The 54,729-nt window shown below is 70.5% G+C and carries 44 protein-coding genes and 1 pseudogene; 25 read left to right on the top strand and 20 right to left on the bottom strand.

The annotated features are described in order from the left end of the window. Positions 1-422: 422 nt before the first annotated feature. The 12 genes from HCC78_RS19410 to HCC78_RS19355 form a co-directional block, all read right to left on the bottom strand. Positions 423-818 (bottom strand): hypothetical protein, encoded by a 396-nt coding sequence (locus HCC78_RS19410; RefSeq protein WP_172330446.1) that lies wholly within the window; start codon positions 816-818, stop codon positions 423-425. A 1,221-nt stretch (positions 819-2,039) separates the two neighbouring features. Continuing rightward, positions 2,040-2,936, bottom strand: coding sequence for an MBL fold metallo-hydrolase (locus tag HCC78_RS19405; RefSeq protein ID WP_172330445.1), 897 nt, complete (start codon positions 2,934-2,936; stop codon positions 2,040-2,042). A 21-nt stretch (positions 2,937-2,957) separates the two neighbouring features. After that, a complete protein-coding gene (locus HCC78_RS19400) occupies positions 2,958-3,407 on the bottom strand; it encodes a hypothetical protein (protein ID WP_172330444.1) in 450 nt (149 codons plus the stop codon). Positions 3,408-3,468: 61 nt separating this feature from the next. After that, on the bottom strand, positions 3,469-4,548 hold the full coding sequence (locus tag HCC78_RS19395) for a c-type cytochrome (RefSeq protein ID WP_172330443.1): 1,080 nt from the start codon (positions 4,546-4,548) through the stop codon (positions 3,469-3,471). Next, positions 4,532-5,803: a sulfite dehydrogenase gene (soxC, locus tag HCC78_RS19390; protein WP_172330442.1), complete on the bottom strand. Its 1,272-nt coding sequence runs from the start codon at positions 5,801-5,803 to the stop codon at positions 4,532-4,534. Before soxC ends, HCC78_RS19395 begins: the two co-directional genes overlap by 17 nt. 14 nt (positions 5,804-5,817) lie before the next feature. Next, positions 5,818-7,509 (bottom strand): thiosulfohydrolase SoxB, encoded by a 1,692-nt coding sequence (soxB, locus tag HCC78_RS19385; RefSeq protein WP_172330441.1) that lies wholly within the window; start codon positions 7,507-7,509, stop codon positions 5,818-5,820. Between the two features lie 62 nt (positions 7,510-7,571). After that, positions 7,572-8,420 (bottom strand): sulfur oxidation c-type cytochrome SoxA, encoded by an 849-nt coding sequence (gene soxA / locus HCC78_RS19380; protein WP_172330440.1) that lies wholly within the window; start codon positions 8,418-8,420, stop codon positions 7,572-7,574. Between the two features lie 55 nt (positions 8,421-8,475). Beyond that, the gene (gene soxZ, locus HCC78_RS19375; protein ID WP_172330439.1) at positions 8,476-8,802 is read right to left on the bottom strand and encodes a thiosulfate oxidation carrier complex protein SoxZ; all 327 of its coding nucleotides are present in this window, start codon (positions 8,800-8,802) and stop codon (positions 8,476-8,478) included. Positions 8,803-8,820: 18 nt separating this feature from the next. Further along, positions 8,821-9,243 carry a thiosulfate oxidation carrier protein SoxY gene (gene soxY / locus HCC78_RS19370; RefSeq protein ID WP_172330438.1) on the bottom strand — a complete coding sequence of 141 codons (423 nt, stop codon included), beginning with the start codon at positions 9,241-9,243 and terminating at the stop codon, positions 8,821-8,823. 29 nt (positions 9,244-9,272) lie between these two features. After that, the gene (gene soxX, locus HCC78_RS19365; protein ID WP_172330437.1) at positions 9,273-9,746 is read right to left on the bottom strand and encodes a sulfur oxidation c-type cytochrome SoxX; all 474 of its coding nucleotides are present in this window, start codon (positions 9,744-9,746) and stop codon (positions 9,273-9,275) included. 98 nt (positions 9,747-9,844) lie between these two features. After that, positions 9,845-10,399 carry a thioredoxin family protein gene (locus HCC78_RS19360; protein ID WP_172330436.1) on the bottom strand — a complete coding sequence of 185 codons (555 nt, stop codon included), beginning with the start codon at positions 10,397-10,399 and terminating at the stop codon, positions 9,845-9,847. Positions 10,400-10,431: 32 nt separating this feature from the next. Further along, the gene (locus HCC78_RS19355) at positions 10,432-11,169 is read right to left on the bottom strand and encodes a cytochrome c biogenesis CcdA family protein (RefSeq protein WP_172330435.1); all 738 of its coding nucleotides are present in this window, start codon (positions 11,167-11,169) and stop codon (positions 10,432-10,434) included. A gap of 93 nt (positions 11,170-11,262) precedes the next feature. Between HCC78_RS19355 and HCC78_RS19350 the strand changes: the two genes are divergently transcribed. The 3 genes from HCC78_RS19350 to HCC78_RS19340 are packed head-to-tail and all read left to right on the top strand — an operon-like array spanning position 11,263 to position 13,094. After that, entirely contained in the window at positions 11,263-11,625 is a 363-nt protein-coding gene (locus tag HCC78_RS19350; protein WP_172330434.1) for a hypothetical protein, read from the top strand. Beyond that, a complete protein-coding gene (locus HCC78_RS19345) occupies positions 11,618-12,037 on the top strand; it encodes a helix-turn-helix transcriptional regulator (RefSeq protein WP_172330433.1) in 420 nt (139 codons plus the stop codon). The genes HCC78_RS19350 and HCC78_RS19345 overlap by 8 nt, the downstream gene beginning before the upstream one ends. 19 nt (positions 12,038-12,056) lie before the next feature. Then, positions 12,057-13,094 carry a YeeE/YedE family protein gene (locus HCC78_RS19340; protein ID WP_172330432.1) on the top strand — a complete coding sequence of 346 codons (1,038 nt, stop codon included), beginning with the start codon at positions 12,057-12,059 and terminating at the stop codon, positions 13,092-13,094. A 5-nt stretch (positions 13,095-13,099) separates the two neighbouring features. Here the strand turns inward: HCC78_RS19340 and HCC78_RS19335 are convergent, their stop codons facing one another. Further along, positions 13,100-14,164, bottom strand: coding sequence for a YeeE/YedE family protein (locus HCC78_RS19335; protein ID WP_172330431.1), 1,065 nt, complete (start codon positions 14,162-14,164; stop codon positions 13,100-13,102). Positions 14,165-14,471: 307 nt separating this feature from the next. Between HCC78_RS19335 and HCC78_RS19330 the strand changes: the two genes are divergently transcribed. Then, a complete protein-coding gene (locus HCC78_RS19330) occupies positions 14,472-15,530 on the top strand; it encodes a GSU2403 family nucleotidyltransferase fold protein (RefSeq protein WP_172330430.1) in 1,059 nt (352 codons plus the stop codon). 125 nt (positions 15,531-15,655) lie between these two features. Continuing rightward, positions 15,656-16,552: a LysR family transcriptional regulator gene (locus HCC78_RS19325; RefSeq protein WP_172330429.1), complete on the top strand. Its 897-nt coding sequence runs from the start codon at positions 15,656-15,658 to the stop codon at positions 16,550-16,552. On the opposite strand, the gene HCC78_RS19320 is transcribed toward HCC78_RS19325, so the two are convergent. The 4 genes from HCC78_RS19320 to HCC78_RS19305 form a co-directional block, all read right to left on the bottom strand. Further along, positions 16,518-16,682, bottom strand: a complete 165-nt coding sequence (locus tag HCC78_RS19320; protein WP_172330428.1) for a hypothetical protein — start codon at positions 16,680-16,682, stop codon at positions 16,518-16,520. The genes HCC78_RS19325 and HCC78_RS19320 overlap by 35 nt on opposite strands. An 85-nt stretch (positions 16,683-16,767) precedes the next feature. Beyond that, positions 16,768-17,094, bottom strand: a complete 327-nt coding sequence (locus HCC78_RS19315) for a hypothetical protein (RefSeq protein WP_172330427.1) — start codon at positions 17,092-17,094, stop codon at positions 16,768-16,770. Next, the gene (locus tag HCC78_RS19310; protein WP_172330426.1) at positions 17,091-18,425 is read right to left on the bottom strand and encodes an acyclic terpene utilization AtuA family protein; all 1,335 of its coding nucleotides are present in this window, start codon (positions 18,423-18,425) and stop codon (positions 17,091-17,093) included. Before HCC78_RS19310 ends, HCC78_RS19315 begins: the two co-directional genes overlap by 4 nt. Before the next feature lie 13 nt (positions 18,426-18,438). Then, the gene (locus HCC78_RS19305) at positions 18,439-19,746 is read right to left on the bottom strand and encodes a CitMHS family transporter (RefSeq protein ID WP_172330425.1); all 1,308 of its coding nucleotides are present in this window, start codon (positions 19,744-19,746) and stop codon (positions 18,439-18,441) included. Between the two features lie 425 nt (positions 19,747-20,171). On the opposite strand from HCC78_RS19305, the gene HCC78_RS19300 reads away from it, so the two are divergent. The 18 genes from HCC78_RS19300 to HCC78_RS19215 all read left to right on the top strand — a co-directional run bounded on the left by HCC78_RS19300 (position 20,172) and on the right by HCC78_RS19215 (position 47,884). Further along, complete coding sequence (locus HCC78_RS19300) at positions 20,172-21,029, top strand: IclR family transcriptional regulator (protein ID WP_172330424.1); 858 nt, start codon at positions 20,172-20,174, stop codon at positions 21,027-21,029. Positions 21,030-21,050: 21 nt separating this feature from the next. Then, on the top strand, positions 21,051-22,214 hold the full coding sequence (locus HCC78_RS19295; RefSeq protein ID WP_172330423.1) for a zinc-binding dehydrogenase: 1,164 nt from the start codon (positions 21,051-21,053) through the stop codon (positions 22,212-22,214). Positions 22,215-22,230: 16 nt separating this feature from the next. Further along, a complete protein-coding gene (locus tag HCC78_RS19290; RefSeq protein WP_172330422.1) occupies positions 22,231-23,154 on the top strand; it encodes a xanthine dehydrogenase family protein subunit M in 924 nt (307 codons plus the stop codon). Then, the gene (locus tag HCC78_RS19285) at positions 23,147-25,036 is read left to right on the top strand and encodes a molybdopterin cofactor-binding domain-containing protein (RefSeq protein ID WP_172330421.1); all 1,890 of its coding nucleotides are present in this window, start codon (positions 23,147-23,149) and stop codon (positions 25,034-25,036) included. Before HCC78_RS19290 ends, HCC78_RS19285 begins: the two co-directional genes overlap by 8 nt. Further along, a complete protein-coding gene (locus HCC78_RS19280; protein ID WP_172330420.1) occupies positions 25,033-26,049 on the top strand; it encodes a xanthine dehydrogenase family protein molybdopterin-binding subunit in 1,017 nt (338 codons plus the stop codon). The genes HCC78_RS19285 and HCC78_RS19280 overlap by 4 nt, the downstream gene beginning before the upstream one ends. Positions 26,050-26,190: 141 nt before the next feature. After that, complete coding sequence (locus HCC78_RS19275) at positions 26,191-27,159, top strand: tripartite tricarboxylate transporter substrate binding protein (protein ID WP_216671229.1); 969 nt, start codon at positions 26,191-26,193, stop codon at positions 27,157-27,159. Positions 27,160-27,176: 17 nt separating this feature from the next. After that, on the top strand, positions 27,177-27,656 hold the full coding sequence (locus HCC78_RS19270; RefSeq protein ID WP_172330418.1) for a tripartite tricarboxylate transporter TctB family protein: 480 nt from the start codon (positions 27,177-27,179) through the stop codon (positions 27,654-27,656). 4 nt (positions 27,657-27,660) lie between these two features. Then, complete coding sequence (locus HCC78_RS19265) at positions 27,661-29,160, top strand: tripartite tricarboxylate transporter permease (RefSeq protein ID WP_172330417.1); 1,500 nt, start codon at positions 27,661-27,663, stop codon at positions 29,158-29,160. Further along, positions 29,160-31,049, top strand: coding sequence for a thiamine pyrophosphate-binding protein (locus HCC78_RS19260; protein WP_172330416.1), 1,890 nt, complete (start codon positions 29,160-29,162; stop codon positions 31,047-31,049). Before HCC78_RS19265 ends, HCC78_RS19260 begins: the two co-directional genes overlap by 1 nt. 22 nt (positions 31,050-31,071) lie before the next feature. Continuing rightward, positions 31,072-32,520: an NAD-dependent succinate-semialdehyde dehydrogenase gene (locus HCC78_RS19255; RefSeq protein ID WP_172330415.1), complete on the top strand. Its 1,449-nt coding sequence runs from the start codon at positions 31,072-31,074 to the stop codon at positions 32,518-32,520. Next, on the top strand, positions 32,517-34,232 hold the full coding sequence (locus HCC78_RS19250; RefSeq protein WP_172330414.1) for a dihydroxy-acid dehydratase: 1,716 nt from the start codon (positions 32,517-32,519) through the stop codon (positions 34,230-34,232). Before HCC78_RS19255 ends, HCC78_RS19250 begins: the two co-directional genes overlap by 4 nt. Positions 34,233-34,254: 22 nt before the next feature. Then, entirely contained in the window at positions 34,255-35,823 is a 1,569-nt protein-coding gene (locus tag HCC78_RS19245) for a Re/Si-specific NAD(P)(+) transhydrogenase subunit alpha (RefSeq protein WP_172330413.1), read from the top strand. A gap of 11 nt (positions 35,824-35,834) precedes the next feature. After that, positions 35,835-37,220 carry an NAD(P)(+) transhydrogenase (Re/Si-specific) subunit beta gene (locus HCC78_RS19240; protein ID WP_172330412.1) on the top strand — a complete coding sequence of 462 codons (1,386 nt, stop codon included), beginning with the start codon at positions 35,835-35,837 and terminating at the stop codon, positions 37,218-37,220. A 64-nt stretch (positions 37,221-37,284) separates the two neighbouring features. Then, a complete protein-coding gene (locus HCC78_RS19235) occupies positions 37,285-37,722 on the top strand; it encodes a BLUF domain-containing protein (RefSeq protein ID WP_172330411.1) in 438 nt (145 codons plus the stop codon). A gap of 1,156 nt (positions 37,723-38,878) precedes the next feature. Further along, positions 38,879-42,307: a choice-of-anchor L domain-containing protein gene (locus HCC78_RS34605; RefSeq protein WP_216671228.1), complete on the top strand. Its 3,429-nt coding sequence runs from the start codon at positions 38,879-38,881 to the stop codon at positions 42,305-42,307. Positions 42,308-42,381: 74 nt separating this feature from the next. Then, the gene (locus HCC78_RS19225; RefSeq protein ID WP_172330409.1) at positions 42,382-42,936 is read left to right on the top strand and encodes a hypothetical protein; all 555 of its coding nucleotides are present in this window, start codon (positions 42,382-42,384) and stop codon (positions 42,934-42,936) included. An 800-nt stretch (positions 42,937-43,736) separates the two neighbouring features. Continuing rightward, positions 43,737-44,819, top strand: coding sequence for an efflux RND transporter periplasmic adaptor subunit (locus HCC78_RS19220; protein WP_172330408.1), 1,083 nt, complete (start codon positions 43,737-43,739; stop codon positions 44,817-44,819). Next, a complete protein-coding gene (locus HCC78_RS19215) occupies positions 44,816-47,884 on the top strand; it encodes an efflux RND transporter permease subunit (protein WP_172330407.1) in 3,069 nt (1,022 codons plus the stop codon). The genes HCC78_RS19220 and HCC78_RS19215 overlap by 4 nt, the downstream gene beginning before the upstream one ends. A gap of 30 nt (positions 47,885-47,914) precedes the next feature. Here HCC78_RS19215 and yghX read toward each other — a convergent pair whose 3' ends face one another. Beyond that, the gene (gene yghX / locus HCC78_RS19210; protein WP_172330447.1) at positions 47,915-48,832 is read right to left on the bottom strand and encodes a YghX family hydrolase; all 918 of its coding nucleotides are present in this window, start codon (positions 48,830-48,832) and stop codon (positions 47,915-47,917) included. A 325-nt stretch (positions 48,833-49,157) separates the two neighbouring features. Next, positions 49,158-49,481: pseudogene (locus HCC78_RS34900) on the bottom strand (flavin reductase); the annotation flags it as partial. Between the two features lie 214 nt (positions 49,482-49,695). On the opposite strand from HCC78_RS34900, the gene HCC78_RS19200 reads away from it, so the two are divergent. Further along, positions 49,696-50,532 (top strand): MurR/RpiR family transcriptional regulator, encoded by an 837-nt coding sequence (locus HCC78_RS19200; protein ID WP_172330406.1) that lies wholly within the window; start codon positions 49,696-49,698, stop codon positions 50,530-50,532. Positions 50,533-52,002: 1,470 nt separating this feature from the next. Next, positions 52,003-52,683 (top strand): aspartate/glutamate racemase family protein, encoded by a 681-nt coding sequence (locus HCC78_RS19195; RefSeq protein ID WP_172330405.1) that lies wholly within the window; start codon positions 52,003-52,005, stop codon positions 52,681-52,683. Between the two features lie 1,080 nt (positions 52,684-53,763). On the opposite strand, the gene HCC78_RS19190 is transcribed toward HCC78_RS19195, so the two are convergent. Beyond that, positions 53,764-54,465, bottom strand: coding sequence for a hypothetical protein (locus HCC78_RS19190; RefSeq protein WP_172330404.1), 702 nt, complete (start codon positions 54,463-54,465; stop codon positions 53,764-53,766). Positions 54,466-54,729 lie beyond the last annotated feature (264 nt).

Genomic DNA, 54,729 nt, shown 5'->3' with positions numbered 1-54,729 from the left:
CACCGGTCCATCTCAGCCCTGCCAAGTTCGCAGGCCGCCCCGCACGCGCCATGGTCAAAACCGCCGCCCGGCAATGCCCACCCGCGGGGGCGCCCTCCAGCAGCGGGACGCAGACCGGCGCCGGCAACAATTGCCCCGGCCATCGGCGCGCGGCACCCGTCGGCCGCCGTGACCAGCGGCTGCAGCAAGGCGAAGTGGAGCGCTCCAAGGCCCCGGGCCGCCATCTTGACCGGCGCGAGATGCAGCAAGCTTCGCAGGGTAGGCAGGGTCCGGGCAGCAGCAAGCGCTTTGCCTCGGAACGGGCGGCGCCGTCTCCGGCGTCCAGGGGAGCAGCATGAGGCAGGCGAGGGTCTCGCGTTCGGGGGTGACACGGGCTGACAGCGCCGAGCCGACCGCGCGGCCGACAAGCCCGGCGAAACCGGTCACGCTGGTCGCGAGGGCCCCATGCCTGTGGTCGGCATCGAAGATCGCGGCGACTCCTGCGCTCTCCCGGTGCTGAAGTCCTGTATCTTGCGCGCAGCACCAATCATTGCGGCCGGGCCTGCACAGCCGAAGTGGATCATCCCGACCGATTTGGGCAGGAGGCGGCGAAAATTGCCGCGGGCTTGGTCGAACTGGGCGACGGCGGCGAGCAGGCTGTCCGCATCGACCGCGAAGACCGCTGTCAGCGCGCCCGGGCGGCGGCCGAAGGCCCGCGGCAATGCTGGCAGAGCGGCGCCGGCGCAGTGGCGATGGCCTTGAAGGCGGTGGCCACGCCGGAAATGGTCATTCTCCGCCGTGCGAAGCGGATTCTGCGCCGGCCGGGCGGCGGAAGACAAGGCAGGCCTTCGTGTGGTCCGGCGTCTCCGGAGATGACCGCAGGAGGCCGTCGGACCGGGAACGCGGCGAGACCGACGGTGCGTCCTGTACACGCGGACACGATGGGCCAAGTGCCGCGCGCTGAGCGGTCGCCGGACCGTCCCTTCCTCGGCCATGGCCGCCTCGGGGCATGCCGAATTGCGCTCCGTCGCTTCCGGAGCCTGCGGGACAAGGGGGCGCGCGGATGGCGGAACCTTCGGCGGCGGCCGGTCCGGGGAAGGCGCGGTCCTGCCGGTTCCCGGGCCATGACTTTCGCTCCGCGGCAGTTGCCGCAAGCCGCGGGAGCGAGCCGTGTCTCCAGCCGGACATGGTCGCCACGCAGCGGCCATCGGGGGGTTCGGCCGGGGCACCCCCCTTCTCCATCGAGGTCGGCCGGGTGGGCGGAGACACGCATCACGCACGAAAGGCGTGCCGGGTCGTCCGCTGCCTTCCGTACAACGTCGCGGACGCCTTGCCGGGCACCGGGACCAGCTGCGGGCTCCGGCACCGCCGGGACCGTGTTCGCACCGGTCCGGACTGTGCAGTGCCGGGGCGCGCTTCCGCGGAGGGCTGCGGGAGCGTTTGGTTTCTCCCGTCCGTGCCGACTCGGGGACATTGCGCAAGCGCTGCCGCCGGAGCCGGTTGCCCCGCGCATCGGCGATGCAGCCGAAGCCAATGCAAGCCGCGCCGCCCGGCCAATCCACGCCGCCCGAATGACGCCGTAGCCTTGTCCGGATCTGGGTCGGTGCGGCTCAGGCGTTTGGGCGATGAGGAGGCCGAACAGAGAGTCTGGTGCAGGTCTGCCCGGCAATCGAAGTGTCGTCGACATCGCTGCAAGTTGCCGCCATCTCGGGCATCTTCAATGTCTTCCTGCCGCTGCCGCTGCCGCTGCCGAAGCAGGCCGGGCCGATGACTTGCGCGGGCCGCCGCCGCAGTTCCTGCCCATGGCGAACGTTATTGCTGCCATCTCGGCCCGACAGGTTGTCCTTGGCATGGCTGCTGCAGAGGCCGGATCGGGAAGCCGGTCCGGGAGATGAGGCGGCGGAGACCAGAAGGGCCAGAGGTGGAGATGCAGGACCGGAGGCCCTGCGCGCAGGCAACGGCCTCGGCGTGACCCGGCACGCTTGTGTCGGCGGGGCGCCTGAGGTTCCCTTTCGGCGTTCGCCGTCTGCGCGGGTGGCGGAGGCCCGGACGGCGCGCTGTCAGGAGGGCGCGAAGCGGTAGGCGTCCCCGTCCTGCACGACCTGGCCGATGCCGCCCCCGGGCAGGTGGAAACCCAGCACCGGCAGGCCGCTGGCCGCCAGATCCGCCATCAGCTTCGCACGCGTCTCCGCCGCCTCCTCCGGCGCCTGGTCTGCGCCAAGCAGCGCCTGCGGCTGGTCGAAGGAGACATGGCCGTTGCCGATGCAGTCGCCGAGCACCATCAGCCCGTCCAGGTCGAAGGACAGGTGGCCCGGCGTATGGCCGTGGGTCGCCACGGCGGAGATGCCCGGCAGGGGGCTGTCGCCCGGGGCCAGCGGCTCCACCAGATCGCCGAGCGCGTCGAGACGGCGTTTCGCGCCCGCGGCAAAGGCGGCGCGGGCCGCGCCGATGCTGTCGGCGGTTGCCGGGTCGCTCCAGTATTGCGCCTCGGTCCCGCCCATCAGGTAGCGCGCCTCCGGGAACGCCGGCTCGTCGAAATCGTCGAGCACGCCCCAGAGATGGTCGGGATGGCCATGGGTGAAGAGCACATGCGTGACGTCCTCCGGGGCCACCCCGGCGGCGGCCAGCGCATCGGCGAGGTCGCCCGCGCTTGGCTGGAAATCGGGGCCGGCCCCGACGTCGAACAGCACCGTGTTGGTGCCGTCGCGCAGCAACGTGACATTGCAGGGCGCGACCAGCGGCCCGGCGGGATCGATGCCATGCGCCGTCAGGATGGCCTTGCGCTCCGCCTCCGGCATGTCGCCGAAGATGAAGGCGGGGGGCAGTTCCAGATGCCCGTCCGACAGCGACAGGACCTTCCGGCCTTGCCCCAGGTCGATCTCGGTCCCCGCCCAGATCCGGCCGGGCAGGGCGAGGGCGGAAGCGGCGGCGAGGAAGCGGCGGCGGGTCAGGATCATGGCAGGCTCCGGGTTCGGGTCTCAGGGCCGGACGATGGTCCAGCCGGCTTCGTCCAATGTGATCAGCTCGACCACGCCGGCCTCGACCCTCCCGGCCATCGGCAGGATCGGGATCTCGGCGCCCTCGATCCGTTCCAGCGTGTCGATCGTGTTCTGGCAGGCGATGAAGGCGACGTTCGGCATCGACTGCTCGAAGGCCTTCAGCCGCTCCAGCACCGGCGAGCGGTCCGCGCGCAGCATGTCGATCCCGGCGCCGAACACGACGACGCGGATTTCGACCTCCTCGGCATTGCCGCTGTAGTAGCGCGAGACGTTGGCGGCGACGTTCAGCACCTCCTGCATCGCCGCCTCGCCGCCGTCGCTGAGCTGCAGCGCCAGGTGGTGCAGCCAGTCATCCTCGGCCGCCGCCGCCGGGGCGGCGAGGGCCAGGGCCAGCGCCGCGGGGCGCGCCCATCCCGTGATCAGTCCCATTCCGGTTCCTCCCGTTTGCCGGGGGCGCCGGAAGCCCCGGGAAAGGACGCGGCGCCCGGGCTCATTCTGCCGGGAAGGTGGACAGGTAGGCAATCACCGCCTCGATGTCGGCGTCCTTCTTCAGCCCGGCAAAGCCCATCTTGGTGCCTTTCACCACGTCCTTCGGCTTGGCAAGGAAGCCCGCCAGCAGGTCGTGGTCCCAGGCGGCGCCGCCGCTGCCGAGCGCCTCCATCCCGGAGGAGTAGCGGAAGCCGTCGACCGAGCCGACGGGACGGCCGAGAATGCCGTTCAGCTCGGGGCCGGTGGCGTTCTTCGCGCCCTCGCCGACCTTGTGGCAGGCCTGGCACTTCTTGAAGACCTTGCCGCCGGCCTCGACCAGCGCCGGATCGGCAGCCTCCGCCGCGGCCAGAGTGACGGTTTCGGCCGGGGCCTCGGGCTCGGAGGTCTCCATCGCCGGGGCCGCCGTTCCCGCCGCGGCGAGATGCAGGTCCGGCAGGGTGCCCGCCGGGCGGCCGTCCGGACCCACCGGCGTCACGTTCAGCTTGACCGCGCGCTTGGTGATCTCGGTGCCAGCCGCGCAGGCGCTCATGCAGGGATCGCCGGTGAATTCCGGATATTCCGTCTCGGGCCGGTCGTCGGGATAGAAACCGCCGGCATTCGGCATGGCGATCTCGGCGAAGTTCTCCTTCGAGAGCACGAAGTCGTCTTCCACCATCCCGTTGGAATAGAGCAGGAAGGCGGTGATCGCATAGACATCGTCCGGCGTCAGGGTCTGCGCCATGCCGAAGGGCATGGAGCGGTGGACATAGTCCCAGACGGTGGAAAGATGCGGCCAGTAGCTGCCGATCGTCTTGACGGGCCGCCGGTCCTGCAGGCTGCCCGCGCCGCCCGCCAGCACCGGCCAGTTGTCCAGGCCTTCGGCGAAATCGCCGTGGCACATGGCGCAGTTCTCGGCGAAGACCTCGTCGCCGGTCCAGACATCGCCCGACCCCTCGGGCAGACCGGTGCCGTCAGGCAGCACGGTCATGTCCCAGGCGGCGATCTCCTCGGGCAGGGCCGGGCGGCCGAGGCCCAGCGGTTCGGCGGCGGCCGGACCGGCCAGCAGAAGGACGGCGAGGCCCGCTTCAACCCACTTCGACATTCTCGACCTCCCCGCTCGCGCGCACCCACCAGGTCTGGATGCCGTTGTTGTGGTAGACATTGTTCAGTCCGCGGATGGCGCGCAGCGCGTCCTTGGTCGGCTGGACATAGCCGGTCTCATCCATCGCGCGGGACTGCAGGATCATCTCGGAGCCGTCCCACTGGATCGGCAGGCGGAACCGGGTCAGCGCCTTCGGCTGGGGGTCGCCCTCGATCTCGGCCTCCTGCCAGCTCTTGCCGCCGTCGAGCGAGACGTCGACGCGGCGGATACGGCCGTGGCCGGACCAGGCGAGGCCCGTGATCACCAGGGGTCCCGGGCCGTGATAGATCGGCGCCTGCGGCGAGGGGGACGTGATCACGGATTTCGCGTCCATCACCCAGGTCCATTTGCGCGCCCGCCCGTCGGGCATCAGGTCGGTGTATTTCGAGGTCTCCTCGCGGCTCTCCACCGCCTGGTCGTAGACCGAGATGCGGCGCAGCCACTTGACCCAGAGATTGCCTTCCCAGCCCGGCACGACAGCGCGGACCGGATAGCCGTGCTCCTTCCGCAGGGCCTCGCCATTGGCGTAGAAGGCGATCAGCACGTCCTCCATCGCCTTCTCAAGCGGGATCGAGCGGCCGTTCGACGAGGCGTCGGCGCCCTCGAAGTAGATCCACTTGCCCTCGGGCCGAACCCCGGCCTCTTCCAGCAGCGCCGAGAGCGGCACGCCGACATATTCCATGTTGTGGATCATGCCCTGGGTGAACTGGCAGCCCTCCAGCTGCGCGCCGCCCCATTCCATGCCGCCATTGGCGGCGCATTCCAGGAAGGCGACGCGGCTCTGGCGCGGGAAGCGGGTCAGGTCCTCGTAGGTGAAGACCAGCGGCCGGTCGACCAGTCCGGTGATCATCAGCCGGTAGTCGGTCTTCGAAAGCTCGATGGCGCCGGAATGGTGCCGTTCGAAGGCGCAGCCCGCCGGGGTGATGGTGCCTTCCAGCGCGTGGATCGGGGTGAAGTTGATCGAGGAGACCGGGCTTTCGGTCAGCCATTCGACATTCCGGCGGACCACCTGGCTCTCGAAATGGATCGGCATGCCATAGGGCGAGGCGTCCACCGGATCGCCGAATTCGCTGGCCCAGGGCTGGACCTCGGTGATCAGCGGGTCGGGGCCCGCTGCGCGGGCGGCCCCGGCGGCCAGCGCCGCGCTGCTGGCGGCGGCGGCGCCCAGAAAGGCGCGGCGGGCGGGGTCGTGGGTCTTGTCGTCTCTGCTTTTCATCTGAACTCCTCCGCTCAGGCGCCGGTCACGGTGACGGTGTCCGAGAGGTCCCGCTTCACGGTGCCAAGCTTCCTGATGTGGTCTGCGACCACGTCCCAGATCTGCGGGCCTTCGGTGCCCTGGTTCACGCTGGCCCAGCCGCCGACCGTATAGGTCTTGGCCGCGTCCAGCGCCTCGCCGGTATCGGTCAGGGCCAGCTGGCTGATCCGGCTGCCGATCGGCGCCGAGATGTCGATGGCGTAGGAGATGCCGCCCACGCGCACCATGTCGCCGCCCTGCTGGTAATAGGGGTCGGTGTTGAAGATGTTGTCGGCCACGTCTTCCATGATCAGCTTCAGCTGCTCGCCGGTCATCTCGGTGCGGTAGCATTCGCCATAGGTCATCGAGGTGGCGTTCAAGAGGTCCTCGAAGGTGATCGGATCGCCGGGCAGCAGCGTCGGTCCCCAGCGCACGCCGGGGGAAAGCGCGATCTGCACGTCGCGTTCCGACCGCACCGCGTCGCAGATCACGTCGTCCCAGGTGCCGTTGAAGTTGCCGCGGCGGTAGAGCACGCTTTCGGCGGTGCCCAGCACCTCGGAGAGTTCGCCGGTATAGGGCGCCCGCTGCGCGTCGACGAGTGCAGCCATCTCGGCATCCGGCGCGATCGCGTCGGAGAAGATCGGGATCAGCTTGTGGCGGTAGCCCATCATCCGCCCGTCGCGGACGTCGAGATCGACGCGAGAGACGAACTTGCCGTTCGAGCCGCTGGCGATGATGATCGTCTCGCCGACCAGCACGGGCTCGGGGATGGCGTCATGGGTGTGGCCCGAGAGGATCACGTCGATGCCCGAGACCTGCGCCGCCATCTTGTGGTCGACGTCGAAGCCGTTGTGGCTGAGGCAGACGACCAGCCCGGCGCCCGCGGCACGGGCCTCGTCGACCACCTCCTGCATGCGCTCCTGGCGGATGCCGAAGGAGTATTCCGGGAACATCCAGCCGGGATTGGCGATCGGCATGTAGGGGAAGGCCTGGCCGATCACCGCGATCTTGGCGCCGCCGCGCTCGAACATCGTCCAGGCGTCGAAGGCGGGCTCGTCCCATTCGACGTCGAAGATGTTCGCGCCGAGGAAGGGGAAAGGCAGGGCGCCGACGATCTCGTTCACGCGCTCCGAGCCGTAGGTCCATTCCCAGTGGCTGGTCATCGCCTCGACGCCGAGCAGGTTCATCGCCTCGACCATGTCCTGGCCCTTCGTCTGCAGCGAGGTCCAGCTGCCGTGCCAGGTGTCGCCGCCGTCGAGCAGGATCGACTCGGGCCGCGCCGCGCGGATCGCCTTGACCACGGTGGCCACCCGGTCGAGCCCGCCCATCTTGCCGTAGCCGCGGGCCAGCGCCGCGAAATCGTCGGAACTCATCGCATAGGCGCCGGCCGATCCCGGCGCGATGCCGAAATGCGACAGGAATTCCTTGCCGGTCAGGTGCGGCGGGCGGCCCCTGGCCTCGCCGACGCCGAGATTGACGGAAGGCTCGCGGAACCAGACGGGTTTCATCTGGGCATGGATGTCGGTGACGTGGATCAGCGTGACATTGCCGAAATCGTCGAATTGCAGCAGCTGGTCCTGGCTCAGCGCCTGCTGGGCGGCGAGGCGGCCCCAGCTCCCGTAGCCGGACGCGCCGAGAAGGGCGGAGGCGGCAAAGCCCGCCTGGATGAACTCGCGGCGCGAGATCATGGCAAATACTCCGTGTGAGGGGGAGGGAGAGGCACCGGCGCAGGGCCGGTGCCGGACGGCGCCTAGGGCCGGACCGAGACGCCTTCGACGGCGAGGCCCTGGCCGCGCGAGGCGACATAGAGTTCAAGCGCGCGGAACTCGTCCGAACCTTCCTTGAAGGTCTCGGCGCGGGTGTCGCGGATGCAGCCCTTGAAGCGGTTGTGGATCGGGATGATCCCGGCCTGCTTCAGCCGGTAGGTGGGAAACCCGCTGGTCTGGCCCTGGCTGAGATGGTCGGCGCGGATGTAGTTGCCGTTGTTGTCCTCGTGGCAATTGGCGCAGGACAGCTCCAGCTGGCCGTAGCGGGTGTAGTACATCTCCTTGCCCTGCTCCCAGTAGGGTGCGGCGGGCCCGTCGATGGCCACGTTGACCGGCAAGCCGCGCGACTGGACCGAGAGCGCGACGGTCATCGCCTTCATCGGCTCGGAGGTCCAGCCCCAGGCCTCGGCCCCCATCCGCTCGGTGCGGCAGGAATTGATGTAGTCTTCCATGCTCCAGAGCTTGCCCGAGGCATTGACCTTGGGCATCGAGGCGCGCACGCCCCTCATCGAGGAGATGTCCTCGTGGCAGCCCGAGCATGCCTTGCCCTCGCTGCCATCCACCGTATCCCAGAGCTCCAGCCCGGCATCGGCGGCGATCATGCCGGGGTTGTCGAAATCGTCCATCTCCATCGCGCGGGTCGCCTCGTCGCGGTAGAGCCAGCCCGACAGCAGCTCGGGCAGCGCGCCGTCGAGATAGTCCGGCGCCGGCGCGCGGGTCGTCAGGGTCTCTTCCCCGTTGATGACCAGCTCGGCGTCCAGATCCGGATCGGCCAGGGCTGCGCCCGCCAGGCCGATCGCCAGCACGGCGAGGCTCAAGCGATGCATCTTCATGTTGTGCTCCTCCCTTGGGTGGAGCCGTCCGCCTCCCCGCGGACGGCCCTGCCTGTCACGCGACGGTAATGCTCTGTGTGTCCTCGTAGACGGAGCCGTCGTCATCGGTCCAGGTGAACTTGAAATCCCCCGTCTGGCCGACCTTGGCCTCGAACTCGAAATAGGGATTGGTTGCCACCGAGGGGTCGATGTCCACGTCGATCACCATTTCGCCGGCGAATTCGCAGGTGAAGCGGTTGATGATCTGGCGCGGGATGAGATTGCCGTCCGAGTCCTTGCGCTGGCCGGATTCCATCGGGTGCGAGATCAGGGTCTTGATCGTCACCACATCGCCGGCAGACGCGGTCTTCGGCACTTTCACGCGGGGTTTGACGCCTTCCATGTCCTTGTCCTCCTCCGCTCAGCCGCCGCAGCCGCCGATGGTGACCTTGACGGTCGCGCTGGTCTTCACGAAGCTGCCGTCGGCCATTTTCGCCACGGCCACGACATCCTGGGTCTTGGCGAGCCGGATGCGGGTCGAGGCCGACTGCGATCCGGCCGCGGGTCCGAAATTGAAGGTGCACACCTCGGATTCGGGGTTGCCGCCCGCGAAGAGCGCGATCGAGGTGGCGCCCGGCGCGGAGACCGCGATCGGGACGGTGTTGCCGTTCTCTGCGATTTCCGGCGCGGTCAGCGTGATCCCGCCGCCCTCGGCCGCCGCTGCGCCGCCGGTGAAGGCGGCCATCGCCTCGTCCAGAGCCGCGGCGGCGGCCGGCAGCGGCAGCGCCGCCGCGGCGAGCCCGCCGAGACCCAGGGCCAGCGTGTTGCGTCTGGTCAATTCCATTCAGTTCCTCCTCTGGCGCGATTGCGCCGTCACTCCTTGAGCGTCACCAGATAGGCGACCACGTCCTCGATCTGCGTGGCCGACAGGATCGGCGGCAGCTCCGCCGGAGCGGCCTTGCCGGTATAGGCGTCGCCGGGCCGGTCATAGGGGCCGGTCTTGTAGAAGGAGGGCATCATCGAGCCCTCGAACGTGTGCTTGGCATCGGCCACGATCCCGCGCAGCTGCGCCGCGTCCCAGCGGTCGCCCGCGCCGTCGAGGGGCGGGCCGATATTGCCCTGGAAGTCGGCGCTGAGCGATGACACCTGGTGGCAGGCGACGCAGTTGCCGAGCGCGCGGCTCGACATCACGTTGGCGCCTTCGTCGGGATTGCCCGGGGCACCGGTCAGCGAGGCTTCGATTGCCCCGGATTCGCCAAAGGCGACCTCGCCCGGGGGCGTGTCCGCAAGAACCCAGCTGCCCGCGAGCGCAACCGCCGCGGCCAGGGGAAAGACGGTCTTTCTCATGGATCTCCTCCCTATCCACTCACCGAGGCTAAACGAGTCTGCGACATCTTTGCAATAGGAATATTCATATCCGTGCATGTTTCTGCAACTGCGAAGGATCACTGCGTTTTCCGGATCAGGTATTCCTGGAAGAGTTCTCCCGAGTCGTAGCCGTGCTCCAGCACCCATTCCATCAGCGCCTTTGTCGTGCCCTTCCCGAAGGCGCCCGGCATGGCCACGGCTGCCGCCTGGACGGCGGTCTCGTCTTCGGGAACGTCCTCGGGCAGGAAGATCAGGGTCGGCGTGAAGACCAGGCCCCAGCGCTTGACCATCTCCTTCTCTCCCAGGGCCGTGCCGTCGAAATCGGTGACCTCGGTCTGGCCGAACATGTTGATCTGGACCACGAAGAAATGCTCGCGGATCAGCGCGTCGATCTCCGGAACGGGGAACACCTCCTCGTGCATCTGCGCGCAGTAGATGCAGCCGCGCTGCTCGACGATCAGCATCAGCCTCTTGCCCTCGGCATTGGCCTCGCCGAGGTCTTCGCGCAGGTCCTTGAACGTGTCCTGCAGCCAGTCCGGCTTGTGCAGGCCGTCATCGCCCACCGGCACTTCAGCCAGGACGGGCAGGGCGGCCAGCGCGGCGGCCAGGGTGGCGGCGATCAGGGTCTTCATGTCGGTCTCCTCCGCAATCGGGCGGGCGCGGCTCAGCCGAGCGTCGCGCTCCAGTCGAAAGTGTCGAGCAGCCACTGGCCGATCAGGTTGACCTGGCCGGTGGCGATCAGGATGGCAAAGACGATCAGCATCAGCCCCATCGCCTTCTCTACATGGCCGAAGGCGCGGCGGTGGCGCGCGACGAAGCCGAGGAAGGGCCGCGCGAAGAACGCGGCCAGCACGAAGGGCAGGGTCATGGCGAGCCCGTAGACCAGAAGCAGCGTGGCGCCGCGCATCAGGTCTCCGGTGCCCGAGGCGACGAACAGGATTGCCGCCAGCGCGGGGCCGACGCAGGGCGTCCAGCCGAAACCGAAGGCCAGCCCCATGACATAGGCGCCGAAAACGGTCGAAGGATCGGTTGCCGCCTCGATCCGCGCCTCGCGGTAAAGGAAGGGCAGGCGGACGATCCCGAGGAAATGCAGGCCGAAGACGGCAAGCACCGCCGCCGCCACCCAGGACAGCGCGTCCTTCCATTGGATGAACAGCGATCCCAGTGCTGTGGCGCCGAGCCCGAGCAGCACGAAGATCGTCGTCACGCCGAGCGCGAAGGCCATGGCCGAGAGGACCAGCCGCCGCTGCGCGCCCGGCGCGATGGCCTCGCTGCCGCGCAGCTCCTGCATCGACAGCCCGGCCATGTAGCTGAGATAGAACGGCACCATCGGCAGGATGCAGGGCGACAGGAATGACAGCAGGCCCGCCAGCGCGGCGCCGCCCAGAGTGATGTCGAGCATTCCGGAGCCCTCCCCCGGCCCCGCCGCGACTCCGGAGCTTGCCGCCGGAAGGTCGAGACATTATGATATTCATATATCCATCAGGAGACGTCAATGCCCGGCCGTTCCGCTGCTTTCGCGCTTGCCGCTAGCCTCGCCCTGACTTCCCTTGCCCAGGCCTCGGAGCTGTCGCTGCTGATGATCCGGCAGGAGGGCTGCGGCTATTGCAGGCAATGGGACCGCGAGGTGGGGCCGGTCTATCCCAAGACCGCGGAAGGCCGTGCCGCGCCCTTGCAGGAAGCCGATTTCCATGATCCGCTTCCCGCCGGGGTGACGCTCGCGCGGCCCCCGGCCTTCACGCCAACCTTCGTCCTGCTTGCGGACGGGGCGGAAATGGGCAGAATTGAAGGTTATCCCGGCGAAGCTTTCTTCTGGGGGCTTCTCGGCAGGCTGATTGCGGAGAACGGTCATGAGTGACGCCATCGCAGCAGGGTTCGGCGGATTTGCGCAGCCGCGCGGAGACGGGCGGGACGCGGCCGCAGACGCGCCTGCGGCGCCGCCCGAGCTGGCCGCGATCGTGGCCAGCGTCGAGGAGGCGGTGACCTTCCTCAAGGCGCTCGGGCACGAGGGGCGGCTGCTGATCCTGTGCCATCTCGCCGGCGGCGAGAAGAGCGTCACCCAGCTGGAGACGCTGCTGTCCAGCCGCCAGGCCGCGGTCAGCCAGCAGCTGGCGCGGCTGCGGATGGAGGGGCTGGTCCAGGCCCGCCGCGACGGCCAGCAGATCTACTATTCGCTGCTCGACGAGAAGGTGCTTGCGGTCGCAAGCCTGCTGGATACTCTTTTCGGCGGGACCGACGGCGCCGCAGGGGACGGCGCCGGGGCGGTCTGACAGCCGCTGGGAGGACGGCATGACGGACGGGATGCTGGCGGCACTTGCCGGGCTGGCCGCAGGGGGCGTGCTGGGACTGGCCGCACGGTTCGGCAATTTCTGCACGCTCGGGGCAATCGAGCATGCGCTCTACGGCAGCGACAGGCGGCGGCTCCGGCAATGGGGAATCGTGCTGGGCACCGCGGTGCTGGCGACCCAGGCCGCGGGCTTCGCGGGCTGGGCCGATCTCGGCGCCTCGCTCTACCGCTCGGTGGCGTGGAGCCCGGCGGGCAGCATCGCCGGCGGGCTGCTCTTCGGCTATGGCATGGCGATGGCGGGCAATTGCGGCTTCGGCGCGCTGGCGCGCTTCGGCAGCGGCGACATGCGCTCGCTGGTCATCGTCGTGGTGACGGCGATCTCGGGCTTCGCCGCCCTGTCCGGTCCGCTGGCGCCGCTGCGCACGGCGCTGTTCCCGCAGGCGGCGGCAGAGGGCCCCTCCGGCATCGCCTTCGGCCTGTCTTCCGTGACCGGCATTCCCGAGCCGCTGGCCGCCGCGGCGATCGGCCTGGCGCTGCTGGGCTGGGGGCTGGCGCACCGCCCGCTGCGCGAGGCGCGCGGCCAGGTGGCCTGGGGTATCGCCGCCGGGCTGGCCGTGGCCTGGGCCTTCGTCTCGACCAGCTGGCTGGCGGCGCGCAGCTTCGGCGGCATCCCGGTGGAGGGGCTGTCCTATGTCGCGCCGCTGGGACGGAGCCTGCTGTGGCTGATGACCTCGACTGCGGGCGGGCTGTCCTTTGCCGTGGGTTCGGTGGCCGGCGTGATGGCGGGCGGTTTCGCCGGGTCGCTGATCCGCGGCATGTTCCGCTGGGAGGCCTGCGAGGATCCGCGCGAGCTCGGCCGCCAGGTCGGCGGGGCGGCGGCGATGGGGATCGGCGGGGTGGTCGCGATGGGCTGTTCGGTCGGGCAGGGGGTCAGCGGCACCGCCGTCCTGGCCTGGTCCGGCCCGGTGACGCTGGCGGCGATCGCCGCCGGGGCGGCCTTCGGACTGCACCGGCTGATCGGCGGCGCGCAGCCGGAATAGCGGGCTCAGGCGACGCCGGCCGCCGGTTCCGCGCCGTGGTCGAGCAGCAGGTCGGTCGCCACCGCCCCGGCCCACATCGCGCAGAGCGCCACCAGCGAAGTCAGCGCGAAGACCGAGGCGCCGGTCACGCCGTTGCCGATCGCGCAGCCGCCGGCCAGCATCGCGCCGAAGCCCATCAGTGCCGCGCCGGCCATCGAGCGGCGCATCTGGCTCTCGCCCGCGAAGCCCTGGAATTCCAGTTCGCCGGCGAGCGCCGCCGCGGCGAAGGCGCCGAGGAAGACGCCCGGCACCAGCCCGATGTCGAAGCTGGGAACGCCCTGGCGATCGAGGAAGAACATCAGCGTGCCGGCCGAGGGCCCGGAAAAGGTCAGCGAGGTTACGCTGACCGGGTCGAAGGCGCGCTGCGACAGCTGCCAGGTGGCTACCCAGCCAAGCGCCACGGCGAAGCCCACGCCGGACCCGAAGACCAGCACGCGCAGCCCGACCCGGTTGCGCCGCGCAAGGGCCAGCGCGACGCCCGCCGTCCCTAGGCCGAGCGCAAGTCCGGCCCAGTGCGGCAGCCCGGCCCAGGCAAGCGCGTCGATGTTGCGCGCCCCGGTCGTCCATTGCGCTGCCAGCCAGTTGCGCAGCGGCGCCAGCCGGCCATGCAGCGACATCTGCGCCACGACCGCGAAGACGAGGCCGGAGACGAGCGAGCGCAGGTTTCCGGTCGCAGCCAGCACCAGCAGCCGCCCCGAGCAGCCGCGCGCCATCACCATGCCGATGCCGAAGAGCGTGCCGCCGATGACCGCGCCGGAAAGCGAGCCCGGCACCGACATGATCCGCGCATCCGCGCCGCGGAAGAGCCCGGCAAGGGAGGCGAGCTGCACCCAGGCCAGCGCGGTGGAGAAGCACAGCAGCCACACCGTCACCCGCGGGCCGAGCCTGCCGCGGGCGAATTCCACCGTGGCGGCGCGCAGGCAGAAGGCCGAGCGCTGCGCGGCGATGCCGAAGACGAGCCCGGTGAGAAGCCCCAGGAGCGCGGCGGCCCGGCTGTCGCCGAGCAGGTCGAGAAGATCGGAACTGTCCATCGGCGCAGGCTGCCCGGGCCTGAAGACATTCGCTTTGATGCATGTCAAGGGGACTGGCTTGCCGCAATCCTCGGCGCGGCAAGGCCCGACCCGGCTGCCGCCTGCGCCCTTGTCCCGATGGCGGCCGGATCGGGCCGGCACGCTGTCCCCGAGAGGCCGCAGGGCGGCTGGCCGGAGGCAGGGCGGCCCCGCCCCTGGTCCCGGACCGCTACGGCTGCGGCGGAGCTTGCCGGGCCGTGTCCCCGGAGGGGAGGACGGCTTGTGTGCAGCGCTTGCCTTCTTGCTGCACATCGTGCCAGTGTGCAGCATGGAAAAACATGATGCACACAGAGCCGGGCCGCGGCCCGCGCCGATCCTGTCGCATTCCCGCGCGGCGCAGGTGGCCTACCAGGACCTGCTGCGGCTGCATCTCGACGAGGCGGCCTCTGGCCATGTCGGCAGCCTCGAGGCACGGCACCGCAACGGCCGCACCTATCTCTACGACAAGTTCCGCATCGGCACCGAGATGAAGAGCCGCTACCTGGGCGAGGACACGCCGGAGCTGCGGCAGCGGCTCTCCGCGGCGGAGGGGCTGCGCGCGCAGGCGGAGGAGCGCCGCCGGAGCATGGCTCGGCTGGCACGGATCCTGCGGGCCGAGGGGCTGATCGCAACTGACAGGGAAACCGGCTCGATGCTGCTGGCCTTCGCCCGCGCGGGCGTGTTCCGGCTGGGCGGCACGCTGATCGGCACGGCGGCCTACGGCCTCTACCAGGGCGAGCTGGGCATCCGTTTCGGCGCCGACGAGCTGGCCCAGACCGGCGACATCGACTTCGCCAGCTTCGAGCGGCTGTCGATCGCGCTGGAGGACCGGGTGGAGCAGGGGCCGGACGAGATCCTGCGGGCGCTGAAATTCGACGCCGTGCCCGGGGTGCATGACCGCCAGGTCTGGCGCTGGCGGCAGAGCAGCGGCGAGGCGATGGTCGAGTTCCTCACGCCGGCCTTCGGCGAGGAGACGGTCAGGCCGCTGCCCGCGCTCGGGGTCAGCGCCCAGGCGCTGCACTATCTCAACTACCTGATCGCCGGGCCGATCCACGCGCTCGCGCTCTACCGCTCGGGCGTCCTGGTGCAGATCCCGCGGCCCGAGCGCTTCGCGATCCACAAGCTGATCGTCGCGGACCGGCGGCGCGGCGGGCCGGACCAGGCGAAGTCGCGCAAGGATCTGGGGCAGGCGGCCTTCCTCATCGCGGCGCTGGCCGAGGACCGGCCGGACGACCTGGCCATGGCGCATGAGGAGGCGCTGTCTCGCGGCCCGCGCTGGCGCGAGCGCATCGGGGCGAGCCTGGCGCGGCTGCCGGAAACGGCGGAGATCCTGGCGGGCATCGCCTGACGGCAGGCGGGCCGGACGGGGGCCGGGACGGGCATTGATCGCATGGCGCGGAGCCCTTATCGCCAAGGCAGCCGCACCGGGCCGCCAGCCGCCGCCCGGGCGGCCGGCAGGAGGTCCGAACCGGCATGCGCTATCCGCCCACCACGAAGCAGGTGCTGGCCTTCCTGGCCGTGGCGCGCCACCTGAAGTTCCTGGCCGCCGCCGAAGAGCTCAACATGTCCCAGCCGGCCGTCACCGCGCAGATCGGCCAGCTGGAGCGCAATCTCGGGCTGCGGCTGTTCCACCGCACCAAGCGCGAGGTGGCGCTGACCGCGGAGGGACGCGACCTGCTGCCGAAGATGGCGCGGATCGCCGAGACGCTGGAGGCCATCGTCGCGGCCAGCGAGGAGCTGGGAACGGGGCGGCGGGGCAAGGTGCGGATCGCCGTGCTGCCCTCGGTCGCCGCCTCGATGCTGCCGCGCTCCATCGGGGCGTTCCGCGCCGCCCATCCCGGCATCGAGGTCGCCGTCGCCGATGTGGTTGCCGAGGAGATCCTCGCCTTGGTCAAGGCGGATGCGGTCGATTTCGGCATCGGACCGCGCACCAGCGCCGACCACGCCATCGCCGGCGAGGACTTCCTGACCGACGAGCTGCGCGTCTTCTTCCCCGAAGGCCATCCGCTGGAGGCGGAGGCGGCGCCCGAACTGGTCCGCTGCGCCGCCTTTCCGCAGGTGGTCACCGGCCGCAGCAGCTCGGTCCGGGCGCTGCTGGAACGGGTTCTGGCCGAAGCCGGGGCAGAGATCGAGATTGCGATGGAGGCGGCCTACATGTCCACCGCGCTGGCGGCGGTGCGGGCCGGGCTGGGCGTCGCGATCCTGCCTCTTTCGGCGCGCGAGGCCGGCAATGCCGAGGGCCTGCTCTGCCGGCCGGTCGGGGCGGAGGGCCTGCCGCGCCAGCTGCAGATCCTCACCCGGCGCGGCCGCGAACTGCCGGTCGCGGCCGGGCTGCTCAGGGACTGGCTGGCGCGCGATCGGGAAGCGTGATCGCCAGCATCGTCGAGGCCAGGCACTTGCCGTGGGCGTCGAGCGCCAGCGGCAGAGTCACCCCGCCGCCGCGCGCGTGGCGCAGCACGGAGTTCAGCGCGCCGAGCGACTCGATCTCGTAGCGCTCCACCCCGCCGCGCAGCACCGGCGCGAAATGCGCCGCCGCCAGATCCTCACCCGGCGCGGCCGCGAGCTGCCGGTTGCGGCCGGGCTGCTCAGGGACCGGCTGGCGCGCGATCGGGAAGCGTGATCGCCAGCATCGCCGAGGCCAGGCACTTGCCGTGGGCGTCGAGCGCCAGCGACAGCGTCACCCCGCCGCCGAGCGCGTGGCGCAGCACGAAGTTCAGCGCGCCGAGCGCCTCGACCTCGTAGCGCTCCACCCCGCCGTGCAGCACCGGCGCGAAATGCGCCGCCACCAGCTCGGCGGTCAGGTGCTCCTGCAGGAACGGGTAGTCCGCCGGGTCATGGGCAATGACCGAGATGTTGGAATGGTCGCCCTTGTCGCCGGTCCGGGAATGGGCAATCTCTCGCAGCTGGGTCATCGCGTCACCATGGTCATGCGCGGGCTGGCTGCCGCGCGGGGAACGAGGGCCGAAAGCATCGCGATGATCCGGCCCGTGGATTTCGTCGCGCCGCCGCCCGAGGCGGGGCCGTTGGTATAGAGCGCCTCGACCTCGTTGCCGATGCGCTTCGCCTCTGCGGCGCTGGCGCAGCGCCCGGCCACGCGCAGCCGCACCTCGGCGGGCTCGCCTGGCGGGGACATGCCCGCCAGGATGGAGTCGATCCCCATCAGGTCGAAGCGCAGCTCCTCGGCCTCGAGCCCGATCAGCGCGAAGCGCTCGCGGACGATCTCGCGGGCCAGTTCGGCGCGGGCGCGGGCATTCGGCCCGGCATAGGAGATCTGCCCCTCGCCGCGCCAGCCGGCCGCATAGCCGACCGAGGCCTTCAGCGTCGCGGGCCGCTCTCGGCCGGTCCCGCCCTCGATCCGCACCCGGTCGGGGCCTTCCCGGGTGACGCGGAGCCCGGTGAAATCGGCGGTCACGTCCGGCGTCAGGTAGGCGGCGGGATCGTGCACCTCGTAGAGCAACTGCTCCTTCACCGTCGCCGTGGTGACCGTGCCGCCCGAGCCGTCGACCTTGGTGATCGTGCCGTTGCCGTCCGGGTCGATCTCGGCGATAGGGAAGCCCAGCCGCGCCAGTCCCGGCACGTCCTTGATCCCTGGATCGGCGAAATAGCCGCCCGTCACCTGGCCCGCGCATTCCAGCAGGTGGCCGAGGATGGTGCCGCGGCCGAGCCGCTCCCAGTCGTCCATCGCCCAGCCGAATTCGTGGATCATCGGCGCCAGGAACAGCGAGGGATCGGCGACGCGGCCGGTCAGGACGACATCGGCTCCGGCCTCCAGCGCCTCGACGATGGGGCCCGCGCCGAGATAGGCATTGGCCGAGACCAGCGCCTCGCCCAGCTCCGCCGCGGGACGCCCGGTCTCGGACAGGGGATGTCCGCCCGCGACCAGCGCGGCGCGGATCTCGTCGCCGGAGACGGCGGCGACGCGCAGCCCGCCGAGACCCAGCTCCTCGGCCACCCCCAGCACGGCACGCGCCGCAGCCTCTGGATTGGCGGCGCCCATGTTGGAGACGATGCGGATGCCGTTCTTCCGGCAGGCGGGCAGGACCGCCCGCATCCGGTCCACCAGCAGCGGGTCGAAGCCCGCTTCCGGATCGGCCAGCCGCGCCTGCTGGGCGATGGCGATGGTGCGCTCGGCAAGGCATTCGAAGACCAGGTAGGAAATTCCGCCCTTCTCGGCCAGCTCGACGGCCGGCTCGATCCGGTCCCCCGAATAGCCCGCCCCCGAGCCAATGCGCAGCGTGGTCATCATGTCACTCCTGTCAGATCGCGATCGCGCCGGTCAGCACCGCTGCGACGGTCATCACGATGGAAATTGCCCAGAGCCAGCCGAAGGTGAACTTCTGGTGCTCGCCCAGCTCGATCCCGCACAGCCCGATCAGCAGGAACGTGGCGGGGGTCAGCGGGCTGACCGGGAACCCGGTGGTCATCTGTCCGATCATCGCCGCGCGGCCCATGTCGGCAGGGGCCACGCCCAGCACGTTCCCGGCCTCCGACAAGACCGGCAGGATGCCGAAGTAGAAGCTGTCGGGATCGAAGAGCAGGCTCAGCGGCATGGAGAACACGGCGAGGATCACCGGCATCCGGTCGGCATGGGCCTCGGGCACGTGGGCGGCGGCGAATTCGGCCATCGCGCCGAGCATGCCGGTGCCCTTCATGATGCCGATGAACACGCCCGCCGCCAGCAGCACCGAGGCCATCATCAGCGCGGCGGTGGCATGGCTGTCGATCCGCTTCCGCTGCTCGGCCACGTCGGGATAGTTGACGACCAGCGCGGCGATCGTGCCCAGCATGAAGCACAGCACCGGCGCGGCCAGGTCGCCGATCATGGCGCCCAGGACGGCGACGATCAGCGCGATGTTGATCCAGAAGGCGCGCGGGCGGGCGGTCTCGCGCGGGCCGTTTCCGGCCCTGGCCGCAGTGCCGTCCCCGGCGAAGGCAGACGGGATCCCGGCGGCCAGGCGGCGCTCCTCGCGCTTGCCGAGATACCAGGCGAAGGCGGCGACGGCGGCGAGCCCGGCCAGCTGCACCGGCACCATCGGCATGTAGAGCGTGCCGATGTCGAGCTGCAGCGAGCTGGCCGCGCGCAGCGTCGGGCCGCCCCAGGGCAGCATGTTCGCGGTGCCCGCGGCCATCGCGACGGTGCAGGCCAGAACGCGGCGGTCGATGCCCAGCCGGTCGTAGAGCGGCAGCATCGCGGGCACGGTGACCAGGAAGGTCGAGGCGCCGGAGCCGTCGAGATGCGCGATGACGCCCAGCACGGCGGTGCCCAGCACGATCCGCGCGGGCCGCTCGCCGACCACGCGCAGGATGCCGCGGACGATCGGGTCGAGCGTGCCGGCATCGGTCAGGATGCCGAAGAACAGGATGGCGAAGACGAACATGCCGACCACCGGCGCGATGGTCTTGATGCCGTCGACGGCGAACTTGCCGGCCTCGGCCATGCCGAACCCCGCGAGCAGCGCGCCGAGGATCGGCACGACCACCAGCGCCGCCATCGGCGAGAGCTTCTTGGAAATGATGCCTGCCAGAACGATCACGATCGTCAGCAGGCCTGCGAGTGCAAGCATGTGGTGTCCTCCCTCGGATGTCGGCGGGCCGTCTGGTCCTGCGCCTTGCTCGCTTGCGGGCGGGGCGATCCTCCTCGCCGCCTCCCGCTGTCGCCGCGACCATGCTGCGGGGCTTTCCAATGGTGAAATCGATTATTTGGAAGTCAGAAATCCGGAAATCTGATAAGCGGCCGGGCCCTGCGCCGCGTCCCGTCCCGGCCTGGCGGCGGCACGGGGTCCGGCACCCCGGGCGGGCGCCCGGCATTCGCGCCTCGCACGGCCGCTCATGCTGCGATGCAGCTAAAATTCCTTTTGCAGTTGCGGAATTGAAAGATAAGGACTTTTTCCCTCCGAATTTCACGATGTCGACTCCCGTGCGATATCGCCAATTTTTCTTGATACCCGCCGGCCGTCCTGAGAAGCTTTCCCCAAGAGGAGCCTACATCATGAAATTGGTAGCGGATGACCGTTACCCGCACGACCTGGCGTCGGGCGGGACCGGGGAGGATCTGTCCCCGAAGGAGGGCGCAGCCCGGAGGATCCAGTCTGTCGAGCGGGCGCTCGGCCTGCTCGAACTGGTCGCCCAGCACCCGGACGGCATCGGCCTGTCGGAGCTGTCCGCCGCCAGCGGGCTGAAGGCCTCGACCTGCCACCACCTGCTGGCGACGCTGGTGGCGCGGGGCTATGTCGGCCAGTACGGCCGCAACCGCGCCTATGTCATGGGCGAGCGCATCCGCGACCTGTCGGAGATGGCCGAGTCCCGGCGCGACCCGGCGGTGATCCTGCGCGATCCGCTGCGCCATCTCGGGCGGCGGCTGGAGCATGCGGTCCAGATGGCGGTGATGTCGGAAAGCGCGCTGCTGACAAAGCTGAGCATTCCCGACCCGAACGGCCGCATCGCCGAGACCGACGAGGTCGAGAAGATGGCCGCCGCCCATGCCACCGCCACCGGCAAGGCGATCCTCGCCTGGATCCCCGATACCGAGCTGGTCCGGGTGATCTCGGCCAACGGGCTGACCGCCTACACGCCGAAGACCATCACCAGCCTCAGCGGCCTGGTGGAGGAGCTGCGCCTGACCCGGCGCCGCAAGTACGCCTTCGACGACGAGGAATTCCGCGAGGGCACCGTCTGCATCGGCGCCTCGCTGAGGAATGGCGCGGGGGCCGTGATCGGCGCGATCTCGGTCTCCTATGCCAAGGCCGAGGATACCGACGCCTACCGCCGCCACCTGGTCACCCAGATGATCACGGCGGGCAACGACCTATCGAGACTGCTCGAGGCCGCACAGCGGTCGCGGGCCTGACAGCAACGGAGGAGATGCTGCATGTCACTGCCAGAGAACGTGACCACCCACGAGGACTTCCCGGTCCCGGAGACCATGAAGGCCTGGGTGCTGGGGGATCCCGGAGAACTCACGCTGACAGACAAGCCTGTCCCGGCGCCGGGCAGGGCCGAGGTCCTGGTCCGCATAGATGCGGTCGCGATCTGCGCCACCGACCTGGAGATCATCCATCACGGCCCGCCCGCGCAGATCCAGGGCGGCGACCCGTTCAACAAGAACTTCACCCCCGGCCATGAATACATGGGCACGGTCGTGGCGCTCGGGCCGGGCGTCGACGAATACGAGATCGGCGAGCGGGTGACGGTGGAGATCCATGCCGGCTGCGGCCAGTGCAAGCGCTGCCGCCAGGGGATGTACACCTCCTGCCACAACTACGGCAAGAACTACGGCGATGTCGACAAGGGCCACCGCGCCAACGGCTTCACCACCGACGGCGGCTTCGCCGAATACGCGGTGAACAACATCAACACGCTGGTCCATGTCGCCGATACCATGACCGACGAGGAGGCCACGCTGGTCGTCACGGCCGGCACGGCGATGTACGGGCTGACCGAGCTCGGCGGGCTGGTCGCGGGCGAAAGCGTCGTGGTTTCTGGGCCGGGCCCGATCGGGCTTCTCGGCGCGGCGGTGGCCAAGGCGCTCGGCGCGCAGCCGGTAATCCTGACCGGCACCCGCGACAACCGGCTGGAAATCGGCCGGAAGCTCGGCGCCGACCACGTGATCAACGTGCGCAACGAGAATGTCGTCGAGAAGGTCAAGGAGCTCAACGGCGGCAAGGGAGTCGACTACGTGGTCGAATGCTCGGGCGCGCCGCAGGCGGTGAACGAGGCGGCGCAGATGCTCAACCGCGGCGGCAAGATCTGCCTCGCCGCCTTCCCGGGCAGCGCGCCCGAGGTCGATGTCGCCTTCCTGGTGCGCAACAACATCTACCTCTACGGCATCCGCGGCGAAGGCAAGACCGCGACCCACCGCGCCGAGGCCTTCATGCGCCAGAAGCGTTTCGACGCCTCGCTGATCCACACCCATACCTTCGACATGGAGGACCTCGCCGAGGCGCTGCGCTATGCCAAGGACCGGGTCGAGGACGCGATCAAGGTGGTGGTGAAGAACAAGCACGCTGCCGCCCGGCAGCTGGCCGCAGAGTGAGCGGAGGAGACGAGCCATGCTGACCTGCGACGCATATCACCGCCCCCGGACCCTGGCCGAAGCGCTTGCCCTCTGGGCCGATGCGCCGGAGGGCAGCCGGCTCGTCTCCGGGGCGACCGACATCTATCCTTGGGCCCGCGACGGCCGGGCCGGGGACGTCCACCTGCCGGCGATGATCGACCTGTCGGGCATCGGCGAGCTGCGGGGATACGGCTTCGGCAAGGGGCGGCTGCACCTTGCGGCGGGCACCGTCTACCAGGATTTCCTGACCGACCCGGTGCTGCGCCAGAACCTGCCCTGCATGCCGCATGTCGCGATCTGGTTCGCCGACGACCAGATCCGCGAGGTGGCGACGCTGGCGGGCAACCTCGTCAACGCCTCGCCGGTCGCGGACGGCACGCCCGCGGTGGTGGCGCTGAACGGCGCGATCGAGCTGGCGCGGCTCGAAGACGGCGAAATCCGCCGCCGCACGGTGGAGATCGAGGAGTTCATCCACGGGCCGGGCCGCACCGCCATCCGGAAGGGCGAGATCGCCACGCAGGTGACGCTCGACACCTGCTGCGGCTATGGCGGCGCCTTCCAGAAGGTCGGCCAGCGGCGGTCGCTGGTGATCTCGGTGGCCTGCTGCGCGGCGCTCGTCCGCACCGATCCCGAGGGCCGGACCTTCGAGGATGTCCGCCTGGCGCTCGGCGGCGTCGGGCCGGGGCCGATGCGCCTGCGCGAGGCCGAGCGGATGCTGCGCGGCGAGCGGGTGGAGCCGGAGGCGATCCTGCGCGCCGCCCATGGCGCGGCCGACCGCGTCGCCTCGCGCTCGCGCCTCGACTACCGCCGCGAGGTGGTGGTGAATTTCGTGCGCGCCGCGCTGGAGGAGGCGCTGGCCAACCGGCCGAACCGGGCCGCCGCGCATGACCAATCCAAGGAGACCATGGCCAATGCCTGATATGGACCTCAGCTGCACCGTCAACGGACGGCCCGTGGCCCGCAGGGTCGCCGCGCACGCGCGCCTGCTCGACCTGTTGCGCGACGACCTGAACCTCACCGGCACCAAGGAAGGCTGCGGCGCCGGCGAATGCGGAACCTGCAGCGTCTTCGTCGACGGAAAGCTGGTGAAATCCTGCCTGATGCCCGCTGGCCGCGCCGAGGGCGCGGTGATCGAGACGGTCGAGGGGCTGGCGGGCCGCGGCCCGCTGACCCCGGTGCAGAAGGCCTTCCACAAGACCGGGGCCAGCCAGTGCGGCTACTGCATCCCCGGCATGGTGATGGCGGCCACCGCCTGCCTGCGCCAGAACCCCGAGGCGGATCTGGACGAGATCAAGGAGCGCATGGGCGGCAACATCTGCCGCTGCACCGGCTACACCAAGATCCTCGAGGCCGTGGAGATTGCCCGCGACGTGATCGCGGGCCGGGCGGACGCGTCGGTCCTGGATGCCGACGAAACGCTGGGAGAGAGCTATATCGGCCACAATGTCCGCCGGATCGATGCGCCCGCCAAGGTCACCGGACGGCTGCGCTATGCCGCCGACATGAAGCTGGTGGACATGCTGCAGATGCAGGTGCTGCGCAGCCCGCATCCGCATGCGCGCATCGTGCGGATCGACACCGCGGAGGCCGAGGCGATGCCGGGCGTCGAATGCGTGATCACCGCCGATGACGTGCCGGGCAAGGACGGCTTCGGCGTCTTCGTCCACGACCAGCCGGTCATGGCGCGCGGCAAGGTCCGCCATGTCGGCGAGGCGGTCGCCGCCGTCGCGGCCGAAGATCTGGTGACCGCGCGCCGCGCCGTTGCCGCGATCAAGGTGGAATACGAGCTGCTGCCCGGCCTCTACGACCCGGAGGATGCGCTGAAGCCCGGCGCGCCGGTGATCCACGACTATGCGCCCGACAACGTGGTCAAGCACATCCCGCTGAGGAAGGGCGACATCGCGGCGGGCTTCGCCGCGGCGGACGTGATCCTGGAGCACGAGTTCGGCACCCAGCAGGTGGAGCACGCCTATCTGGAGCCCGAGGCCGGGATCGCCTTCGTCGACCATGACGACGTGGTGACGGTGCACAGCCCCAGCCAGAACATCACCCATCACCGCCACATGCTGGCCGAGATCCTGGGTCTGCCGATCAACAAGGTGCGCATGGTGATGTCGCCGGTGGGCGGCGGCTTCGGCGGCAAGGAGGACATGATCTACCAGGGGATGCTGGCCATCGCCGCGATGAAGACCATGCGGCCGGTGCAGCTGAACTTCACCCGCGAGGAAAGCCTGGTCGCCTCGGCCAAGCGCCATCCGAGCCGGGTCGCCTACAAGATGGGCCTGACCTCGGACGGGCGGATCACCGCGGTGAAATTCGAGATGCTCTCGGACGGGGGCGCCTACGGGATGAGCTCCGAAGGAGTGATGCGCAAGGCGGCGATCCTCAGCTGCGGCCCCTACGAGATCGAGAACCTGCAGGTCGACACCCGCGCGGTCTACACCAACAACACCCCGTCGGGCGCCTTCCGCACCTTCGGGGGCATGCAGGCGCAATTCGCCACCGAGAGCATGATGGACATGGCGGCGGAGCGGCTGGGGCTCGACCCGTTCGAGATCCGGCGGATCAACATGTACCGCGCGGGATCGCTGACCCATACGCAGCACCGGCTGGACCGGGCCTCGCTCGATCAGGTGCTGGACGCGGCCGAGGCGGCGAGCCGCTGGGAGACCGGCGTGCCCTCGGTGCGCGGCGCGCTGCGCGGCGATCTGGGCGGGCCGGACACGCGCAGGCCCTGCACGCTCGGCGCAAGGCTGGCGGGCGGGCCGGCGACGGCGGCAGCGACGGAGGCGGCAGAATGAACGCGATCACCGAAACCCGCGCCGAGACCCGGCGCAAGCGCGGCCGCGGCATGGCCGCCAGCTGGTACGGCATCGCCCGCACCGCGACGATCGACCGGGCCGGCGCCTGGGCGGAGCTGGACGACGGCGGCACGGTGAAGATCGTCACCGGCGTCACCGAGATCGGCGAGGGCATCCTGACGGTTCTGGCCCAGGTCGCCGCCGAGGAGACCGGCACCCGGCCCGAGGATGTCACCATCGGCGACAACGACACCGCGCGCTCGCCCGAGGCGGCCCATGCCGGAGCGACGCGGCAGACCTACATGATCGGCAATGCCGTGGCGCTGGCCTCGCGCCAGGCGCGCGAGGTCCTGTTCGAGAAGATCGCCGAATACTGGGAGGTCGCCGCCGGCGAGCTGCGCGCCTTCGACGGCGAGATCTGGGCGGAGGGGTCGAACCTGCGCATGTCCGTCGCCGATGCGGTGGCGATCTGCAAGGCGCGCGGGACCGTGCCGGTCGGCTCGGCCAGCTTCACCGCCAACGGTACCGGGCTCGACCCGGCGGACGGCAAGGGCAGCCCCTGGCAGACCTATGTCTTCGGCACCCAGGTGGCGGAGGTCGAGGTCGACACCTGGACCGGCGAGGTGCAGGTGCTGGGGCTCTGGGCCGCGCATGACGTCGGCCGGGCGATCAATCCCCGCGGCGTCGAGGGCCAGATCGAGGGCGGCGTCGTCCAGGGGCTCGGCCAGGCGCTGATGGAGGAGTACGTCACCGTCGACGGCCATGCCGCCACCCACGGCTTCGCCAAGTACATCCTGCCGACCGCGCTCGACGTGCCGCAGATCACCTGTGTGATCGTCGAGGACGAGGACCCGACCAGCCCGCTGAGGGCCAAGGGGATCGGCGAGCCGGCGCTGGTGCCGACCGCGCCGGCCATCATCAACGCGATCTACGACGCGATCGGCGTGCGCATCACGACGCTGCCGGCCACGCCCGAGAAGATCCTGGCGGCGCTCCGCGTGCAGCAGCCCTGAGAGGCGGCGCGGGCGGAGGCGCCATGGCACATGCGCGGGCCGGCCTTGGGAGGGGCAGGCCGCGCGATGCAGGGCGGCCCGCGGCGGTCCGGAGAGACCGGCCGCGGGCCGCAGGAACGCAGAAAATCAAGGGAGGATGAGATGAAGATGAGACTCGCATTGGGCGGCGGCTTCGCGGTGCTGGCCGCTGCCTCGGTCCTGTCGCTCGGCGTGCCGCAGGCACGCGCGGAATTTCCCGAGAAACCGGTGGAGATGACGGTGCTGTTCGGCGGCACGGCCAGCACCATCGCCCAGGTCCTGTCCGAGACGATGGCGGGCGAGCTGGGCGAGCCGGTGGTGCCGGTCAGCCGCACCGGCGGCGGCGGCGCGGTGGGCTATTCCCACGTGATGGCGACCGCGCCCGACGGCTATTCGATCGTCTGGAACTCGAACTCGGTCAACACCACGGCCCATGTCGGCCACGTGCCCTACAGCTACGAGGATTTCGTTCCGATCGCCCGGGTGTCGGAGGAAACCCCGGCGCTGGCGGTCAACGCGGCGCGGGGCTGGACCAGCCTCCAGGACATGGCGCGCGAGGTCTCGGCCTCGGACGACCACCTCAAGGTCGGGATCTCCGGCAAGGGCAGCTTCACCCATCTGGTCTCGGCGGCGCTGTTCGATGCGATGGGCATCGGCGACCAGGTGACCTTCATCGCCTATGGCGACGGCAAGGCGCCGGTTGAGCTGCTGGCCGGGCGGATCGACGCCGCCATCCAGTGGCCGGGACAGTTCAAGTCCTATGTCGATACCGGCGACCTGTCGGTCCTGGCGGTGACCGGCTCCGAGCGGATCGATTTCCTGCCCGGCGTGCCGACCGCGCAGGAGCAGGGCGTCGACATCGACATCACCATGTGGCGCGGCCTGGCCGCTCCGAAGGACACCCCGCCCGAGGTGGTCGAGAAGCTCGCCGCCGCGGCCGAGGCCGCGACCAACAGCGAGGCCTTCCGCAAGGCCGCCGCGACGATGGGTTTCCAGCCGGCCTATGCCGGTCCGCAGGACTTCGCGGCGCTGATCGCGCGCGACGACGCCTTCTATGCGGGCCTGCTCAAGAAGCTCGGCCTGGGCCAGTGAGCGCGGGGGATGGTGAAATGACCGACCTGCGCAAGGATCTGGTGCTGGGGCTCGTGCTGCTCGCGGCCGGGGCGGGATGGAGCGCGCTGGCCTGGGCCACGCTTTCCCCCGGCTTCGGCGGCGGCGACATCGGCCCGCGGGCCTTCCCGCTCGCCTTCGGGGTCATCCTGATGGGGCTCTCGGCGCTCTTCATCGCCAACACGCTGGGCCGCGACACCGGCGGGGCGGCGGCGAAGGAGGGCTCCGCCAGCATCCTCTGGGGACCCGCGCTGCTGCTCCTGCTGGAGATCGCCGTCTACGGCGCGCTCCTGGAGAAGATCGGCTTCGTGCTGGCGACGCCGTTGCTGGTGCTGGCGGTGCTGGGCGCGAACCTGAAGATCCGCGGGCCGCTGACGCTGGCGGCCATGGCGGCCGGGCTGACCGCGGGCTGCTGGCTGGTCTTCGGCAAGCTGCTGGGGATCTACCTGCCCGGCGGCACCTGGGTCGATCTGGGGTAGCGCCATGGACATGTTCCTCAACGCCGCGCTCCTGGCGCTCGATCCCTGGGCGATCGGCGCGGTCGGCTTCGGCACCTTCATCGGCCTCGTCTTCGGCTCCATTCCCGGCCTGACCTTCACCGTCGCGCTGGCCCTGGCGCTGCCCGTCACCTTCGCGATGGACAGCGTGCCCGCCACCGGGCTGCTCCTGGGCACCTATATCGGCGGCATGACCGGCGGGTCGGTATCGGCCATCCTGCTGGGCATTCCCGGCACCCCGTCCGCAGCGGCCACCGTGATGGACGGCCACCCGATGGCGAAACGCGGCCAGGCCTCGATCGCGCTCGGCGCGGCGGTGGTCGCCTCGGTCTTCGGCGGGATCTTCTCGCTCGCCGTGATGATCGTCTCGGTCAACCTGGTCTCGCGGCTGGCGATCGGCTTCGGCCCGGCCGAGATCTTCGCGCTGGTCGTGTTCGGCCTCTCCACCATCTGCGGGCTCTGCGGCGGCTCGATCCTCAAGGGGCTGATCTCGGGCGTCGTCGGGCTGATGGTGATGACCGTCGGCATGGACCAGATCGAGGGCGTGCCGCGCATGACCTTCGGCTCCATCGGGCTGATGTCCGGGGTCAGCCTGCTGGTGGCGATGATCGGCCTCTTCGCGGTGCCCTTCATCATCGAGGCCAGCGCCGGGGACGGCGGCGGGCAGGGCGCCGGACGGATGGCGCGGATCCGCGCCGACCTGCCCGGGCTGCGGCTGCTGCTGTCGAAGGCCTGGCTGATGGTCCGCTGCTCGGCGCTCGGCACCGGGATCGGCGCGATCCCCGGCACCGGCGGCGCCATCGCCTCCTTCCTGGCCTATGACCATGCCCGCCGCACCTCCGCCGACAAGGCGAGCTTCGGGCAGGGCAATCTCGACGGGGTGATCGCCCCCGAGGCGGCCAACAACGCGGTGACCGGCGGCACGCTGATCCCGCTGCTGTCGCTCGGCATTCCCGGAGATCCAGCCACCGCCATCGTGCTGGCCGGGCTGATGATCCACGGTATCTCGCCGGGACCGGCGCTGTTCATGAACCACGCCACCGAGGTCTACGGCATGTATGTCGCGGTGGTCATCGCCTATCTCTGGGTGCTGGCGCTGCAGCTGGCGGGCATCCGGCTCTTCGTCCACGTGCTGAAGATCCCGCGCGAACTGCTGGCGGCCGGCGTGCTGGTGCTGTGCCTGATCGGCGCCTGGTCGGTGCGCAACTCGGTCTTCGACATCTACGCGATGGGCATCATCGGGGTGGCGGCCTACGTGCTGGTGGCGCTGCGGGTGCCGATCACGCCGATCATCCTCGGCATGGTGCTGGGCCCGACCATCGAGAACGAGTTCCGCACCGCGCTCATGCTCTCGGGCGGCAGCGCCGACATCTTCCTGCACTCGCCCATCGCCCTGCTTTTCCTCGGGCTCGCAGCTCTCGTGATCGTCCTCCAGGCGGTCGGCGAGATCCGCCTGCGCGCCTCCCAACAGAAGGTCAACGCCTGATGCTCGACAAGAACAGCCTCCCCGATCCGGCCGCTGCCGCGCAGGAGCGGATCCGCGCGCGCGCCGCGCGCCTGGCCGGCGGTCCCTTCGAGGCGGCCTTCGGCGGCCCGCTCGCGACCATGACCCTGTCCGAGGCGCTGCTGGCGGCGCTGCTGAAGCAGGGGGTCCGGCAGTATTTCGCGATCTTCGGCCACGGCTCCACCGATCTGGGCGAGATCATGCGGATCTACCACGAGGAGGGCGCGATCGGCGTCGTCAACTGCCGCAACGAGGTGGAGATGGCCCATGCCGCCACCGCCCATGCCTGGATGACCGGCGAGACGCCCGCGGTGGTGACCTCGATCGGGCCGGGCGGGCTGCAGGCGATGGCCGGCTCGCTCGCCGCGGCCTCCAACGGCGTCGGCGTCTACCACATCTACGGCGACGAGACCACGCGCGGCGAAGGCTACAACATGCAGCAGGTGCCGAAGCCCGAGCAGGGGCTGTTCGGCCGGATGGGCGCGCTGATGGGGCAGAGCTACACGCTGCACACGCCCGAGGCGCTGCGCGAATGCATGCGCCGCGGCACCGCTTGCGTGCACCATCCCTACAAGGCCGGGCCGTTCTACATTCTCGCGCCGATCAACACCCAGCCGCAGGAGGTCACGGTCAATGTCGCGACCCTGCCCGCGCGGCAAACCACGCCGCCGGTGCGTCCCGCGGCGGGGCCGGAGCTGGACGCGGCGGTGGCGCTGCTGCGCGGTGCGCGGCGCGCGGTGATCAAGGCCGGGGGCGGCACGCGCGGCCATGCGGCGGCGGTGCGGCGGCTGGCCGAGGCCGCGGGCATTCCCGTCGTCCTGTCGCCCGGCTCGACCGGCGTCCTGCCGGATGCGCACGAGCTGAACATGCATGTCGGCGGCTCCAAGGGCTCGATCAGCGGCAACCACGCCATGCAGGGTGCCGAGGCGGTGATCTTCATCGGTTCGCGCGGGGTCTGCCAGGCGGACTGCTCGGGCATCGGCTATCCGCAGGCCGAGGCGGTGCTCAACATCAACGGCGATCTCGGCGACCTGCAGCATTACGCCAACACCGTCGCGCTGCCCGGCGACATCACCGCCGTGACCGATCTCCTGCTTGGCGCGCTCGGCGACGACACCGGCAAGGAAAAGCGGGCCTACTGGCGGGCGGCCTGCACTGCGAAGAAGCAGGACTGGACCCAGTTCAAGGCCGCGCGGCTGGAGGCGGCGCCGATCGCCGACGAGGTCTGGGGCGCGCCGGTTCTGCCGCAGCCCGCCGCGATCCACATGGTGGCGAGCGCCGCCAGGGCCCATGGCGCGGTGAAGTTCTTCGATGCGGGCGACGTGCAGGCCAACGGCTTCCAGATTGTCGAGGACGACGCGCCGGGCGAGACCATCACGGAAACCGGCGCCTCCTACATGGGCTTCGCCGCCTCGGCGCTGCTCGGGCTCGCGGGGATGCGCGACGCGCCCTACGGCGTGGCCTTCACCGGCGACGGCTCCTTCATGATGAACCCGCAGATCCTGATCGACGCGGTGGAGCACCGCATCCGCGGCATGGTCGCGCTGTTCGACAACCGCCGCATGGCGGCGATCACCGACCTGCAGCTGGCCCAGTACGGCCGTGAGTTCAAGACCAATGACAGCGTCGCCGTGGACTATGTCGCGCTGGCCGGCGCGGTCTCGGGCGTGCGGGCGATCTGGGCGGGCACGACGCGCGACAGCCTCGCGGCCGCGCTGGAGGAGGGCTTCGCCCATGACGGGCTGAGCCTGCTGCACATTCCCGTCTATGCCGGGCGCGACCCGCTGGCCGGGATGGGCGCCTACGGCAACTGGAACGTGGGCAACTGGGTGGACGACGTGCAGGCGAAATACGTCGCCGCCGCGATCTGAAGGCAACTGGGGCGAGGACGACATGTATCACGATCTCAATCTCTACATCGGCGGCGGCTGGCGCCCGGCCTCCGACCGCGCGACCAAGCCGGTGACCGATCCGGCGACCGAGGATGCGCTGGGGCTGGTTGCGGTGGCCAGCGAGGCGGACGTGGCCGATGCGCTGGCCGCGGCGGAGGCGGGGTTCCGCCTCTGGAAGTCGACCGGCACCTGGGAGCGCGCGGCGATGATCCGCAAGGTGGCCGACCTGCTGCGCGAGCGCGCCGATGCGATTGCCGCGCTGATGTCGCTGGAGACCGGCAAGCCGCTGGCCGAGGCCAGGGGCGAGACGATGGGCGCCGCCGACCAGTTCGAATGGCAGTCCGAGGAGGCCAAGCGGATCTACGGCCAGATCATCGGCAGCCGTACGCCCGACAGCCGCATGGCGGTGATCTACCAGCCGGTTGGGGTCGTCGCGGCCTTCTCGGCCTGGAACTTCCCGGCGCTGCTGCCCGCGCGCAAGATTGCCGCGGCGCTGGCGGCGGGCTGCTCGATCATCGTCAAGCCGGCCGGAGAAACCCCGGCCTCCTGCGCCGCCCTGGTCCAGGCCTGCCACGATGCGGGCATCCCGCCGGGCGTGGTCAACATGGTCACCGGCGCCTCCTCGGCGATCGCCGCGCAACTGATCGCCTCGCCCATCGTGCGCAAGGTCTCGGTCACCGGCTCCGTGCCGGTCGGCAAGCAGATCCTGCGCCTTGCCGCGGAAGGGGTGAAGAAGGTGTCGATGGAACTCGGCGGCCACGGCCCCGTGGTCGTCTTCCCCGATTTCGACCCGGTCGAAGCGGCGGAAATCTGCGCGCCGACCAAGTTCCGGAACTGCGGCCAGGTCTGCATCTCGCCGACGCGCTTCTATGTCCACGAGGACAGCTATGACCGGTTCTCCGGCCGTTTCGCCGACATCGCGAAGTCGCTGAAGATCGGCCGCGGGCTGGAGGACGGCGTGCAGGTCGGCCCGATGGCCAACCGCCGCGGGCTGGAGACCATCCAGCGGATGACCGGCGACGCGCTGTCGCGCGGCGCGGAACTGCTGGCGGGCGGCAAGGCGCCGGCCGGGTCGAACAAGGGATTCTTCGTCGAACCCACGGTGCTGGGCCGGGTGCCCGACGAGGCGCTGGTGATGACCGAGGAACCCTTCGGCCCGATTGCGCCGATCACCACCTTCCGAAGCTATGACGAGGTGATGGCGCGGGCCAATGCGCTGCCCTTCGGGCTGGCGGGCTATGTCTTTTCCAACGACCTCGGCACCGCCACGCGCGCCGCCGAGGATCTGGAATGCGGCATGGTCGGCGTCAACGAGATGCTGCTGGCCACCGCCGAGGCGCCTTTCGGTGGCATCAAGGAAAGCGGCATGGGCCGCGAGGGCGGCAGCCTCGGCATCCATGACTATCTCGACGCGAAATACGTCAAGATGCGGCTGGGGGCGCCGGCATGAGCGATACCGACCAGGGGCTGGCCCGCGGGCTGACCAATTACGGCGACCGGGACTTCTCGGTCTACCTGCGCAATTCCTTCGCCGCCTCGATGGGGTATTCGCGCGAGATGCTGAAGCGGCCGATCGTCGGCATCGCCAACAGCTTTTCCGGCTTCAACAACTGCCACCGGCATTTCCCCGAGCTGGTGGAGGCGGTGAAGCGCGGCGTGCTGATGGAGGGCGGGCTGCCCATCGAGTTCCCGACGATCTCTCTGGGCGAGGTCTTCCTGTCGCCGACCTCGCTGAAATTCCGCAACCTGATGTCGATGGACACCGAGGAGATGGTCCGCGCCCAGCCGATGGACGCGGTGGTGCTGATGGGCGGCTGCGACAAGACCGTGCCCGCGCAGCTGATGGGCGCGGCCTCGGCCGACCTGCCCGCGGTGCAGCTGGTGGCGGGGCCGATGATGACCTCGCGCTACCAGACCGAACGGCTGGGCGCCTGCACCGACTGCCGCCGCTTCTGGTCGAAATACCGCGCCAAGGAGGTCACGACAGAGCAGATCAACGACATCGAGGGGCGGCTGGCGACCACGGCAGGGACCTGCGCGGTGATGGGCACGGCCTCCACCATGGCCTGCATTGCCGAGACGCTGGGCATGTCGCTGCCCGGCACCGCGGCGATCCCGGCGGTCCATGCCGACCGGCTGCGGGCGGGCGAGGAGTCGGGGCGCGCGGCGGCGCGGATGGTCCGCACGCCGATCAGGCCGAGCCAGGTCATCACCGCGAAATCGGTGGAGAACGCGATGCGCGTGCTTCTGGCGCTCGGCGGTTCGACCAATGCGATCATCCACCTGACCGCGGTCGCGAGACGGCTGGGCATCCCGGTGTCGCTGGAAAAGCTCAACGCGCTGTCGGACACCACGCCGGTGCTGGTGAACCTCAAGCCCGTCGGCACCAACTACATGGAGGATTTCTTCTTTGCCGGCGGCGTCGGCGCGGTGCTGAGGGAACTGAAGCCGCTCCTGCATCTCGACACGCTCGACGTCACCGGCGGCACGCTGGGCGACCGGCTGGAGCAGGATGCCGGCTGGGTCGACCACCGGGTGATCGCCAAGGCAGCGGAACCGCTGGAGCCCGAGGGCGGGCTGGTCGCGCTCTTCGGCAATCTCGCGCCGCGCGGTGCGATCCTGAAGCGCTCGGCGGCCGATCCGAAGCTGTTCGAGAAGGAGGGCAGGGCGGTGGTCTTCACCTCGCTCGAGGATCTGGCCGCCCGCGTCGACGACCCGGATCTGGACATCACAGCGGACGATTTCATGGTGCTGCAGAATGCCGGGCCGCGCAGCGCTTCGGGCATGCCCGAGGCCGGCTACCTGCCGATCCCGCGCAAGATCGCCGAGACCGGGGTCAAGGACATGGTGCGGATCTCGGATGCGCGCATGTCCGGGACGGCCTTCGGCACGATCGTGCTGCATGTCTCGCCCGAAGCCTCGGTCGGCGGTCCGCTGGCGCTGGTCCGCGACGGCGACCGCATCCGCATCTCGGTGAAGGACCGCCGGATCGAGCTGCTGGTCGACGCCGCCGAACTCGAATGCCGCCGTGCCGCCTGGGTCACCACGAACGTGCCCGCCGCGGAACGGCGCGGCTACGACCGGCTCTATGCCGAGCAGGTCACCCAGGCCGACGAGGGCTGCGACTTCGGCTTCCTGCAGCCGGTGAACGAAGACACGTAACGCAAGAACAGGGAGACACCCGATGATATTCGGAGTGCCGAGAGAGGTCTCGCCCGGCGAGGCCCGGGTCGCCTTGACCCCGAAATCCGCCGGGGACATCCGGAAGCTGGGCTACGAGGTGATCGTCGAGAGCGGCGCCGGGCTGCCGGCCCGCTTCGCCGATGACGACTACCGCGCCGCCGGGGTGCGCGTGGTGCCCGATGCCGCCAGCCTCTGGCGCGAGGCGGAGATCGTCGCCAAGGTCCGGCCGCTGACCGAGCTGGAGGAGGCGCATCTGCGCGAGGGCCAGACGGTGGCCAGCTTCTTCTATCCCGCCCAGAACGGCGAGCAGCTGGAACGGATGCGGGCGAAGGGCGTGACCACGGTCGCGATGGACATGGTGCCCCGCATCAGCCGCGCGCAGAAGATGGACGCGCTCAGCTCGATGGCGAACATCGCGGGCTACCGCGCGGTGATCGAGGCCGGGAACTGCTTCGGCCGGTTCTTCACAGGGCAGGTCACCGCAGCGGGCAAGGTGCCGCCCGCGAAGGTGCTGATCGTCGGCGCGGGCGTCGCGGGGCTGGCCGCCATAGGGGCCGCGACCTCGCTGGGCGCGGTGACGCTGGCCTTCGACGTCCGTCCGGAAGTCGCCGAGCAGATCGAGAGCATGGGCGCCGAATTCGTCTATCTCGATTTCGAGGAGGAACAGACCGACGGCGCGGCCACCGGCGGCTATGCGGCCCCGTCCTCGCCCGAATTCCGCGAGGCGCAGCTGAAGAAGTTCCGCGAGCTTGCCCCCGGCATCGACATCGTGATCACCACCGCGCTGATCCCCGGCCGTCCGGCGCCGGAACTCTGGACCGCGGACATGGTTGCGGCGATGAAGCCCGGCTCGGTCGTGGTGGACCTTGCCGCCGAGCGCGGCGGCAACTGCAGCCTGACCGTCCCGAACGAGCGGATCGAGACGGAGAACGGCGTCACCATCCTGGGCTATACCGACCTGCCGTCGCGGATGGCGGCGCAGAGTTCCGAGCTCTACGCCACCAATATCCGCCACCTGCTGGCCGACCTGACGCCCGGCAAGGACGGGCAGGCGGTGCATGACATGGAGGATGACGTGATCCGCGGCGCGACGGTGACCCACCGCGGCGCCACGACCTTCCCGCCGCCGCCGCTGAAGGTGCAGGCCATCGCCGCATCGCGCCCGCGCGCGCCGGAGAAGAGCCCCGAGGAGATCGCCGCCGCGGCCGCAGCCGCACAGCGCGCCGCGGGACGGAGGCAATGGGTCCTCCTGGGCCTCGGCGCGGCGGCGATGGCGGTGATCGGGCTCTATGCGCCCACCGCCTTCATGCAGCATTTCATCGTCTTCGTGCTGGCCGTCTTCATCGGCTTCCAGGTGATCTGGGGCGTGGCGCATGCGCTGCACACGCCGCTGATGGCGGTCACCAACGCGATCTCGGGGATCATCATCCTCGGCGCGCTCCTGCAGATCCGCTTCGAGCTGCCGCTGGCGCAGCTCCTGGCGCTGGTGGCGGTCCTGATCGCCATCATCAACATCGTCGGCGGCTTCATGGTGACGCGCAGGATGCTCGCCATGTTCCGCAGGTCCTGAGGAGGAAGGACATGAACGCGGAACTTCAGACGGCTGCCTATATCGCGGCCACCGTTCTCTTCATCCTGTCGCTCGGCGGGCTGAAGAACCAGGAAAGCGCCAAGACCGCGGTCTGGTTCGGGATCATCGGCATGGCGCTGGCGGTCGGCGCCACCATCGCGGGGCCCGCGGTGCCGCTGGGCCCGATGCTGGCCCTGGTGCTCGCGGCCGGCGCCGCGATCGGCGCGCTGGTCGCCAAGCGTGTGGAGATGACCGGCATGCCGCAGCTCGTCGCGATGCTGCACAGCTTCGTCGGCCTCGCCGCGGTCTTCATCGGCATCAACTCGGCGCTGGTCCCGCCCGAGGGGCTGCCGCGGGCCGAGGCGGTGATCCACGAGGTGGAGATCTTCCTCGGCGTCTTCATCGGCGCGGTGACCTTCACCGGATCGCTGGTCGCCTGGGGCAAGCTCGCGGGCAAGCTCGACGGCAAGGCGCTGGTCCTGCCGGGGCGGCACCTGCTGAACGGCGCTATGGTCCTGGCCTCGCTCGGGCTGATGGCGGTCTTCCTCGGCGGCCATGGCGGGGCGGAGGTGCAATGGGCGCTGTGGCTGATGGCCCTCATCGCCTTCGCGGTCGGCGCGCATCTGGTGCTGGCGATCGGCGGGGCTGACATGCCGGTGGTGGTCTCGATGCTCAACAGCTATTCCGGCTGGGCGGCGGCGGCCACCGGGTTCCTGCTGGGCAACGACCTGCTGATCGTCACCGGCGCGCTGGTGGGCGCCTCGGGCGCGATCCTCAGCTACATCATGTGCAAGGCGATGAACCGGCATTTCCTCTCGGTGATCCTCGGCGGCTTCGGCACCGCCGCATCCGCCGCTGCCGCGATCGAGGGCGAGCAGATCGCCATCGATGCCGACGGCGTGGCCGCGGCGCTGGAAGAGGCCGACAGCGTGGTGATCGTGCCGGGCTACGGCATGGCGGTCGCCCAGGCCCAGCAGGCGGTCAGCGCCCTGACCCAGAAGCTGCGCGCGGCGGGAAAGGACGTGCGCTTCGCCATCCACCCGGTCGCGGGACGGCTGCCCGGGCACATGAACGTGCTTCTCGCCGAGGCGCGCGTGCCCTACGACATCGTGCTGGAGATGGAGGAGATCAACGAGGACTTCCCTGAAACCGACGTGGTGATCGTCATCGGCTCGAACGACATCGTGAACCCCGCGGCGCAGGAGGATCCGGGCAGCCCGATCGCCGGCATGCCCGTGCTAGAAGTCTGGAAGGCCAAGCAGGTCTTCGTCTCCAAGCGCGGCCAGGGCACCGGCTATTCGGGGATCGAGAACCCGCTCTTCTACAAGGAGAACACGCGGATGTTCTACGGCGACGCCAAGTCCTCGCTCGACCAGCTGCTCGGCAAGGTGGCCTGAGCCGCCGTGCCCCCGGCGCGGGCGGAACCGGCCGCCCGCGCCCCGCTGCCACCAGGGAGACGACATGATCCACCAGCTCATCTATGTCAGCCAGGCGCGCCGTCCCTTCGATGGGGCTGCGCTCGCCGGGCTTCTCGGCCACAGCCGCAGCGCCAATGCCGCAGGCGGCGTGACCGGGCTGCTGATCTACCGCGAGGACAGCGGCGGGCAGCGCGGGCATTTCCTGCAGATCCTCGAAGGCGCGGAGGAAACCGTCGAAGCGACCTGGGCGCGCATCCGGGCCGACCGCCGCCACCATTCGCTGCTGGTCCTCTCGGAAAGCACCGTTTCCGGGCGGATGTTCGGCGGCTGGAGCATGGGCTTCCGCAACGTCGACGCGGCGGACCTCGCCGCCTTCGCCGGGTTCGAGGATCTGGGCTCGGACGCGTTCTGGCAGCGCGCCCGCCGCGACGGCCTGCCCGGCGCTCTGGAGCTGCTGCGCAGCTTCTACGAACCGGCCTGAGCCGCGCAGGGTTGCCGGGCCGCTCGGAGGCTGGGCGCGGCCCCGCGCGGCCGTGCCGTGCCGAAAGGGCGGGCCGAGTCCGGGACTGCGGCCCGCCATCTGCAGCCTGGGCGACCGGAAAGGGGAGCCATCCGGCGCGCTGATCCATGCGGCGTTGCGGGAAGTTGGCCGCCGGGACCGCCCGCGACGCCATCGCCGTCCCTCCCGCCGTTGCGAGCCTGCGGAGATGGCGGTGATTCCAGGTCCGGGGCTGCGGAAGTTCCCGTCGTCCGTCTGGTCCTCAGGATAGACTGCCGGCCCGGTCCTTTCGGGCTTCGCGCGCTTCCCTGCTGCGTTCCGGCCGCGACACCTGATGTGCCGGCCGCCGCTGCCGCGATTCCGCGAGACAGAGAGAATCGCAGCCTATCCGGCGGGAGCAGGGCATTCCTGACGTCGGCGGCAACGCGGCCGCTTCGGCCGACTCCCCGCTTCTCTGCGGACATGCCGGAGACCACGGCCCTTGGATCGGCGCATGCCGACGTCACGCTGCCGTCCCCGGGAATGCGTCCGCGGCGATGGAACGCCGCCGCCGTGCAGGAGGCGCCGTCCCGGCGAAGGCCATGTCAACGGCATTCACAGCGCCGGACCATCGTGCCCTTCCCGGCCAGACCTCCGGGGTCCGGTCCGCCATCCACGTGAGATTCTCGGCCGGCCAGCATCGCGGACCGGCCCTGCCGCGGCACAAGGGGCCTGTTCCCGGTGAAGCGAACGCCCTCGAACGCCTCCTGCGCGTTCGGCCGCCCCGGCTTCGGGCTGGGACGGTGCGGGGCATCCGGTCCGGCAGCTTGTCGGCGATGCCCCATCGCGCCGCGCCGGAGGCGGGACGGGGCGCCCGGATCCTGCCGCCCATTGGCGGATGGCGCAATGCCTGCGCCGAGGAGAGGGAGTCGGCGCCGGGCCCCTGCCGGACCGGGCCGCCGGACGCATAAGCCCGGGCTTATGACGCGTCCGGCAGACGTGGATCATCCGCTTACGGCCATGGGCGGTGCGGAACTTGCCGCGGGGCGGTCGCCCGGATTGACATGGCAATTGCACAATGTGTTTCGCCGGGACGCAGGGCGGGCATGGCCGGGCCGCTTGCGGGGCCGGGCAGGCCCGCCGCAAGCAGGAGACAGACATGCCCGCATTCACCCAGCATTCCGGCGCGTCGGCCGGCCCGCTCGCATCCGCGCTGCTTTCGGCAGCGCCGGGGATCACGATCGTGCCGGGATCGGTCGTGCTGCAGGCCTCCGCGCCAACGGCCATCGGCTATTACGACGGCTCGCTCTCGCCGCTGGGCATCGGGGCGGGGATCATCCTGACCTCGGGGCGGATGCCCGGAACCGCGAACACCTCCACCTCCTTCGGCGCGGACAACGGCCAGCCGGGCAGCCCGCTGATCGACGCGGTGATCAATCCGGTCTTCAAGACGGTCTCCTACGATGCCAGCACGCTGAGCTTCCGGTTCGAGGTGACCGACCCCGCGGCGACCTCGATCAGCTTCGACCTGATCTTCGGTTCGGACGAATTCCCCGAGTGGGTGGACCAGTATGTCGACAGCGCGGTGGTCTACGTGAATGGCGTGAACTACGCCTATTTCAGCCATCACCCCGCACACCCGCTGAGCGTCATCAGCCAGAACCTTGCCGCCGGATACTACCGCAACAACAACGGCACCGGGCTCCTGCCGATCGAATATGACGGCGTGTCGAACAAGCTGACCATCGTCGCGCCGATCCTGCCGGGGCAGGTCAACGAGATCGCCATCGGCATTTCCGATACCGGCGACCACATCCTTGACAGCGGCATCATCCTGTCGGGGCTGGCGGCGGGCACGCTGCCCGGATCGGGCGTGGTGATCAAGCAGCCCGGAACCGAGACCGAGGGCGACGATCTCTGCGTCGGCACCGCTCTGTCGGAGGTGTTCGACCTCAAGGGCGGCGACGACACCGCCTATGGCGCGGGCGGCGACGACATCATGTCGGGCGGCGCGGGCAAGGACAGCCTCGACGGCGGCTCGGGCAACGACGCCCTGTCCGGAGGCGCGGACGACGACTGGCTGGAGGGCGGCGCGGGCGAGGACACCGCGGTCTTTGCCGGGGCCAGCGCCAGCTACGCCATCGGCTACGACGCCGCCAGCAGCTGCTACGCGGTCGCCTCGGGGACGGCGGAGGGCACCGACACGCTGTCGAATGTCGAGCTGGCCGCGTTTTCCGACGGGCTCTTCGCGCTGACCTCCGGCGGGCTGGTGCCTGCCGACCCGGGCGGCGGCGCGGCCAACACCCCCGGGGCGATCACCCTGTCGGGGATTGCGGCGGAGGGCCAGGTGCTGACCGCCGCGGTGTCCGATGTCGATGGCATTCCCGGCGCGGTCGCCTATGTCTGGCAGCGCTCGACCGACGGCGGGGCGAGCTGGAACGCGCTGGCGGAGACGGGCGCGGCCTACACGGTGACCGGTGAGGATGCCGGGGCGCAGCTGCGCGTGCTGGCGAGCTATTCCGACGGGCTGGGCGCGGCCGAGGCGCTGGCCAGCGACGCCAAGACGGTTACCGCGGGCGCGGCGGGGGATCTGAAGATCACGCTCCTGCAGATCGCCGCGCCGCAGGGCGCCTCGGTCGAGTCGCCGCTGACCACGCTGGTGCTGCGGGCGATCGAGCTGGGGATGACCCCCAACACCGCGCAGCAGATGGTCAAGACGGTGCTGCAGCTGCCCGGCGATTCCAGCCTGCTGCATTGGGATCCGCTGGCCGCCGTTCTGGCCGCGCCCGGGGATGCTCAGGCTCTGGAATGGCTGGGGCGGCTGCTGCAGGTGGCGATCCTGACCTCGCTGGGCGACGACGACACCGGCGCGGGGCTTGCGGTGAAGATGATCGATGCCTGGCAGGCGGGCGGCGTGCTCGACCTGGCCTCGGCCGGTGACCTGGGTGCGATCCTGGGCATCGCCCCGGTCCCGGATGCGGGCGGGAAATATCCCGAGCCGCTGAACGAGATCGAGGACCGCTGCGCCTCGATTGCCAGCATCGTCGAGGATGGCGGCACGCTGGACGATCTCGACAACGAATGGGCCGATTTCGCCTCGGTGCAGGAGGAGATCGCCGTCGGCAGCATCGCCGGGCTGGTCGTCCATATCAACCAGGCGCCGCAGGGCTGTGCCTCCGGGATTCTGGCGGGCGGGGCGGGTACGGCCGGGACGATCGCGGCGGCCGATCTGCTGGCCGGATTCGCCGACCCCGAGGGTGCCGCGCTGTCGGTCTCCGCGCTGGCGGCGGACCAGCCGGGGACGCTGCAGCAGCTTCCGGGCGGCAGCTGGAGCTTCACCCCGCTGGCGGCGGGTCCGGTCGAGTTCAGCTATGTCGTTTCCGATCCCGAGGGCGCGGGGCTGGCCGCCTCCATCGTGATGATCGTCGCGCCGAAGCCGAACACGCCGCCGGTCGCGGCAGATGACTTCGCGGCCACGGCGGAGAATGCAAGCGTCCTGATCGACGTCCTGGCCAATGACGGCGATGCCGATCCCGGCGACGTGCCGGTGCTGTCCTCGATCGCCTCGGCCCCGGCGGCAGGGACGGCGGAGATCGCCGCGGGCAAGGTGGCCTATACGCCGCTGCCGGGCTGGTTCGGCACCGACAGCTTCGGCTACCAGATCGGCGACGGCAACGGCGGGACCGACAGCGCCACCGTCACCGTCGAGGTCGCGGGACCCGAGGGGCTGTCCACGGGCCCGGTCGTGCATGACAGCAGCGGGCAGGCCTGGGACGTCGTCTTCGACATCTTCGACGCGGGCCATGTCCGGGTCGGCCGGGTCTTCGTCCATGATGACGGGCGGGTGCGGGAGATCGGCTGGCAGGACGGCGCGCTGGTGTCCAAGGTGCTCACTGACGGCGGCGAAACCGAGAACTGGCAGAGCATCTCGACCAGCTACGGCGGCTCGGGCGCGATGACGGGGCGGGTGACCGTCTACGATGCCGGCCGGATTGTCGATCAGACCTTCCAGGACGGGGTCCGCATCGCCCAGACGGTCACGGATGGCGGCGGACTGAGTGTCTGGCACACCATGTCCAGGACGTATGCTGCCGATGGCACACTGACCGGCAGCACGCGGGTCTTCGACGACGGCCACGTGATCGAAACGGTCTATGGCGGCGGCATCCGCAGCAGCGAGAGCTGGAGCGATCCCGGGGACGCCTTTGTCTGGTCGGCGCAGAGCTTCGCCTTGGACGCGTCCGGCACGATCGCGGCGCGGACCCTGGAACTGGACAACGGCGTGCTGCGCGAATTCGCCTATGCCGGCGGGGTTGTTTCGAAGGTGGCGCAATCGGATTTGGCCGATGCCTTCGACTGGTCCATCCAGCTGCGCAGCCATGACGCCCAGGGCACGGTCCAGTCCGAGACGGTCGTCTATGACGACGGCCGGATTTTCGTTCTGGATTATGCCGGCGGCCTGCCGTTCCACGGGCTGATGAGCGACCCGGATGATGCCTGGTCCTGGGCGGCGAAGGAGTATTTCTACGGCCCCGGCGGAGCGCTGCTCGATGTCGTGGTCACGCCGGATCCGCTGGCCGTCGCCTGATCCCGCAGCCGCGCGCGCGTTGACGCGGCGCATCGCGGCCGGCTAGCCATTGGGGCAGCAGCCGGAGAGCCGGGATGACCGCAGGGCGAGAGACTGCCGTCCGTTCGCGGCGCCGCCCCCGCTGGGCGGCGCGCCCCGGCGAAATTGTCCGGCGGCTGGGCCTGATCGGCGCGGTGGGCCTGCTGCAGGCGGGCTGTGCCGCCTTCTTCCTGTCAGACGTGCTGCGCGACATCTCGGCGGCGGGCTTCACCGCACATCTCGACGTGGAGCTGGCCGCGGCACTGGCGCTGGTCGCGGGGTCGCTGGTCGCCTTCCGCGAAGTGCGGGCGGCGCTGCGCCGGGCCGCGGCGGCCGAGCGGTCGCGGCAGTTCCTCTCGGGCGCTTTCGGCACGCTCTTCCGCGAGCGCTGCGACGCCTGGAACCTGACCCCGGCCGAGCGCGACGTCGCGCTCCTGCTGGTCAAGGGCTTCGACCCGGCGGAGATCGCGGCGCATCGCGGCACGGCCCTCGGCACGGTGCGCGCCCAGCTCGCCCGGGTCTACGGCAAGTCAGGACATTCGGGCCGCGGCCAGTTCGTGTCCGTCTTCATCGACGACCTGCTCGACATCCCCGATCCGGAGGCGGACTGACGGCAGGGCAAGTCTGGCGCCTGGCCGGGTGTGCAGAGGTGCGACAGGGCGTGTGCCGGCTGCGGGACGGGCATGCAGCGTCCCGCAGCATATCCGCAGCGGTAGCGGCATCCCTGGGCTTTTCCTGCCGTGCCGGCCGACGGCCTCCGGAACCGCTGGACGGCTCCCGCTTGCCGAAGCGCAAACGGGCAAAGCGAAGCAGAGGCCGGTGGCCGGGGCGCCGACATCGGACCCGCCCGGCGGTGTCCCCTTCGCCAGGCAGTTGTTGCGGGCTCGGTGAGGACCAACCTCTGTCCTGTGCTGGACAGCGGCTCCTCGCGGGCGGCCGGAATGCCGGGGCTGGGCAAGGCGGTGCGCCTGCATCCGATCCGTCCGGGCAGCGGGGGGCCGGTTGCCGCCATCCCGAACCGGTGCGGGGGCAGTCGCAGAGGCGGGCGGAAGAACCGCCGCCGCTTTCGGCCGACAGGGCGGCGGTGCGACGGACCGGGGGCAAGGGCGCAAGGCCGCCCGTCCGGAACGGCAGACCGCCAGCCGCGTCCATGTCCCGCTACGCAGTGCCCTTCCGCAGGAAATCGATCTGCAGAAACAAGATGCGCCGGTGTTCCGGGGCGCCGCAGCCGGGGATCGAGCTGCTTGGCAGGGGACCTGCGGCGGCGGCGGACGGCAGGCTGCCGCGCGGCGGTTTTGCGGGCCCGGACACGAGAATGTCATTGCCGCGGCGCGGCAATGACCGGCATCATTGGCCGGACGTCATCAGCCTCGGCCCGCCACGGGCCGGAAAGGGAATCGCAGCCTTGTCCTTGCCCCGGATCCTCCTCGGCCTCTGTCTCGTCGGCGCGGCGGGCGCGGCCGGTTTCCTGCTGACCGATGACAGGCTCTCCGCCGCGGTGCCCGCCGGAGGCGCCGGGTCCGGCCGGGCGCCCGTCGCCGTCGCCGTCGAGACCGTGCCGGTGGCGTCCATGCGCTTCGCCGACACGGTCGAGGCCGTCGGCACCACGCGGGCGCGCCAGTCGGTGGTGCTTCAGCCCTCCGCCTCAGGGCGGGTCACCGAGATCGGGTTCGCCGCGGGCGACAAGGTCGAGGCGGGCGCGGTGCTTCTGCGGCTCGAGGACGACGTGGAGCGCGCCGCCCTCGCCTCGGCCGAGGCGACGCTGGCCGAGGCGGAGGCCGCCTTGGACCGGCAGGTGCGGCTCGAACGCTCCGGCAGTTCCTCCGAGGCGGCGCTGGACACCGCGCGGGCGGCGCAGCTGCGCGCCGAGGCGGCCCGCGACATGGCCTTGGCCGAGCTGCGCGACCGCAGCCTGCCGGCGCCCTTTGCCGGGGTGGTCGGGCTGACCGGCCTGTCGCGTGGCCAGATGGTCGATAGCGGCACCGAAGTGGCGACGCTCGACGATCTCGGAACCATCGAAGTCGCCTTCAGCGTGCCGGAACGCTTCCTGTCGCGGCTTGCCCCCGGCCAGGCGGTGACGCTGGCCTCGCCTGCCTGGCCCGGCACGGAATTCCGCGGCCGCCTCGCGGCGATGGACACGCGGGTCGACCCTGCGACGCGCTCGCTCGCGCTCCGGGCGGAGGTGCCGAACGGCGACGGGCGGCTGCGGCCGGGCATGTTCCTGCGGGTCTCGCTGCTGCTGTCGGAACGCAGCGCCCAGGCGGTGCCGGAACGCGCGCTTCAGGTCTCCGGCGCGCAGAGCTTCGTCCACCTGGCGGAGAACGGCACGGCGCGGCGGGTTGAGGTCGCCACCGGTGCGCAGGACGCGGGCATGGTGGAGATCGGCGGCGGGCTGCCCGACGGCGCGCAGGTGATCGTCACCAACCTCCACCGCATCTCCGACGGCACCGCGGTCGAGGTCCTGCCGCTTGCCGCCGCCGGAGCGGCGCCATGAGCCTGCCCGACCTGTCGATCCGCCGTCCGGTGCTGGCCACGGTGGCCAATCTGCTGATCGTGCTGATCGGCGCGATGGCGCTGTCGCGGCTGCCGGTTCGCGAGCTGCCGCAGGTGGATGCCGCCCGGATCACGGTGGTAACCAAGTACTCCGGCGCCGCGCCGGACGTGGTCGATGCGCAGGTGGCCAGCGTGATGGAGGGCGCGCTGGCAGGCATTCCCGGGCTGGAGAGCATGGAGACCCGCAGCCAGCGGGGCCGGGCGCGCACCGTGCTGACCTTTTCCGCCTCGCGCGACATCGAAGCGGCTGCGAATGACGTGCGGACCGCCGTCGACCGCGCGGCGCGCGACCTTCCCGACGGGGCCGATCCGCCGGTCGTGCGCAAGAACGACGACCAGGGCGACCCGGTGCTGCGGCTGTCGCTGTCCTCGCCCGGCATGACGCCGCTGGAGCTGTCGGACTATGCCGACCGCTACATCACCGACCGGCTGGCGCGGCTGCCGGGCGTCGCCAATGCGGCGATCTTCGGCGAGCGCGCGCCGGCCATGCGGATCTGGCTCGATGCCGGGCTGATGGCCTCGCACGGGGTGACCACCGGCGACATCGCCTCGGCGCTGCAGGCGAACAATGTCGAGCTGCCCGCGGGCGAGATCGAGACCGGCGCGCGGCAGATCCAGCTGCTGGCGCGCACCCGCATGGGCTCGGCCGGGGAATTCGCGGCGCTGCAGATCCGCGATGACGGCGCGCGGCCGCTGCGGCTGGGCGATGTCGCGCGGATCGAGGCCGGGCCGTCCTCGGCGGACAGCTTCTTCCGCTCCGGCGGCGTCACCGGCCTGGGCCTCGGCATCCAGCCGCAGGCCCAGGCCAATACCGTGGCCATCGCCAGGGAGGTGCGCGCCGAGCTGGAGCGGATGCGCCCGGCTCTGCCGCCGGGGATGGAGATCGCCATCACCACCGACGAGGCGCAGTTCATCGAGACCGCGCTGCACGAGGTCGCGCAGGTCTTCGCCGAGGCGGTGCTGCTGGTGACGGCGGTGATCTTCCTGTTCCTCGGCTCGGCGCGGCTGTCGCTGGTCCCGGCGGTGACGATTCCGGTGTCGATCCTCGGCGCGGCGGTCGCGATGGGGCTGCTCGGCTTTTCGGTCAACATCCTGACGCTCTTCGCGATGATCCTCGCCATCGGCCTGGTCGTGGACGACGCCATCGTCGTGCTGGAGAACATCCAGCGCCACCGGCGGATGGGCGAAAGCCCGGCCGAAGCGGCGCGCAGGGGCGCCAACCAGGTGAATTTCGCGGTCATCGCCACCACCGCCGTGCTGGTCGCGGTCTTCCTGCCGGTCAGCTTCATGGAAGGCGAGATCGGCCAGCTCTTCGCCGAGTTCGGCATCGTGCTGGCGGTCGCGGTGACCGTCTCGGGCTTCGTCGCGCTGACCCTTTCGCCCGTGCTGGCGGCGCGGCTGATGCCGGAGCAGGACCGTCCCGGCCTGCTGACCCGGACCGTCGACCGCGCCATGGCCGGGCTGGAGCGCGGCTACCGCGCCGGGCTGGGCGCCGCGCTGCGCCTGCCGGAACTGGTGCTGGCCCTGGCCGTGGCGGCCGTGGCGGCCAGCTTCGCGCTCTACCAGTCGCTGCCGCAGGAGGTCACGCCGGAAGAGGACCGCGGCCAGTTCCGCATCTTCGTCACCGCGCCGCAGGGCTCCAGCCTGGCGGCCACCGATGCCGCCGCGCGCGAGGCCGAGGCGCTGCTGGCACCGCTGCGCGAGGCCGGGACCGTCGCCACGGTCACCTCGATCGTCGGGCTCTGGGGCGATCTGCGGCGGGCGATGATCTTCGTCAACCTCGTCCCCTGGGAAGAGCGCGGCCAGAGCGTGCGCGAGGTGATGGACGGGCTGCGCGGGCCGCTGTCGCGGATCGCCGGGGCGCAGACCTCGATGCGGCCCTCTTCCGGGCTGGGGATCGGCGGCGGCCGCGGCGGGCTGCAATTCATGCTGGGCGCGCCGGACATCGACCGCGCCGCCGCCTGGGCGGAGGACCTGCAGCCGCTGCTGGAGGCCGATCCGGCGCTGTCGGGGGTGGAGATCGGCCATGCCGCCAACCAGCCGGGCGCGACGATTTCGGTGGACCGGCTGCGGGCGCAGGATCTGGGCTTCGACGCGCAGGCGGTGTCCTCGGCGCTGCAGATGCTGGTCGCCTCGCGGACGGTGGGCGAATATTCCGCTGACGGGCGGCAGTATCCGGTGATCCTGCAGGCCGCGCCCGAGGACCGCGACAACCCGGCCGACCTGATGTCGATCCTGCTGCGCAACAGCCGTGGCGACCTGATCCCGCTTTCCGCCTTCGCCACCATCGAGGAAACCGCGAACGTCCCCGCGATCAACCGCTACGACCGGGTGCATTCGGTGCCGATGGAGGCCGATCTGGCCGCCGGGGCCGATCTGGCCGAGGTTATGGACCGGGTGCAGGGGATGGTGGCCGGGCTGCCCGCCGGAGCGGCGCTGGCCTGGAAGGGGCAGGCGGCGAATTTCCTGAAATCCTCGGGCGGCATGGCGACGGTCTTCGGCCTGGCGCTGGCCATCGTCTTCCTCGTCCTCGCGGCGCAGTTCGAGAGCTTCCGCACGCCGCTGGTGATCCTGCTGACCGTGCCGCTGGGCCTTGCGGGCGCCGTGCTGTCGCTCTGGCTCGCGGGGCAGACGGTCAACATCTTCAGCCAGGTCGGGCTGGTGCTGCTGGTCGGGCTGATGGCCAAGAACGGCATCCTGATGGTCGAGTTCGCCAACCAGCTGCGCGAGGAGGGCCGCGCGCTGCGCGATGCGGCGGTCGAGGGCGCCGTCACCCGGCTGCGTCCCGTGGCCATGACGACCATCGCCACGGTGCTGGGCGCGGTGCCCCTGGCCACCGCCTCCGGCGCCGGTGCCGAGGCGCGGGTGGCCATCGGCACGGTGATCGCGGGCGGCCTGAGCGCGGCCTTCGTGCTGACGCTGTTCGTGACGCCGGTCGTCTATGTCCTCGTCGAAGGCATCCTGCCCAGGCGCACCGCGCAGGCCGCGCCGCAGCCGGCCGAGTGACCGGCGCGGCGGGCCGGGGCGCCGGCCGCCTCAGGCCAGGTGCTGCCCGAACCAGTCCAGCGTGCGCTGCCAGCTCAGCTCCGCGGCCTCGGCGTCGTAGCGCGGGGTGCTGTCATTGTGGAAGCCGTGGTTCACGCCGGGATAGACATGCGCCTCGTAGGTCTTGCCCTGCGCCTTCAGCGCCGCCTCGTAATCCGGCCAGCCCTCGTTGATGCGGGTGTCGAGCTCGGCATAGTGCAGCAGCAGCGGCGCCTCGATCCGCGCCACGTCGGCTGCCGCCGCCTGCCGCCCGTAATAGGGCACCGAGGCGGAGAGCTCGGGATAGGCGACGGCCAGCGCGTTGCAGACCCCGCCGCCGTAGCAGAAGCCGACGCAGCCGACCTTGCCGGTGCTGTCTGGCCGGGCCATCAGGTGCTCGAACCCGGCGAAGAAGTCGTTCATCAGCTTCTCCGGATCGACGGTGCGCTGCAGCTCCCGCCCCTCGGCATCGTTGCCCGGATAGCCGCCGACCGATGTCAGCCCGTCAGGCGCAAGCGCCATGTAGCCCGCCTTGGCCAGCCGCCGCGCCACGTCCTCGATATAGGGGTTGAGGCCGCGGTTCTCGTGCACCACCAGCACGGCGGGCAGGGGCCCCTCGGCCGGGGTGCCGTCCTGCGCGGGCTTGGCCAGGTAGCCGCGCACCTCGCCATTGCCGGCGGGGCTCTGATAGGCGACGTATTCCGCGAAGATGCCGGGGTCGTTGAAGCTGACCTGCTCGGCCAGCGCGTAATCCGGGCTCAGCATCTCCAGCAGCGCCAGCGCGGTGACGCCGCCCACGGCATATCGCCCGGCGCGGTCGAGGAACTCGCGCTTCGTGATCCGGCCATGGGCGTAGTAGTCGTAGAGATCGAGCAGGTTCTGGTCGAAATCGGCCGCGGTCATCCGGCGCGTCTGGGCGTCTTTGCTCATCATCGGGCTCCCTCTTGATGCGGCCGCTCTCCGGCGCCGCCGTGGCAAAGGTAGCACGATGCCGCCGTTCCGACAGTCCGCCGCCCAGCTTCCGCCTTCCGCTCCGCCTGCAGCCAAGCTTTCCGGCCCGTGGGCGACGCGCCCGAACTGGCCGAGCTGGCGGGAATGGAGATGGCCGCCGCGCCGTCCGGTGGCGCCGAAGGCGATCTGGTCGGCATGCTGCGTCCGGGGATCGGGCAGCGCTTCGCGAAGGAACATCCGCCACACCTGATCCAGGGCGTTGACGCGGGCCGGGCTGGCTTCCGGCGACTGCACCGGCCATCTCCGATCCGTGCTCCTCGGGCGGGTCCTTGACCGAGCAGATCTCCAGCTCGACGACCCTGGCATGGTCGGCGATTTGGATGGTGCATTCGCCGGTTTTGAGGATGTTGCGCCCGGTATCCCAGGGCGCGCCGCCGGGCTTGCACGCGATCCCCACCGCCATGATCGCCGGATCGTGGGTCAGGATGCCGAAGAAGCCGAACGCCCCGGCATTGGCCCGCCCGCCCGCCGGAAGCGTGTTCACCAGCGCGATCGGGCGCGGGGTGACGGTGCCGATCGGCAGCCTGCAGCGCTCGCGCGGCCCGAGCGCGCCGACATCGAAGGACACCGCTTTCCTGCGCTCCTCCAGGCGGGCGGCGGGATGTCCGCGGCAGCAGGCCGGGCGGAAGCCGGATCATGCGGGTCTCCGCCGGCGGCGGATGCCGGCCCCAGCGTGGCGCCGTCCGGCGGGACCGCCAAGCGGACCGATTGTCCGCGCCGCCGGGCGGAGATTGACACCGCGCGCGAAAGCAGGATGTCTCGGGACAGCCAGGAGCCTGCCCATGTCCGAACCGACCTTCCTCGACCGCGTCCGCAACAGCCTTGACGGGCTGCACCCGGCGGAGCGGCGGCTGGCGGTGTTCCTGCTGAACTTTCCCGGCGAGCTGGCCGCCTATACCGGCCAGGAGCTGGCGGCGCTGGCCAATGTCTCGGCGCCCACCGTGTCGCGCTTCATCAAGCGGATCGGCTACGCCAACTACGAGGAGGCGCGCCGCCATGTCCGCACCGCGAAGCGGACCGGTGCCGCGCTCTACATGGTGGCGGCCGGCGAGGACAGTCCGGAGGAGATGCTGCGCACCCATCTGCGCCAGGCCGAGACCAATCTCGGCCAGACCTTCCTGACCCTGCCCGCTGCCGAGATCGAGACCCTCGCCGCGGCGGTGCTGGCGGCGCGGCGGGTCTGGATCGCCGGTTTCCGCAGCAGCCAGGCCATGGCCAGCTACCTGCACTGGCAGATCTACCAGGTCTGCCCGCAGGCGGCGGTGATCCCGGCGGGCGGCCAGACCATGGCCGAACATGTCGCCGCCATCGAGCCGGAGGACTGCGTGATCGTGTTCGGCATGGCGCGCCGCCCGCAGGGGCTGCCCGCGCTGATCGAGGCGCTGAAGGGGCGCGGGGCGAAGGTCGCCTATGTCTCCGACGAGGGCGCGGAGCGGCGCGACGACCTGGACTGGCACATGCAATGCGCCACGCTCGCGCCGGGACCGCTCTACAGCCACGTCTCGGCCATGCTGCTGATGCAGGTCCTCGCGACGCGGATTCTCCAGCTTTCGGGGCTGGAGGGGCGGCGCCACCAATCGGTGATCGAGGAACTGCACCGGGATCTGGGCGAGCTCTGACCGGTCCGGCGGCTGGCGGGCCGCGGAAGAACCGGCGCAGGAAGACATTTTCCGTTTTTGCTTTCCGTGAAATCATGATTTCATTCAGCGACGACAAATCTTTGCCCGCCGGAGCTACGCAATCGCCAGTCCCGCTTCCGCGCCGCGCCGCTGTCCAAACGGTCCGGCATTTTCCGTCCCTGATGCCGGCCGATGCCGGTGGCCGGCGGCCTTCGTTCCGGGAAAGCGACATTCCCGCCCGCGCGCCGGCCATGCCGCAGCCAAGCGGCCTCAGCCCGGCGACTTGGCTGTCCTCCGGGCGGTGGCGGGACCTGCCCGCAGGACGTGCGGCCTGCATCCATCCCCTCGCGGCAACGGTCATGGGGCCATGTGGCCTATGCCGAATGCCCATGGCCGCATCGGCTGCATCCTTGGCGGAATTCGCAGCGGGAATGGCTCGCCCGGACTTGGTGCGTTAGCCGACGGGCCGCTGGGGACAGGCGGCAGGCCGTCCGCGCCTTCCGTCGCAGCTCGGGGGATGCGCATGCCCGAACCCGCCGGGCGGAGCCTTCGGTCTGCGCCGCCCCGTTCCAGGACGGTCTTCTGCGCCATCCCGTTCCGAGTGGCGCGGCGCGCAGGCGCTGCGCCGCGGCCACCGACGACGAATGCGGGGAAGGCAAATGCGTTGTCTCCGGCAGTCCGGCCCCGTAGCGATGTCCTGCCCTTCCTGCCAAGGCTAGCCCGTGGCACGGGACCGCGGCGCCGTCGCGGCAAGGCTTGGTTCCGTTTTGCCGCACCGGCTGCCACTGCTTTCCCGGCGTTCTGTCTCGCCGGACCGGAACCATATCGGGCGCTGCGGCCCGTCCCGGTCTGCTGCAAGTGCCGGGAGACGGCAAAAGCTCAAGGCGCGCGTCATGCGCGGCAATCGATCGGCCCGGAGGCGATGGGAGAGACACAATCCGGCCCGGGGCAAAGCGCATCGGCTTTTGCCCGGCAGGCCTGCCTTGGCCGCGGCCAGAAGCAGAGCGCGCGGCCTCTCCCGGCGCGCTCCCCCGAGGCGGTGCCTTGCCGGGGCGTGCCGCTGTGCCGCCAACAGGCCGAGGGCAAGGCCGGAGACCTGCCTGCGGACTTTGGGCCGGCTGCCTGGTCCGTCGGCCGACTCATGGCGCCAAGCCCGGACTTCCCGCCCGGCGGCAGGGCGTGTCCGCCAAGCGGACAGGCCCGGGGTCTCCGGCGCATCCGGTCCCGGTCCCTTCAGTCCCCGCTTGACCGGCGTGCGCTGGCAGACGGACGCGGAAGTCGTGGCGGAGGTCTCTCCGTCTCCGTGTTGGCCATGCAGTCCAGGGGCCGGGCCAAAGGCGTCGAACTGGCGGGAAGGCGGATGGCAGGCGGCGCAAGGGCGCAGCCGGCGGTCACCGCGAGGCGGAGCGCCGGGAATGTCCCGGTCATGCGCCGCAACGCAGCGGCCTCGGTCCCGCCGGAGGCGGCGGCATGACCCTGCGCCTTGCCCTCCTGAACCCGAACACGAATGCGGCGACCACAGCGATGATGGCTGCCATCGCCGCGGCGAACGTGCCCCCAGGCATCCGCGTCGAGGGCCATACCATGGCGCTGGGACCGCCGGTGATCACCGAGGAGAAGGCGCTGGCCGAGGCGGGCGGGCAGGTCGTGGCCGTGGGACGCAGCCTGGCTGCGGACGGGGCCGCGGGCCTCCTGGTCGCGGCCTTCGGCGATCCGGGCCTTGGGCGCCTGCGGGCCCGCGCATGCATCCCGGTCACTGGGCTCGCCGAGGCGGGCATGGCAGAGGCGGCACGGCACGGGCGCTTCTCGATCATCACGACGACGCCGGCGCTGCGCGGGTCAATTCTCGGCAAGGTCCGGGCCTACGGCCATGAGGGGCAGCTGGTCTCGCTGCGCATCTCCGCCGGGGATGTGGCCGAGACGATGTCGTCTCCCGCGCGCATGGCCGAGGCCCTGGCGGCGCTGGCACGGGACTGCGCGCGGGAAGGGGCGCAGGCGGTGCTGGTCGGCGGCGGTCCGCTGGCCTCGGCTGTCCCGGCGGTGGCCGCCAGCTGCCCGCTGCCGGTGATCGAACCGGTCGCTGCCGGGACACGGCGTCTGGCGGCGCTGATGGCGGGGGCGACCTCCGGCGACCGCGGCCGCGTGCTCTGAGGCTGTCCGGTCCGGGCCACAGGCAAGCTGCCCGAACACGGCACGTGCCGCGGATGACGGCCGGCTGGGGCATCGTTGCGGAACGCTTTAGCAGGCCGAGCGCTCTCGCATATGTCCGCGAGGTCGGCCGCACGGGATGGCGGACCGCCGAAGGCCGGTTGCGCAGAGGCGCGCGGGGCTTCGCGCCGCCAATCCAACTTCATGACTGGCGGGCATGATCCTGTCGGCAAGGACCGCGTGCAAGACCGCCAGCGGGCGCCCGTCGCGCGCCGTCGCGGCGCCGCCGGTCCGTGCGCAGCAGCGGTAGAGCGACTTGGACGCTTTGGCCGACCGGGCCGCGCTGTCCAATCGGGTGTTCGCTGGCGTCTCTCTTGGGGCAGCGCAGTCTTCCGCCCTGGCCATGGGCCGCCGGCCGCGCTTGTGCTTCGCTCTTCCGTGGCTCCATGATCCCGGGCCGGGTCGTCCGGATGTTGCTGGTTCGGCCGGACGGAACCGATTGCCGTCGGGCGCCGCGCGCGTTCGGGCCTGCCGCGCGGCTTCCGGCAGGAGCGGTGCTTGGAGGAGCGGAACAGCGCTTCGGGATAGGGACTGGCTGCCGGATTTGCCATGGCGATAGCGCAGCTGGCGGTTGGGGCGCATGACATCGACAACGAGGTATCCCTCTGCCTGCAGCCCCGCGCGACAGCCCCGCGCCGTAGGAGCCAGTCCAGTCGATTCCAAAGGCCGCCGCCGGGCCAAGACCCGCCGCCCAGGCTTCGAAGTCGCGGCAGGCTTGCGGCGTCGCGGGCACCGTGACCTCGCCGAGGCGGACTCCGCGCATGTCGATCGCGACGGCGACATGGCTGGCTTTGCCCGTATCAAGACCGATTGTCACAGGATCCATGATGTCTCCCTTTTCTGAATGCTCCGGGCACCGCTCGGAGAGGACGGAACTGCGAGCGCACATTGACCGTCAGGCTCCCATGAAGTCACATCTCGCGCGGTGCGCCGGAGCAACCTGACGGCCGACAAGTCAATCCGAGGACGCTGGGTCAACCGTTGCATGGGTCAGTCCGCCAGGCAGCATCGATATGTTCACATTCATTTTTCGTCCGCGGGCGGCTGAAGGACGCCGAGACGCAGGGCCCCTTCATTGCCGCTCTCATGGGACTGCCCTTGCCGATGGGCCGGACAACGCATTCGCGACGCATGCCGCCGCCGGAGGGTGCGTTCGAACTGGGACGCCGAATTTTCGACGGGTTTCGCGTGCCGGCCCGCCCAGCCGACGATCTTCCTGCTGCCGATGTCGGTGATCCCGTAGAGGCGGAAACCCCGGTCCGTGGTCTGTCCCGGCAGCCAGACGATACGCCACGTCCAGTCTTGGCGCGGTCCCATCGCCCCGAAGAGCGCGCGCTCGCGGCGGCGGTTCAGGCCGTGGACACGCAACGCAGGGCAATGGCTGGATCCGGTGCGGATGGACGTCCCGCGGTCTGCCAGCGGCGCAACGATCCGGTGCAGCGGCAGGTTGGAGGCTGCGGGCAGGGCACGGGTGACGACGATGCCGAAGGGCTCGTCATGGGACAGCCAGTTCGCGCGCTCCGGGACGGTAGCCGCCTTCGCGGGTGCCGCGGGCCGGGGCGCGTCGGCGGAAAATGGTCTTCGGGTGCGGGCCCGGCTCTTCTCAGGTTGCCGTGCGGTGTACCCCCCCCTTCGGCGGCGGACCCATCCGCGAGCTCCGCGATTTTCAGGCGATCCGGAGCGGAGGCGGTTCGTCCTATCCGTCCGCCCGACCGCTGCATGCATGCCCCGGCGCGTTCCGCGCTTCGGGGCCTTCCGCCGGACCGCCCGACCCGGCCAATGGCCGAGCGCATGTCTCCCAGGATCGCCGCCGCCTTCCTGCTATGACCGCCGAGCGCGGCGGACTCCGCCAGAGCATTATCGCTAGGCCCTGTTGACAAAAGGGATTCACAGCCGGTCGCCTCCGTGATTCAAGATCGCCGTTGCGACGGAGGTGATCTTGGCGCGGAATCTGATGACCAACGAGGAATGGCGGTTCTTCGAGCATTT

The sequence above is a fragment of the Mangrovicoccus sp. HB161399 genome (genome assembly GCF_013184745.1).
Lineage (GTDB): Bacteria > Pseudomonadota > Alphaproteobacteria > Rhodobacterales > Rhodobacteraceae > Mangrovicoccus.
This window is presented reverse-complemented; position numbering and strand designations above follow the sequence as displayed.

Coding starts and splice junctions, on each gene's coding strand:
- HCC78_RS19405 (WP_172330445.1), bottom strand. CDS start 2,936: ATGATCCTGACCCGCCGCCGCTTCCTCGCCGCCGCTTCCGCCCTCGCC.
- HCC78_RS19400 (WP_172330444.1), bottom strand. CDS start 3,407: ATGGGACTGATCACGGGATGGGCGCGCCCCGCGGCGCTGGCCCTGGCC.
- HCC78_RS19395 (WP_172330443.1), bottom strand. CDS start 4,548: ATGTCGAAGTGGGTTGAAGCGGGCCTCGCCGTCCTTCTGCTGGCCGGT.
- soxC (WP_172330442.1), bottom strand. CDS start 5,803: ATGAAAAGCAGAGACGACAAGACCCACGACCCCGCCCGCCGCGCCTTT.
- soxB (WP_172330441.1), bottom strand. CDS start 7,509: ATGATCTCGCGCCGCGAGTTCATCCAGGCGGGCTTTGCCGCCTCCGCC.
- soxA (WP_172330440.1), bottom strand. CDS start 8,420: ATGAAGATGCATCGCTTGAGCCTCGCCGTGCTGGCGATCGGCCTGGCG.
- soxZ (WP_172330439.1), bottom strand. CDS start 8,802: ATGGAAGGCGTCAAACCCCGCGTGAAAGTGCCGAAGACCGCGTCTGCC.
- soxY (WP_172330438.1), bottom strand. CDS start 9,243: ATGGAATTGACCAGACGCAACACGCTGGCCCTGGGTCTCGGCGGGCTC.
- soxX (WP_172330437.1), bottom strand. CDS start 9,746: ATGAGAAAGACCGTCTTTCCCCTGGCCGCGGCGGTTGCGCTCGCGGGC.
- HCC78_RS19360 (WP_172330436.1), bottom strand. CDS start 10,399: ATGAAGACCCTGATCGCCGCCACCCTGGCCGCCGCGCTGGCCGCCCTG.
- HCC78_RS19355 (WP_172330435.1), bottom strand. CDS start 11,169: ATGCTCGACATCACTCTGGGCGGCGCCGCGCTGGCGGGCCTGCTGTCA.
- HCC78_RS19350 (WP_172330434.1), top strand. CDS start 11,263: ATGCCCGGCCGTTCCGCTGCTTTCGCGCTTGCCGCTAGCCTCGCCCTG.
- HCC78_RS19345 (WP_172330433.1), top strand. CDS start 11,618: ATGAGTGACGCCATCGCAGCAGGGTTCGGCGGATTTGCGCAGCCGCGC.
- HCC78_RS19340 (WP_172330432.1), top strand. CDS start 12,057: ATGACGGACGGGATGCTGGCGGCACTTGCCGGGCTGGCCGCAGGGGGC.
- HCC78_RS19335 (WP_172330431.1), bottom strand. CDS start 14,164: ATGGACAGTTCCGATCTTCTCGACCTGCTCGGCGACAGCCGGGCCGCC.
- HCC78_RS19330 (WP_172330430.1), top strand. CDS start 14,472: ATGGAAAAACATGATGCACACAGAGCCGGGCCGCGGCCCGCGCCGATC.
- HCC78_RS19325 (WP_172330429.1), top strand. CDS start 15,656: ATGCGCTATCCGCCCACCACGAAGCAGGTGCTGGCCTTCCTGGCCGTG.
- HCC78_RS19315 (WP_172330427.1), bottom strand. CDS start 17,094: ATGACCCAGCTGCGAGAGATTGCCCATTCCCGGACCGGCGACAAGGGC.
- HCC78_RS19310 (WP_172330426.1), bottom strand. CDS start 18,425: ATGACCACGCTGCGCATTGGCTCGGGGGCGGGCTATTCGGGGGACCGG.
- HCC78_RS19305 (WP_172330425.1), bottom strand. CDS start 19,746: ATGCTTGCACTCGCAGGCCTGCTGACGATCGTGATCGTTCTGGCAGGC.
- HCC78_RS19300 (WP_172330424.1), top strand. CDS start 20,172: ATGAAATTGGTAGCGGATGACCGTTACCCGCACGACCTGGCGTCGGGC.
- HCC78_RS19295 (WP_172330423.1), top strand. CDS start 21,051: ATGTCACTGCCAGAGAACGTGACCACCCACGAGGACTTCCCGGTCCCG.
- HCC78_RS19290 (WP_172330422.1), top strand. CDS start 22,231: ATGCTGACCTGCGACGCATATCACCGCCCCCGGACCCTGGCCGAAGCG.
- HCC78_RS19285 (WP_172330421.1), top strand. CDS start 23,147: ATGCCTGATATGGACCTCAGCTGCACCGTCAACGGACGGCCCGTGGCC.
- HCC78_RS19280 (WP_172330420.1), top strand. CDS start 25,033: ATGAACGCGATCACCGAAACCCGCGCCGAGACCCGGCGCAAGCGCGGC.
- HCC78_RS19275 (WP_216671229.1), top strand. CDS start 26,191: ATGAAGATGAGACTCGCATTGGGCGGCGGCTTCGCGGTGCTGGCCGCT.
- HCC78_RS19270 (WP_172330418.1), top strand. CDS start 27,177: ATGACCGACCTGCGCAAGGATCTGGTGCTGGGGCTCGTGCTGCTCGCG.
- HCC78_RS19265 (WP_172330417.1), top strand. CDS start 27,661: ATGGACATGTTCCTCAACGCCGCGCTCCTGGCGCTCGATCCCTGGGCG.
- HCC78_RS19260 (WP_172330416.1), top strand. CDS start 29,160: ATGCTCGACAAGAACAGCCTCCCCGATCCGGCCGCTGCCGCGCAGGAG.
- HCC78_RS19255 (WP_172330415.1), top strand. CDS start 31,072: ATGTATCACGATCTCAATCTCTACATCGGCGGCGGCTGGCGCCCGGCC.
- HCC78_RS19250 (WP_172330414.1), top strand. CDS start 32,517: ATGAGCGATACCGACCAGGGGCTGGCCCGCGGGCTGACCAATTACGGC.
- HCC78_RS19245 (WP_172330413.1), top strand. CDS start 34,255: ATGATATTCGGAGTGCCGAGAGAGGTCTCGCCCGGCGAGGCCCGGGTC.
- HCC78_RS19240 (WP_172330412.1), top strand. CDS start 35,835: ATGAACGCGGAACTTCAGACGGCTGCCTATATCGCGGCCACCGTTCTC.
- HCC78_RS19235 (WP_172330411.1), top strand. CDS start 37,285: ATGATCCACCAGCTCATCTATGTCAGCCAGGCGCGCCGTCCCTTCGAT.
- HCC78_RS34605 (WP_216671228.1), top strand. CDS start 38,879: ATGCCCGCATTCACCCAGCATTCCGGCGCGTCGGCCGGCCCGCTCGCA.
- HCC78_RS19225 (WP_172330409.1), top strand. CDS start 42,382: ATGACCGCAGGGCGAGAGACTGCCGTCCGTTCGCGGCGCCGCCCCCGC.
- HCC78_RS19215 (WP_172330407.1), top strand. CDS start 44,816: ATGAGCCTGCCCGACCTGTCGATCCGCCGTCCGGTGCTGGCCACGGTG.
- yghX (WP_172330447.1), bottom strand. CDS start 48,832: ATGAGCAAAGACGCCCAGACGCGCCGGATGACCGCGGCCGATTTCGAC.
- HCC78_RS19200 (WP_172330406.1), top strand. CDS start 49,696: ATGTCCGAACCGACCTTCCTCGACCGCGTCCGCAACAGCCTTGACGGG.
- HCC78_RS19195 (WP_172330405.1), top strand. CDS start 52,003: ATGACCCTGCGCCTTGCCCTCCTGAACCCGAACACGAATGCGGCGACC.
- HCC78_RS19190 (WP_172330404.1), bottom strand. CDS start 54,465: ATGCATGCAGCGGTCGGGCGGACGGATAGGACGAACCGCCTCCGCTCC.